The following is a 57,671-nucleotide window of genomic DNA, read 5'->3' on the forward strand; positions in this document are numbered from 1 at the left end:
TGACGCAGATGATAGTTATTCTGCATATTGCTCAGGGCATCAAATTTAATTGCCTGTGACAACCCTTCTTGCGCGGCTAAGTACACGCCAACAACAGTCGCAATGATTATAAAAATCTGACTCACCCAAAAACTGGTTTTGATAAGCTCAGTGTTATCAAGCTTAATGGCGCGTTTAGGCATATCTGCCTCATTAGAGATGGGTGTCATGTCCATATGTTTTATCCTGTCAAATCAAGAGTACAAAGCAATATCACTAACTTAAATCATTATTGAGTGGTCATCCTACACTATTGGGGTATGACTTACCTCAGTACAAATCACGATTTTTACCCACAAAAAAGGAGCCATCTGGCTCCATTTTTATATTCATTGGTCAGTCTATTATGCTGCTTTTGCCACATCAAAATTGGATAGCAACATCACAGCTGTACGGCCTAATAGGTGGTTGATCGTGCGATCGCCCGCTAAGCCTAACTCAGCAATCGCTTGCTGACGCGCTGTACTCACCGCTCTAAAGAGGGTAATTTCATTATTCGCACCACCACAAAGACTAAAGAACAGTCTTAATACTGCGCGGTAATGCTCTTCCTGCATTGCCTGCATCCAGGATGTTTCCAATGCCTCTTGGCTAGAAAAATCCAGCGCAGCAACAAATAGATTGCCGATACGACTATCTAAACGAACAAGAAAATCGCTTTTGCGTGGAAAATGGTGACTAATACCTGTGCGACTAATACCCGTTGCTTCAGATAACGTAGTATAAGACATAGTCTCAAAGCCGATAGTCAAAATTTGTCTTAACGCTTCATCCATAATTTGATTTATGGTTTGCTCAGTTTGTACTCGCGAGCGCTTAGCCATAGTAATGTCTCCCCTCTTATTTTTAGGGGGAAAGCTTACCAAAGCCGCTCAGGGATTACTGCTGTTCACTGGGCCGTAACCAGCGTATTTCACTTTTGTTCAGCTAGGGTTCAGTTTAAAACAGGCTTCACCACAGATTTAATTAACACATTCATAACATTGAATTTTGTACCAACCAGTTATGTGCTTTTTCTTCGCCCATGAGTAAAACGAACGTCGGTTGGAGATAGTGTCCAAGATCAGCTTTTCGCCAAAATAGATATTCAGGAAGGGGTTGCAATACACTCGCGCCAAAAGTGCGTTGCATTAAGCTCGAATACTCACCTAATAATCTCGGCTCTAATTGCTCGGCTTTAGGGTAAAAATTCGTTAAAAAGTCCCGATACTCGGCAAATTTAGCCACTTGAGCAACATCGTATCGATGCAACACTTGTATCAACATTGGCGAACTCCAATGTGACAAGTATTGCGGGCTTGTTAATGCATCAAGATTGCGTCTGTGGTATTGCTGCCACGCCAAGGCAAAATCATTTTTCTCCCGTGCGATACGCCAAACCAAATAAATGTCAGCTAGCCATTCATGTTGATATGCACTCAAGTGAGTCGGTAACACAGAGCCTTGCAGAGCAAGGTTCTCCAAATGACCGAGCTCATGCCATAGGGTTAATTGCGGCTGTTCAAGCAAAGGTAATTGGTAGGTCACCATATCGACACTGGCTAACTGTACTTGCGGTGTCCGCTGCTCATTCACTAAGACTAGGCCCGCAATTTTATTGTCATCGACGGGCATGACCATGGCACTTCTGCGGCCTAAATCAAGCCTAAATTGTTCGAGTGTTGCAGGAAGCTGCACCAACACTTGCTCTGGCAATAATGCCAAGCAAGTACCAAGCTCTGGTAAAGGGCAAATCAAAGCCTGCTTATCGGCAATGGGCGTCCAAGTCAGGCTAGATGCGAATGCCAGAGCGACTAAGCTCACTGATTCGCCATGATATTTTGTATAATCGCTGTCGTTGAAATGCCATCCTCAAAGCCCAGCACTTGAACTTGGCCACCGGCGGCAATCACTTCAGCGCCACCAGCAATATCCTCAAGCTTATAATCACCACCTTTGACCAGCAGATTTGGCAGCAATCGAGTAATGATGCGCTGCGGCGTATCTTCACTAAAAGGCACAACCCAATCAACAGAAGCTAAGCCAGCGAGCACAGCCATACGACGATCAACCTGATTAACTGGACGGCCTTCACCCTTGAGGCGTTTAACCGAGGCATCATCGTTTACCGCGACGATCAAACGATCGCCCAAAGCTTTCGCCTGTTTAAGATAGCTCACGTGGCCCGCATGTAAAATATCAAAGCAACCATTAGTCATCACCACACGTTCACCGCGTAGTTTGGCTTGCTCTAAGGCGTAGGCCAGTTGATCTTCACTCACCACCCCAAAACCCGATTCTCCATGGTGCAAAGCTAGGGCTTCAATAAGCTCAATGCGGCTCACGGTAGAAGTGCCAAGTTTACCTACCACAACGCCAGCGGCGGTGTTCGCAATTGCGCAAGCCTGCGGTAAATCGGCGCCCGCGGCTAATGAGGTTGCTAAGGCTGAAATCACAGTATCGCCAGCCCCCGTCACATCATAGACTTCACGGGCAACGGTAGGAATGTGCAACTCAGGCGCATTAGCGGTCACTAAGGTCATGCCCTTTTCAGAGCGGGTGACTAAAATGGCATCAAAATGATGTTGCTTGAGTAAGCCACGGGCTTTTTCCAGCAGGTCGGCTTCAGAGGTCACAGTGCCAACAACGGCTTCAAACTCGCTCATATTTGGGGTAATTAGCGACGCGCCATGATAACGACCAAAGTCACTGCCCTTAGGATCGACTAATACCATCACACCTTTCGAACGCGCTAATGCAATAAAATCTCGCGGCTGATCGATAGCGCCCTTTGCATAGTCGGACAACACCACAACATCGACAGAATCGAGTAAGGCCTCGGATTGTTTCAATAAACGTACGCTATCGGCCTTGTCGAAGGCTTCTTCGAAATCGAGGCGGATAAGCTGCTGATTACGTGATAACACCCGCAGCTTAGTGATGGTTGGTTTATCAGTAATACTTAACCATTGGGGTTCAACCCCTAAAGTTTGCACACCGAGCGTTAGGGCATGGGCAGTATCGTCTTGACCGACGAGCCCGGCAAGTTGGACTTGCCCCCCTAAGGTCGCGATATTGAGCGCCACGTTGGCCGCGCCGCCGGGTCTGTCTTCGACTTGATTAATCTTCACCACAGGTACGGGGGCTTCAGGGGAGATACGTCCCGTAGGGCCAACCCAATAGCGGTCTAACATCACATCGCCGACGACTAACACTCTGGCTTTTTCAAATGCAGGCAGAGAAACCTTCATAGTGCTCTTATCTTTATGCAGAAATTAAACCGTGATTGTACCTAATTTTCAGCAAAAATTGAGTTAGAATGAGCAGTAATTTTCAAAAGTAGTGAGTATTTTTGTGGTCGAGAAAGCCGAGTTTTCATCTTCTTTATATCATCCTAAGCATTGGCCCATGTGGTTTGGCGTATTTTTGATGCGTTTAACTCAGCTTCTACCGCTTCCTTGGCAGATGACGCTGGGTAAGGGATTGGGTCGCTTAGTGATGAAATTCGCAGCTGGCCGCACCCACACAGCGCGCCGTAACTTGACCCTCTGTTTCCCTGAAATGACGGAAACACAGCGAGAAGATTTACTCACGCGTAACTTTGAAGAAACGGGCAAAGCCATTTTCGATACCATCAATGCATGGTGGTGGTCCGATGAAAAAGTGCAGCAGCACATGAGCATCACAGGCAAAGAACACGTACAAGACACGTTAAATGCTGGCCACGGCGTGATCCTCTTTGCCGTGCATTGTTTACCGCTGGAAATGGGCGCACGTATCTTCGGCCAATTCCAACCCGGCGTGGGGGTTTATCGCCCACACAATAATCCTGTGATGGAATACCTGCAGGTCAAAGGCCGTTTACGCTCGAATAAAGGTCTTGTTTCTAAACGCGACTTGCGCCAAATGATACGCTGCCTACGCAATCCCGATGTGATTTGGTACACGGCCGATCAAGACTTTGGCCGTTCCAGTGCGGTATTTATCCCATTTTATGCCATGCCAGATGCGGCAACGATTACCGGTGCCACCACGTTAGCTAAACTCGGCAAAGCCAAAGTCCTGCCTTTTTTTGTGGAACGTACTACAGATGATAAAGGCTATCGAATTGAAGTGATGCCACCGCTAGATAATTTCCCCGGCGAAGATGAATTAGCCGACGCGATTCGCGGTAACAAGATTATCGAATCCATCATAGATAAAAACCGCGCCCAATATATGTGGTTACATCGCCGCTTTAAGACCCGTCCCGACCCAACGGACAAATCTTTATATCAATAAGCTCAATTAGCTTTGAATACAAAAATGCCAGCAAATAAGCTGGCATTTTTTATGGTGACTTTCGATAGTAAGGACCATCTAGCACATAGGATTAGAGCGCATTCTCAGTCGGTAAACGAATACCTACGTTAGTGACTTTACCTTCATACAACCCCGCCACCACCCAATGCAACGACTGCCAGTGGAACTGATCCCCAAGTACAGGATTGGCGCCAAGCTGAGATACCACAAGGTCTGCGACTGTCATATCATCAGCGAGATTATCTAAACTCAAACCATAAATAGGCGCGAGATCCGCAAGCTTAACGTCAGTTTCAATAAAGAAATCACCGAAGAATCGTTGTACTTCTTTATTTTCTGGCGCTTGGCTAAAGAGGTTACTCAAGGCTTCTAAACTTTTCTCCTGACCCAGCACACAGAGTATATCGCCCGCCTCGAGACGAGTGCTACCCGATGGATGCAGCAAAGTGTCATCCCTAAATACCGCCGCAATCCGTGTCCCATCTGGCATAGCTAAGCGCTTTAGCGGCTCACCAATACACCACTTACTTTCACTCAAACGATAGACAAACACTTCCCATTCGCTGCTCGGGTAAATTTCAACTCCCGAGCGCGAAACGGGTAACGGCTTTGGGGGCAGTTCCACCTTAGCTAAACGCGCTGCAGTGGTCAAAGATGCACCTTGAACCAGCAACGACACTAATACAACGAAGAAGGCTAAGTTGAAGTACAACTGAGCACCCGGTAAGCCCGCCATCATAGGGAATACTGCTAAGATGATAGGCACAGCGCCGCGTAACCCCACCCAAGAAATAAACCAGCGGTCGCGGCTGCTAAAGCTCTTAAACGGCAATAAACTGATCCATACGGCGACAGGGCGAGCAAATAAAATCATTCCGAATGCCAGAGCAAAACCTGGGATCATGATATCGACTAAATCTGAAGGGGTAAGCAATAACCCTAATACGAGGAACATGCCGATTTGACTGACCCAAGTCATACCATCCAGTACGTTCAAAATCGCATGACGGCCACGGGTTGGCTTATTGCCGAGGAACAGACCCACTAAGTAAATCGACAGAATACCGCTACCACCCAGTTTGTTGGATGCAGCATAAATAATCAGACCACCGCTTAAAACTAAAATAGAGTACAGACCATCAGCTAACTTGCTTAAATTGACGAGCTTCCACAGCATCCAGCCGCCGCCTAAACCTAAACAGATCCCCAGACCAAATTGCTTTATAAAGCTAATAAGCATAAAGCTGAAGGACAACTCACTGTCGACATTGGCAAGAATGGCAATCAAGGTTACGGTTAAGAATACCGCCATAGGATCGTTACTGCCGGACTCAATTTCTAAGGTCGCACCAACCCGCTCGTTAAGGCTACGCCCTTTAAGCAAGGAAAATACCGCGGCGGCATCGGTCGAGCCCACAATCGCGCCCACCAGCAAACCTTGCAACCAATGCAAGTCGAACAACCATGCGGCCATCATGCCAGTAATACTGGTCGTAATGGCAACGCCAAAGGTCGCCAACGATAATGCAGGCCATAGCGCCACCCTAAAACTGGCAACGCGGGTGCGCATACCGCCATCGAGTAAAATAATCGCTAAGGCTAAGTTACTGACTAAATAGGAAGTTGAATAATCATCAAACTGGATTCCACCAACGCCATCTTCGCCAGCCAAAATACCCACAGCGAGGAAAATCAATAAAATAGGGATGCCCAAACGGGAAGACATAGGACTAAGTAAAACACTCACTGCTGTAAGCAAGGCGCCAATCAGAAAAAAACTATTGATGGAATCTGCATCCACAAACGCCTCCTTAATACAGGTTGTTTAGTTAAACGATAGACAAATCACCGAGGTTAAAAATGACTCAACTCACAATTTTATGATTTTATATTAGCACAAAAATATCGAATTATTGGAGCGTTAAATATTAAATTTCAATCATCTACATAAAAAATGTCATAAAACCAACTTTCTATTAACCTTTAGATAAAGGCGAACGTAAAACCTAAAGGATAGCAGAACATCTCCACATGACTTAATAAGAATTAAAAGAAATAAATATCAAATAGTTAAAAATAACAAACTGAACGTAAACTCAAATCATTCAAGCAAAACTCAGCTCACAAACCTGCATAAACTAACGGTATCATAGCCAATTTAGTGCCAGATAAAATAATGTCGTATAAAAGGTGAATATTTGAACATTATTCTTAAGCTAATTGTTTTAACTCCATTTATTTGCCAATGAGATGATTTAAACTCACTTTATCCGATGAGCAATAGCCTTGTCAGAAAATGACCACACACTGTTTTCCCAAAACAAATCAATTCAGTTCCAGTAACGCCATACATGCTCGCCATTCAAACAGACACGTTTTAGATTGGTTAACACTGCAAATATTTTTCATCAAGCAGGAAGGCATGCACAAGACAATTGAGTACAGCAGGTTTTAACGACAAGACTAAATACTGGCAATTGACGCCGCCAAGGAAAACCGTTAAAACAAAAAATTAAGCGATAAATACGCCGTACTGATCATATTTCAGTTGAAATAATGTCCAAAATAAGGAAGGATGCGAGCTTCGCGCGCCAGTGCATTTTGCTCGTCAAATTGCCGCTCTCGTTTTAAGAGAGAAAGCTGCGTTAAACACGCTTTTTTATTAACAGGAATCGTAGTATCCGCTTATGAGTATGCTTCGCACCACAGCTTTATTATTGACTTTGGTTTTCCCTAGTCTGTCCGCTTTAGCAACGGAATATCCTTTACCAGCCGCCCAAAGCAGGCTAATTGGCGAGAACCAGTATTATACGGTTCCAGAGGGTAAACACACTCTCGAAGATATCGCAGCCAAATACCAGCTTGGTCTCAGTAACTTACTCGAAGCTAACCCAGGTGTGGATCCATTTCTGCCAAAACCAGGTAGCCAACTGATCATTCCATTGCAATTGATCCTGCCAAACGCTCCCCGTGAAGGCATAGTGATCAACGTGGCTGAAATGCGTTTGTATTACTATCCGAAAGGCAAAAAGACTGTTGAAGTGTTGCCTATTGGTATTGGCCAAATTGGTAAAGACACACCAGAAAACTGGGTGACCACTGTACAACGCAAGCGTGCGAATCCAACTTGGACACCCACACCGCGCATTCGTAAAGAATATGCTGCTAAAGGTGAAATCCTGCCAGCGGTATGGCCAGCGGGTCCAGATAACCCTATGGGACTGTATGCGCTGTATATCGGCAACTTGTATGCGATTCATGGTACTAACGCGAGTTTCGGTATCGGTTTGCGTGTCAGTCAAGGTTGTGTGCGTTTACGCCATGAAGATATCGAGCATCTATTCAAGACTGTACCAGTGGGAACCCGGGTACAATTTGTGAACCAACCGATTAAAGCAACCGAAGAGCCAGACGGTAAACGCTACTTAGCCGTGCATCAACCATTGTCTCGCACTGTGGCGGAGTTTGAATCAAATGAGCCCGTTGCGATATCACTGCCAAAAGAGATCGCTAAGTTTATCGCTAAAGCTGACACTGATTCTTCTGTGATCAAGAAGCTACTCGATGAACGTACTGGTGTGCCAATGCGAATTAATCAATAATTCACTGGCGAATACCACCTAAAAAAATACCCGCAATCTGCGGGTATTTTTTTGTCATGTCAGGCTATTCACTAACGTAATAGACTAACATATCAATCACATAAAGGTGCACACAGGGCCAAGAAGTGAGTCATAGCAGCACTGTTTGCTAATACGCGTTGATCGAAGTTTTGCAACGCAGGCGTTTCAGTACAAGCACCGACACGAGCACCACTTCGTACTAAACAAGCTTCAAAAGACGTATCAAAATGATTGAAGATCAAACCATCCTTAACAGGACACCCATCAATCTCACCGTCTACCGCAATCGGGAAATAACCACCTAAAGTATCGCGCAGATCGAGACTAAAACGTCCTGGCACTTGGCTTGGCTCAAAAGAATACACATAGGCTTCACGACTCAAGACATCTTCATGGCAAGTTAAAATACCGTCTCGACTCGCAGCAAGCAGTAACTGTGCGTGCTCTAACAATAGCTTACCTTCAACCGATGTATGTTCATTCGCTTTAGGTTTACCGTTCTCAAATACAAAACCACGATTTGGATTTTCGCCGTATTTATTAAATCTATGACCACGACTGAATCCAGTAGGATTGACGAGAGGCAATAAACTCAAGTTCACCCGTTCAAATAGGTCTGCTGAAGCTTCACTCAAAAAATGCAACAAACCCCATGGGCCTGCAGATTCTTCGCCATGAAATCCTGTGCTGATCAATAAAGAAGGTAAGCCTGACTTAGCGGCCGGTGACTGATACAAGCTAACATCGTATTTACCCACTTCACCCAATGTTTTCTCAACCATGCCCAAACGGGTCATTTCCTGCTCAAGCAGCAGATAGAAATTATCAATATCAGTGCTTTCACAGTTAAAAATATCGCTTTTCCACTGAAAGGATTCGAACGGAGATCTGCTTACCATATCTTGTACTTATGCCAGAAAAAGAACTGTGCCATCATAGCAGTTCTTTTCAAAAACTGAATGCTATTCAACTGATTTCGATGAAATCCGAGCAGTCGTCGACAGTGGTGCAATCTGTATCGATACCTGCGAATGTATCAATTGCCTGTCGTTAATGGTATCCAGCTTGAGTAAGACATTTGACAAATTAAAAAATAAGCTCGGCAGGACGCACTTATGAAAACTCAAATCACCTTTTTTATCGCCCTTTCGGCCAGTGTTTTCAGTCATACGCTACAGGCCCAATGCCGCACGGAGCAAGATGCGCAAGCCTTATATACGCTCGAAGCGAATATAGAGACCTATACGCTACAAAATGGCCTGACAGTGCGATTACTGCCCATGGTAGATAAACAAACAGTCACAGTCGCCAGCCAATTTAATTTAGGCGCCCGCAACGAAGCCCAAGGTCAGAGCGGTTACGCCCATCTGTTTGAGCACATGTTGTTTAAAGGGAGTGAAAATGCCCCCGGCGATACCTATGCTCAGCAGTTCAGTGCTTTAGGTGCACGTTTTAATGCCAGCACACATTTTGACTACACCAACTACTATGTGACGCTGCCAAACCAAGCATTAGAACTGGGCTTATATCTCGAAGCCGATCGCTTTATCCGCCCTAGCCTTAATGCCACTACGGTTAAAAATCAGCAGGAAACCGTACTGCAGGAAATGGCACAAACCATAGATAATCAGCCCTATATCCGCAGCGCGATGACGTTTTTACTCGAGCAAGTAAAAGGTACTCCTTACGGTCACGGTATTATTGGCAATCGCGAAGATATCTTGCAAGCCACACCAGAAAACCTAACGGCCTTTCACCGTGCTTATTATCGTCCCGATGCGATGCAGCTTTCCCTTGTCGGCAAACTAAGCCCACAAACCCGGCAATGGATTGAGCAAAATTTTGCGGCTTGGTCTAGGCCAACGATTGCTGAACCTGAATTTTCTGAGTTAACAATCCAACCTAAACAAGTACATGCTGAGTTAGTGGATAAGCGCGGACCTTGGCCCGGATTACTGCTCGCTTGGCATACAGTAGGTAAAGATCACCCCGATGCGGCGGCAATTCGGCTACTAGAAGGCTATTTATTTCAAAACACCACCAGTGCACTCGCTAAACTCAGTCTGCATAATCCCGAACAAATGCTCAGCTACTCCCTGCCCTTTGAGTTAGAAAATCATGGCATAGCGAATATCGTCCTGGTTCCACGGGCACGGACCTCACTCGATGCCTTAGTGCAAAAAGTGTTGGGACTTGTGGCACAAACACAGCAAGATGCTCTGGATGAAGCAAGTCTTTGCACACTTAAACAAGTGTGGTTAAACAATCAATTACAACAACTGGATGACACCCAGGCCTTAGCTACCAAGCTTTCCGCAACGTCGGCTCAAGATAAAGACCATCCCTTTACCGCGCAGTGGCAACGGATCAACGCAGTCACGGCCGACGATATCCAAAGCGTCGCAAAACGGTATTTCAACCAAGATTATGTCCGAGTCGACCTACTGCCACCTTGGTATATTCGCTGGGGTAAAACGCTACTGGAATGGCTGCCTAACGATATGAGTGACAGTTTAGAGGATGCGGTATTATGACGACTCAGACAATGTCAAAGCAGCTACAAGGCTTAATGTTCTGCGCTGTGGTTTTATCACTAAACGCCTGCCAGCAGACGCAAATCGTCTTCACGCCGAGCGAACCGCCGAGTTTGGCCCATTTTGAAACGCCAAACTCTTTAGCCCATTCTTTGCCTAGCTCTTTGAACAATCATTTACCCAAAAGCGGCGTCATTATCCCCGTAACGGATGAAATTTTTACCGATGAAGTCCATACCGAATTGGATTTACCCTATCAGTTACATCGCCTTGCCTCAGTTCAAATGAATAACAGTGTGAGCAACAGGGTCAGTTTAGCGGCTGTGAGCCCGCAAGTTCCCTTCAATAATCCTGATATTTTACAGATTGCCTTTCAAGAAAAGGCCCGCACACTTGCCATTAGCCGCGCAGATCCCTGTCTTGAGACTTTCAGTATGCGTGTCAGCTTGCACAGCATTAATTTAAGCCTCACTTGCCCCGACGATGTTAACCATATCTACGGCTTACTACTGCAATTTTGGCAGCCAGATGCCTTTGTTGATGCGACAACCGCCCCCGTCGATGTCGACAATATTCGCCGTCAACTCAAGCTCAATAAACACTTAAACGCCTTTAGTGGCGCCGAGATAGATAAAGTGTGGCGCGATAAACTGCTCGGCCCTAAACATCCCTACAATAGAGTGATCAATAATAATACATTGTTCGATTCGCTCAGCCTAAGGCAACTGCAACAAATCCAACAGCAGGCGGTAACACAAGCACAGTGGCATCTTTTTCTACCCAACTCTTTGGCAAATAACGCTAAATTTAACCTTCAAGCTAGCCTTAAACTGTGGCCAATATTGCCTAATTCAGTGCCGAAAGTGGATAAACCAGAGACAGTAAAGCCTCAGCAAATCAAGAGGATTTACCTTATTGATGCGCCGGGCAGCGTGCAAACCCAAGTCCGCCTAGGTTATGCCATAGATCATGTCCTAAGTAATGCATCAACTCAGCAGCAACTGAACCCACAGGAAGTAGCCTTAAGCTGTCGCAGTTTATCCGCACTCATGGGCCGCAGTTTTTCGGGCAGACTTTACTATGATTTACGGGAAAAACGCGGCCTCACCTATGGCATCTACGGCCAATGTGCTAATGCACCGCTCTCCAGCAGTATCAAGTTTTACGGCAGTACAGCCATAGAACATACGGGCGCGTTTGTGGTGGGGATAGTAGATCACCTCGCACTCGTTAAGACGCAAGGTGTTAGCCAAGGTGAAATCGATGCACTTAAAACCTATTTGATCGGTGAAGATTTGCTCAGCCAAGACAACAGCATTCAACGTGAAAACCAATATATCCACCAAGTCGCGACAGGATTAACTCAAATTGAAGTTCAGCAGCTAAATGCAGGATTACAGGCTCTAACGCCCGAAAGGCTACAACAGTTAGCAAACGCGGCTTTTAGTGGTAATCCATTGATTATTTTGCGGGGCGATGTTGATCGAATTCTTCCTGACTTAAAAACCAAGCTACCAGAGTGGCAGTTTGAAAGGGTCAAGGTTGGCCTAACTGACAACTAAAGCCAAATAATCCTTCTAAAAGATTCAAATGCGCGATCGACAGATTAGAGCTTATTGGTCGCACTGTCGCTGGCAGGCGGTGCGCCATTATCACCCTGCGTCATCTGTTCATGGCCTTGTTCCATTTGTTGCAAATCTTCCATCGCCGAATCCTGCTGTATGGCCTGCGGATCAGGATCTTCTGCCGGTAACACCGCCATATTGTCGGCATTCGCGCTATTTGGCGTAGCAGGTTGTTCAGGAGCCATACCATTTACGGCCTTAGGCCCCTCGATTGCCGGAGACACCTCAGTTTTGAACGTGCTGTCACTAAGATTCGGTAACCACTCACGCAATTGCTCGGGTCCAAAACTAAAACCTAACGCTATGACGACAGTTGCCACTGCAACATACAGCCAAGGGCGAATCGCCAGATTATCACCTCTTAGTAAAGTGCTTTCACTGGCATATAAATGCGCATCCGAGCGTTGAGCTATTGGCGCGAGTGCTTGTAGCATGTCCGGCAAGGCATCAAGTTCAGGACCTTTAATACGCTGACCAATAAACTGCCCGCCTTCGTAAATCTCCATCTGATGACTGGCGACTTCACCGTCAACCACACCAGAACTGGTAATAATCAACTTATTACAACAGACTCTTCCGCGAAATACGCCGCAAACACGCAGCTCATGACAACTGACTTCACCAGAGATTTCGCCGCCAAGTTCGATCTTAATTTGTCCTGCTGATCTAATATTGCCCTGCAATTTACCCGCAATGAATGCCGCGCTCTCTAACTGAATGTCACCCTCAATCAAGGTTTGTGCACTGATAACCGTAATGCCATTGCCCTTACTCGCCATAGGATTCATTCCATATCATTATTTTTGTGACAAAGATGTTATGGTAAAAGTCCTCGAGAATAAAGCACTGGTTTCGCTTAGTATTTAACCTAAGCCTCAGAGCGGGACTTAAGTCACGTCAGCGACTATGTTACCCTGCGCATCTTGCCATATGGCTCCCGAGTACCTGAATATGAGTAACAGGATGCCTCAAAAAGGTGAGTACTGATATCGCACTAAAACAAAGCTAAAGAACACACTAGCAGCAAACACCGAAAACAAACCGCCAACGAGACCCCGACATGGCACATTCAAACTCCGCTAGCTCGCAATCGATAACCCCAATCGTGACACCACTTGAAGCGTATCGCGCCAAGGTGAGCATAGATCTCATTGACGATCCCGCGCAGCAACAGGCGGTGTTGGCGCTCGATGTGCTATTTAAGCAGTTGATGCTACAGCCACATTCAGCACACTTTCCCCTTATCAACAAACAAGCAATCAAAGGTTTGTATCTGTGGGGCGATGTGGGTCGGGGCAAAACGTTTCTGATGGATTTGTTTTTCGATTGCTTGCCGAGTGAAGGTAAGTTAAGACTGCATTTTCACCGATTTATGGCACGGATACACCAAGCATTACGCGAACATTCGGGTAAACGAGATCCGTTAACTCTCATTGCTAAAAATCTCGCAAAAGAGTGCAAGGTGCTGTGTTTCGATGAGTTTTTTGTCTCGGACATTGGCGATGCCATGATACTCGCAGGGCTCTTTGAATGCCTATTCAAACAAGGTGTGGTGCTGGTCGCCACCTCAAATATTCCTATTGAGCGCTTATATGAGAACGGCCTAGCTAGGCACAGATTTTTACCTTGCATCCAACTGCTGCAAACACACACTCAAATGCTGCATCTCAATGGCAACCAAGACCATAGGATGCACGCCATCAATGCTTCATTAAACAACGAGATTGACATTGATAGCGCTGAAGTTAACGCCTCAATTTCCCGCAATATCGGCATTACCGGAACACTCGATTTTGAGCCGATTTTTGACAAGCTAGTGAATGGGTTAACACCAAATACACTCAGTATGAGCGCTATTGGCATTAGTGATAGCAGAATGAGTAATGCTAACCTCACCATCTGCAACCGTGAAATTCCAGTGATCCGCGCCGCTATAGCGCCAACAGGCAACTCCGTCGCTTGGTTCGATTTTTATGCCCTATGTGACGGCCCGAGATCCCAACTCGATTACATCGAAATCGCCAGCCGATTTAAGATCTTAATGGTGAGCGGCGTTCCCAAATTAGGCGGCGAAGTGAAAAGCTGGATCCGTGCCCGCGGCACAGAAGACGGTACAGGTGATAACCAAGCCGCAGCCACGGGCGAGCGCAAACTCTCCTATGCAGCCAACGACGACCCAGCACGGCGTTTTATCAGCTTAATTGATGAGTTATACGATCAAAATGTCAGCTTATATCTCAGCTGCGACGTGCCACTGAGTGAACTCTATCAAGGTGGCGCACTCAGTTTTGAATTCCGCCGCACCTACAGTCGATTAATAGAAATGAGTCGAAGTGAATGGCCGTAAAACATTAGCGATTTATCGCTCTGTTGAGTTAGACCAAAACCCTAATATTGATAAGCAAGAAGTTAGCCATCACGATAAAAATTCGAGGAACAATTAGTGATAAGATAATTCATGCATTCAGAATATAACAAGTCAAATACGCTATTTGCAGATACAAGCCTAGAAAGATGAATAAGTACCTAAATTGAAAATCTGCAATCATAGACAAACTAGTACAACAAAAAAATTATAATAATTAAAAATCAAATACATAAAATATAAAACCCATCTTCCATAATCGATTCAATCCACACAACCAAATGACTCATTACGTTCAATTTGCTTCTAGCTGTTGCTAACCTTGAGTTTTAAGGTACGGTGTAACTTAGTTTCAATTGTTCTAATTTACAGCCTATAGGTTTAAATCGATCAAATTTACAACCTGCAACATAAAAGCTCAAAAATATAATCTATAGTTTATGCAATCAACTAAAGACTCATGATTCTGACTAAGCGCCATGACACTTAGTTCGAAATATTCGCTAGAAAATATTAAGAACAGCCTTAAACGGAACTCTTTTAAATACAGGGACGATTAACTTATGTGGTTACGACAATTTAAGATTGGCTCACGATTAATTGCTGCGTTTGGATTACTTGCTCTTGTGTTGCTACTTCAAGGAATCATGTCATTACAGACAATGTCATCCATGCGCTCCACTGCTGTAGAAATTGAAGATAATACTCTACCTTCGCTAGTCAGTCTGTCGAGCATCAACCTCAATGTGATGCGCGCTAGGGTGTTTACATTTCGCCTGTTATTAGCAAATTCGGCTGCTGAACTTAACAAAGGACTCGATACATTAAGGCAAATCCGCCAGAGTATTAAAACGGATCAAAAAAACTATGAGCCTTTAATTAGCCTGCCAGGTGAGCAGGAGCTTTATCAAGAATTTAGTGGCAGCCTTGAACTGTATTTAAAGCATCAAGATGAGATGATCAGCAAGCTACAGGCGAATGATGCAGCCGAAGCTAAACGGATCATGGATGATGTCATGATAGTGCAAGCCGAAAAAATGACAAAGACGCTCATTAGCATTGGCAGCTTGAATACTGAATATGCAAAGGAACAAGGTCAAATAACTGCACAAGCCTACGACGAGAGTAAATGGCTAAACAGCATTATGATAGTGGGCTCCTTAATCGCTGCATTTGTAGTAGCAATATTTTTAACTCGCAGTATCGTGCAGCCAATGAAGGAAGCTGTAGGCATTTCTGTGGCAGTCGCAAGGGGGGATTTAACACAGAAAATCAGTACAGTGGGTAAAGATGAAACCAGTCAACTGATGCAATCATTAGCTGAAATGCAGCAAAACCTGCGCGACACTTTATCCCATATAGCAAACTCCTCTAGCCAGCTCGCCTCCGCCGCCGAAGAACTCAATTCAGTCACTGAAGATGCTTCCCGCGGCATACAGCAACAAAATGATGAAATACAGCAAGCGGCAACTGCGATTACCGAAATGAGTTCGGCAGTAGATGAAGTTGCCAATACGGCGGTGCTCGCTTCAGAAGCCTCTGAAGAAACCGCCCGCAGTACCGAATTAGGTAAAAAACAGGTAGATCAGACTGTCGCAGCCATTATCGACATGAATCAGGATGTGACGCAAAGTTCACAGGTTGTTCAAACCTTAGCGATTCAAGCGAGGGATATAGGTAAAGTTCTCGATGTGATCCGCGCCATTGCTGAGCAAACGAATTTACTGGCCTTAAACGCAGCCATTGAAGCGGCGCGAGCGGGCGATACAGGCCGTGGTTTTGCGGTTGTTGCTGATGAAGTTCGTGCCCTAGCCCATCGCACTCAGTCCTCGACCCGTGAAATTGAAGACATGATTAACAAAATCCAGCACGGCACCGAAACGGCTGTGCAATCAATGCAGCACAGCGGCCAAAAGGCTGAACAGGCACTCTCAGTCGCAAGATTGGCAGGGGATGCATTAAACACGATTAATCGCCAAATCAGTACGATGAATAACAGCAACATGGTCATCGCAAGCGCCGCCGAAGAGCAAGCGAAAGTCGCACGCGAGGTCGATAAAAACATTGTGAATATTAGTGATCTTGCCAGCCAAAGTGCTGCGGGGGCACAGCAAACCAGTGCCTCAGCACATGAGCTCTCAAGACTCGCCGTTGAACTGAACAATCTACTAACGCGATTTAAAGTCTAGAGTATCACTTTATAATGGAATCAGAGGGTAATGGCACAAGATGTGTTAAACCGTTACCCTCAATGCATAACGCTATGCTCTAGTTTAATAAAGCATTCCATAATACAAGCAAGACTCAAGAGTGCGAGGACCGAGTTTGCGGAGCATGATTAAAGTGCATAGCCAATTCACTGATATCAGTGGCAACCCATTCTGGCTCGATACACTCGACCAAATGCGCCGCCATAAAGTCCACCAGTTGCATGGCGGCATAGGGCAAACGGCGATCTTTACGGCCAACTAGATACCAGTTACTTTCGAGCGGAAACCCCGTAACAGTTAGAATTGCAGGTTTTTCGCGCCCTTCTTGCAAGGTATGCGCCGAAATCACCGACAAACCTAAGCCCGACGCGACGCTCAAGCGTATCGCCTCATTACTCTCGATTTGCATAGTGTCACCGAGCGTGATGCCTTGGCCGCTGCACCAAGACTCGAACATTAAGCGGGTGGCTGACCCCGGTTCGCGAACGATAAAACGCTCATTTTTAAGCTCGTTAAAATTCACTTGTTCACGACCCACAGCCCAATGCTCCTTTGGTGCAATCAGTTGCAGCGGATTTTTGATGATGCGTGCAGATAACACGTTATCGCCACTTGGAGGATGACTGAACAGGTATAAATCATCTTCTTGACGTTCAAATCTGCCTAATACATGGGCACGGTTACCAATATTTAAGGTCACTTTAACCTGTGGAAACTGCCGATAAAATGCCCCTAAAATCCGTGGTAACACGTATTTTGCGGTAGTGACAATACCGATATTAATGTGACCGACACTGCCACCTTTAGCCTGCTGCATAAAAGCATCGAAATCCTCAAAACGACTCAAGGTATCGCAGGCTGCGCGGTACAACTCATTACCAATCAAGGTCGGTAACATGCGGCCATCACGACTCTCGAGTAATGGCTCGCCCAACACATCGGCCAGTTTTTTAAGCTGTAATGACACTGTGGGTTGAGTTAAATGCAATGCCCTCGCCGCTGCGGAAATATTACCTAACCGCACCACTTGCACATACACCTGCAGTAACCGAAAACTCAAATGCCGCAATTTAAGCTGAGTCGATGACGAACGCTTATCCATAGACAATTATCTATACCTAGGTGGTAAACAATTTATTTTTCAATATAACTAATTAGGTCCAAAATCACCAGCCATCAGGATCACTCGACAAACAAGCGCGTTTTGCACCGCTTAAAAGTCAAACTTAATGAGATACTTATGCCCGATATTGTCATTGCCTTTTTCGCCTTAGGCCTATTAGCTGGCCTTGTGAAGTCAGATCTTAAAGTCCCACCCGCGATCTACGAAACCCTATCCATACTGTTAATGCTTACCTTAGGTTTAAAGGGCGGAATGGCGCTCCACGGTCACACTCAAAACTTAGTGTTCACTGAGCTGTTAGCGGTTGTAGCCTTAGGTTTGATTATCCCCTTGGTCTTATACCCTGTACTAACCCGGCTGGTTCGCATTGGCCATACCGATGCCATTAGTATTGCCGCCCATTACGGCTCCGTCAGTGCGGGAACCTTTGCGGTGGTGATGGCTATGGTTGAAAAATCTGGGCTGATCTTAAGGCCAGAAACGACCCTATATCTCGTGCTGCTGGAACTACCTGCTATTGTCGTAATGCTCTGGTTACACAGATACTTAAGCGCCAAAAAAGCAATTGAAACATCACCCAAAAATGAAACTCAATCAAGCGTGTTGCACGAAGCCTTAACCAGTCGTGGCGTTGTATTACTCCTTGGCGGTGTGGTGATAGGTTGGCTTTATGGCCCAACGGGACTTGCGCCGCTTACACCTGTGTTACTAGGAGGGTTCAAAACCTTACTGGCATTATTTTTACTGGAAATGGGCTTAGTAACGGCCAAAGTGTGTTTGCCGCTACCACTTAAACAATGGCGGTTATTAATGTTTGCCGCCGTAGCGCCCTTTGTATTGGCTTGGTGTGGTATTGGTGTAGGCGTTTGGCTGGACTTACCTTCAGGCAGCATTTTAGTGTTAGCGGCATTAAGTGCCAGCGCATCTTATATCGCAGCGCCAGCGGCCATTCGAGCCGCAATCCCCGAAGCCAATATAGGTCTGGCTATGCTAGCCTCACTCGGGATCACATTTCCGGTTAACGTGCTAATTGGCTTACCCTTATATCAACATTGGGTAACGCTCATTACAGCTTAGTACTTCTTCGCCGAATAAAGTCCAATGAAAAGGGAGACATTATTGTCTCCCTTTTCATTGGCATAAGCGTAAACAATTTAAGATGCATCACTGTGATGTGTGGCTTTATCCTGATACATGGCTTTATCGGCGGAATCTAACAGATCCTCTAAGCTCATATCTGAATCCGGTGTCCAATGGGCGATACCTATGCTGGTCGCCAATCTATGTTGCTTAGGATGCTGTTGATTATATTGCTCAAGTAACTGCTTAAAACGCTCGATGACCCGATTGACTGTATCTCTATGCACAAAACTTAACAGCACCACAAACTCATCGCCGCCAAGCCTTGCGATCACATCCGACTCCCTAAAAGCAGTCATTAAGATATGGGCAAAATCATATAACACCTGATCGCCCTTGCGATGACCAAAGCTGTCATTCACTTCCTTAAAAAAGTCGAGATCGAAGAATACTAAGGCCGCCTCAGATTCGGTACGTCGACAACTCGCCAGTGACTGATGGGCCAGTAATTCAAAACCACGTCGATTCGAAATAGCCGTCAAGGGATCTAAGGTATTTTGCGCGATAGAGAGTAATTCAGCCTCTACCATTTGTCCTAAATCCGTCAAGGTTTCAATATCTTCAGCCGTAAAATCCCGCGGTTCAGTACCGATTAAACACAAAGTACCCACCCGATATTGCTCGTGAATGGTGAGGGGATAGCCGGCGTAAAAGCGAATATGCGGCTGCTCAGTCACCAGAGGATTGTCACTAAAGCGGGGATCTTTGAGGGCATCGTTCACGATGAAAATGCCGTCATGATTGATCGCATGTCCACAAAATGAAATTTCCCGAGGTGTTTCAGTCACCTCCAATCCTTGACGTGATTTAAACCATTGCCGATCGGCATCTACTAAGGTCACAACACAGATGGGCAAGGAGAAAATTCTGCGCGTAAGCCGAGTAATACGATCGAAACGTTCCTCGGCATCGGTGTCGAGCACATTAAGTGCCCGTAACGTAGCCAAGCGTTGCAGCTCGTTTTCAGGAATTGTAGGTAATTGCATGGCACTCTCAGCTAACTGCTCTCATTAAACTCTAGCCTAAATGGTGTATTCTTGCGGTGTTAAGGCTGAAATTCGTATCAGCCTTAATCCCCTTAAAGACTGCACTATTCGAGCACAGCACGATAAATGTTTAACACCCGCTCAGCATGGTCTTCTACCTCTGACACTGGTAACTGCCCCGCCTTTTGTTGCAGAGTCAGTCGATGATTTTCATCCCGTAGTAAGCAATATGTCTGAGTTAAATGCTGGGCACTCATCATTGGCAAAAGTTCAAACTCAGCTAACACACCAAAAATCCGTACATTGTCAGACCAAATCGTTAGCTCTGGATACTCGTGAGCATTAGCCAGCACTAAGTACTGGGCAATAAACTCAATATCGGCAATCCCGCCTGGACTCTGCTTTAAATCAAACATGCCATCACTGACTTTAAGCAAGTGATCGCGCATCTTCTGACGCATCTCACGTACCGCTTTTTGTAGCTCAGCTTTATCACGGGGCTTTTCCAATACTGAAGCGCGAATATGACTGAATTTAACCGCTAAACTATTGTCGCCAAAAACAAAACGCGAGCGAACTAAAGCTTGATGTTCCCAAGTCCACGCCTCATTAGCTTGGTATTCGCCAAAACGCTCAATCTCACTGACCATCAAACCCGAGGCGCCAGAAGGACGCAGGCGCATATCCACTTCATACAACTCCCCCGAAGTGGTGCGAGTCGAGAATAAATGCAGAATGCGCTGGGCAAGTTTGAGGTAAAAATGACCAACTTCAATCGGGCGATCACCATTGGTCAGGCCGTTCTCTGTTTTATTTTCACACAAGAAAACTAAATCGAGATCGGAGCCGTAACCCAATTCAATCCCGCCGAGCTTGCCATAACCGACAACGGCAAAACCTGTGTCACTGCCCTCAAGGTATGCAGGCACGCCGTGGCGCACTGAAACCTGTTGCCACGCCTGCATCACCACTTGTTCGATAATAGCTTCGGCTAAAAAAGTTAAGTGATCGCTCACTTGCATCACGGGTAAAACACCCGTGACATCGGCGGCGGCGATTTTAAGTTGTTGTGAAAGCTTAAATTGTCGCAGCGCTTCCATCTGCTGCTCCATATCATCCTCGGGCACGCGCATCATGTACTGACGCAGCTCGCTCGGATAATCGTCGATGGAGGTCGTGTCATAGAGCTGCGACGGATCGATAAGCTCATCGAGCAACATGGGAAATTTAGCCAACTGCGCGGCAATCCAAGGACTGGCGCAGCACAAGCTCACTAACTGTTGCCGTGCGCCTGGGTTTTCACATAAAAGCTCAAGGTAAGTGGTGCGAGTTAAAATTTGCTCCAGCACCTTAGACACGGGCTCAAAAGCTAACGATGGACTCTGTTGATGAATCAATTCTTCCAATAATCTTGGCATTAATTTATCTAAGGTTTCTCGCCCGCGTGGTCCAATGGAACGCTTAGTCACTGTTTCGCGCCAGCTGCTAAGCATAGGGCACAGCTTGTCATCATCAATTTGCTGTTCGGCCAACAACGTAATGCCATCATCAAGGTCTTGCATATTCCACAGCTGCGCCGTCCAATGTTCGGCTTTTTCTTCGCCTTCTTCGCCACCCACAGTGGCTTTAAAATGACGATGGATTTTGCTCATTGCCGCTTCAATATGAGTGCGTAAATCAACCTCATTGGCCATATCGAGTACATGGCACAATCGCGCCCAATCGAGTGGATTATTCGGTAAGGTTTGGGTTTGTTTATCGTCAATGGCTTGCAGCAGATTCTCAACCCGGCGCAGCAGTAAATAACTGTGTTTAAGCTCATCCACCGCCAAATATTCAAACTGCCCTAAGCTGTAAAGCGTATCGATAGCACCGAATAAACTCTGCTGACGCAACGCAGGCTCACGGCCGCCACGGATCAATTGAAAACTTTGCACCACGAACTCGACCTCACGAATACCGCCTGCACCGAGTTTAATATTGTCGGTCAAATGACGGCGCCGCACTTCTTGCGCGATGAGTTGCTTCATTTTCCGCAGGGATTCTATTGCCGAAAAGTCAATATAACGGCGATACACAAAGGGTCTCAGGAGGCTGTGTAGTTCATCGGAGAAATGGTTCCAAGGCCCGAGCGCACGAGCCTTGACCATGGCATAACGCTCCCAGTCTCGCCCTTGTTCTTGGTAATAATCCTCAAGACCACTAAAACTCACCACCAAGGGGCCACTTTCACCGTAGGGACGCAAACGCATATCCACGCGGAACACGAAACCATCGACGGTAACTTGATCGAGCAAGTTCACTAGCCTTTGCCCCATGCGGATAAAGAATTGTTGATTGTCTAAACTGCGACGACCGCCGACGGTTTCGCCATGCTCAGGAAACGTGAAAATCAAATCGATATCGGAGGAGAAATTAAGCTCGCGGCCGCCTAACTTACCCATACCTAAAATCAGTAGCGGTTGCGGATTCCCTTCTTTGTCCATCGGCGTGCCATATTGAGCGCACATATCTTTATAGAGCCAATCGCGGGCGCAGATTACTAACGCTTCGGCGAGCGCCGACAGATCAAGCAAGGATTCCTCTAAACTGGCATAGTCTAAAAAGTCACGCCAAGCTAAACGCACCATTTGATAGTTACGAAACCGTCGCAGGGTGGTTTTAGCCATCTCCTCGGTGGTCGTGCTAGCCAGTTCTTCATGCAAATCAACATCAAAATTTTTACGATCAATCAGGCTTAACTCGCCCGCAAACAGCATAGCGATCCACTCGGGATGTCGGCATAGTTGAGCCGCTACATAATCACTGAGTCCCAAAACCGTTTTGAGTTCTTGCTGCTGAGCAGGCGTTAATTGCGCAAGTCCTTCGGACCATGCTTCCTCTAATCGCAGCCAATTGCGTTCAGCGGTTTGATTAATAAGAATAGACAATGACTTATTACTGTCTTTTTGCATGGTCATAATAATCCCTAACAAATTTAGCTATCGACATATTATGTCGTAAATGATATAGATTGACGCCACATCATGTTATGTTCGACGAGACTTGCAGCTACCTGATGTAACACACAAATAAAGGTTTACACTTTTATCTGTGGCATTTAAGGGTACTATAACCTGCGCGGCAGGCATATTGGGCAAGAGGATTATTATTGCCTGCAAGTATTTGAGTTTTATTTCATTACCTTTTGGAGAAAACATGGCAGGAATGCTAACCCGTGTTCTCACATCGATACTTTTTTTAGCCGTTTCGCTATCGCTGACGGGTTGTGGCGATGACAGACCGGATAAAATCGCGAAGTATCAACAACTCACGCAGCAACGTCTCGCTACGCTCACGACGATGATCGATGACGGCCAGTTGCGTAACGCTAATCTCTTAAAACAATACACGACACTGCTAAAGCAACAGAAACCCGATTTAGCACCCTTACTCGATGAATTAGCAAAGGATTCTGGCACCCAAGGTCCCATGTATACCTCGCTGAAACGTCGTTTAGATGAATCGAAAGTGGCGAGTAACTTTGCTGATCTCGATCAACAGCTGGCCGAAGCGGAAAATCTTTATCAAGCCGCAGATCCCAGTCTGTTTAACGATATGTTGTCTGATCCCGTCAACGTGGTCGCCGATATGTCCGACGGCAAACTGGCTCGCGTGAATTCGATTAGCCGTGAGGCCGCAACATTAGCCAATGGCGGTGAAGATTTTGGTCCAGGCAGTCAATTAGTTGGTAATCCCTCTTACGGCAACTGGCAAACCGACTCAAGCGGCACTTCGTTTTGGGCTTGGTATGGCATGTATTCGATGTTTTCGAATGTTTTCAATCGCCCAGTTTCCTACGATCGTTGGTCGGGTAACCGAGGTTATAGCTATTACAATGACGTAGGTCGTTATCGCTATACCTCACCCAAACAAGCGGATGCGCAAAATAAGACCTTCGAACAAACGAAAAAACGTTTCGACTCACAAGGCAAACGCTTTGACAGCCCTTATGCTAAACCGCGAACTGGTGGCACGGCGTTATCCCGTGAAAGTACCAGCGCACCTAAGGCCAGCACGACAAGTGCGAGCAAGAGTTCGAACAGTAAGTTTCGATCTAACTATGCTAAAGACAGCAGTTTCCGCAATTCCAGCAATCGCACGACCCGCAGTGTGCGCCGGGGCAAGTAACTAAGGATTTCCAATGACATTATTTCAGGATTTCGGTATCACACCAGAGCTAGCCATCATTCTGGCTATCGACCTCACCATAGCCGTGATTTTGCTAACGCTAATGCGTTATTTGCAAGGTTGGAGTGTAAAGGTCAATAGCAGTAAAGAGCTGGCAGAGCGGGATAACTTTGCCTTTGGCATAAGTACCGCTGGCGCAGTTGCCGCCCTAGGCATAGTGCTTACAGGCGCTATCACAGGCGCTGCGGCACACTCTTATCTTACCGAAGCGATTGGCATGAGCTGCTATGGTTTATTCGGTTTAGTACTGATTAAACTCGGCCGTTTTCTCCACGATAAAATAGCGCTAAATGAGTTTGATAAGAACGAGCAAATCATCAAAGGTAATGTGTCCGTCGCTATCGTCGATGCTAGCGTTGCTATTGCTACCGCCATTATCATTCGCTCCGTCTTGCTGTGGGCAGAAGATTTAACGGTCGATACCTTCATTGCCATCTTCAGCGCCTTTGCGATTTCGCAGTTGATGTTAGTGCTACTCACGCGGTGGCGTGAAAACCGTTTCGCAAGCCGCAACCAAGACTCGTCTATGCAACAAGCCTTAGCCCAAGGTCATACAGCGTTAGCGCTACGCCATGCGGGTTACATGATTGCTATGGCACTGAGCTTTAATGCCGCCAGTCACTTTATTATTTATAATCCAACGGCTTATGTGACTAACGTGATCGGTTGGTTAGTGTTCTCAGTCATTATGCTGATCGCGCTCTCCTTACTGCTGTTCGTCGTGAAGAAACTGGTATTGGCCCGTATCGATTTAGCCGATGAAGTGGAAAGACAACACAATATCGGTATCGCCGCAGTAGAAATGGCGATCAGTATCGCTATCGCACTTATTCTTACGGCACTGATGGCTTAATCGAATGCAAGAAATTAGCTTAACTCCCTCGGCGGCTAAACCTAGCCGCCTAGGTTGGTTCGACGATGTTCTCTTATTGGGCATTATGGCCGTATTAGCAGGTTGCGGCCTGATCTACGAATATCTTTTATCCCACTATGCGGGCCGCATTTTAGGCGCATTAGAAGCCGCCATTTACACCATGATAGGCTTAATGATTGTCTCCATGGGGCTAGGTGCCTTCGCCGCGCGTAAGATCCGTGATGCCTTTACCGGTTTTGTGATTTTAGAACTCACAGTTGCACTCTGTGGCTCACTCGCCATTTTAATCACAGCAGCGGTGATTGGTTTTGGTCAACAACTGCCATTGATCATTGCTAATACCTTAGGTTTACCGCCAGATCAACTGCCCGAAGGTGGCATGATAGGCTCGCTGCAAAAACTCAGCGAATACTTACCCTATGTGTGGGGTGTGTTATTGGGCCTGATGATTGGTATGGAAATCCCGCTGATTGCTAGGGTTCGCCAATCCCTTTCCGACGAGCATTTACTGCATAACGCGGGCACCATTTACGGAGCTGATTACATAGGCGCAGGCATAGGTGCCGCCATTTGGGTTGGCTTTATGCTCGCCATCGATATCCAACTCGCCGCCGCCTTAACTGCCAGTTTCAATCTATTGGCAGGTTTTGTGTTTATTTGGCGATTCTGGCCTAAAATCCGCCGCCCTAAACTGCTTTTGAGTGGGCATTTTATCGTGACTGGTGTCTTACTCGTATTAGCAATCCACGGCCCACGCTGGGAGCAAGAATTCAATAATTTGCTCTATAAAGACAAAGTGGTTTACGCCAAGGCGACACGTTTCCAACAGCTGACCTTCACCGAGCGGTTGCGCGGTAACGGTCTGCCGCCCGTTTATGCTTTATACATCAATGGTCGCTTACAATTTTCTAGCATAGACGAGCACATCTACCATACGTTTCTCGTTCATCCTACGCTCGCGGCCAGTGCCCGTCACAACAAGGTGCTGATCATTGGCGGCGGTGATGGACTCGGTCTCAAACAAGTACTGCGCTGGGAGCCTGAACAAGTCACGCTGCTCGATCTCGATGTGGGCCTAGTGCAATTATTTAAATCGCCCGATACAGATATGCCCGATAGTCTCAGTCGCGCTATGTTGGCGCTCAATGGCAACGCACTGAACGATCCCCGTGTCACAGTGATCAACGACGATGCCTTTAATGGCGTCGATAAACTGATTGCCACAGGCGTGAAATACGATGCGATTATCGTAGACTTGCCCGATCCGAGCCATCCCGATCTTAATAAGCTGTATTCGGACTATTTCTACCGTAAATTAAAGGAACTTATGAGCAGTGATGGCGCTCTGACTGTACAGTCGACATCGCCTTACCATGCCCCTAAGGCCTTTATTTCGGTAGCAAAAACCTTGGCATTGGCGGGATTTGACGTCAAGCAGTACCATCATAATGTGCCCAGTTTTGGCGAATGGGGCTGGAGTATTGCAACCTTAGGCGGACTCGATGCACAACACAGATTAGCGAAGTTAACTGAGTTGCCCATCAAAGATGACTGGCTCACTTTAGGTTTAGTGGATGGCGCCTTTGAGTTTCCAGCCAATTTTTATCAAGATGCCGCCAACATAAAACCCAATGAATTGGGTTCATTGCAGCTGTATCACTACCATTTGCAAGATTGGTCCGAGAATCAAGGACTGGATCTTTTTTAATAGGATGAGATAGTACTTGACATATTATGTCTCGGTGCTATCTTTGAACACAGACATAATATGTCAATAAGGACAAATATGAATATCCATACCATTGCCAATCACCTCAACAGTCTTGGCAACAACAGCCAAACTGGCTTTCAATTTGATTGTTATCCAATCGATGGTGAAGTCGAAGTGTTGCAAGTGAATGTGGTCGGCCGTGAAGAAATCCCGGTATTTGTATCGGTAACGGACAACCAAGTGCTTTGCATCAGCTACCTGTGGGGCGAGAACGAAGTAAATCAAGAACGTCGCAGTGAAATGTTTGAAACCATGCTAGAGCTCAACATTCCAATGCCCTTGTCAGCTTTTGCAAAAATTGATGACAAATACGTGGTTTACGGTGCGCTATCACTACAATCTAGCATGCTCGAAATCGAGCAAGAATTAGCAGTTTTATCTGATAACTGTTTAGAAGTTATTGATGAATTGGTCGACTATCTGAAATAAGGAGCCACAAAATGGGCATTCTGAATAAAATTTTAACAGCGTTTCGCGGTGGTGCCACCGAAGTTGGCCAAAGCATCGTTGACGCAAACTCAACCCGTATTTTCGAACAGGAAATCCGTGATGCAGAAAAGCATTTAACCAATGCTAAACGTGAACTGACCGATGTCATGGCAAAAGAAATGCAAGCCAGCCGTGAAATCGACCGTCTGAAACGTTCGATTGCAGAACACGAAGGTTATGCAACTCAAGCATTGGACAAAGGTAATGAAGCCTTAGCGATTGAAATTGCTGAAAAGATTGCTCAGTTAGACCAAGAGTTGTCTGAGCAACAAAGCGCCAACGACAGCTTTAGCGCCCATGCTGCACGCTTGAAAGACTTAGTGAAGAAAACCGAACGCCAATTGTCTGATTATCAACGTCAGTTGCGCATGGTTAAAACCACCGAAAGCGTCCAAAAAGCGACGGCAACCATTACTGACTCGTTCGCGTCTAGCAACTCTAAGCTGCTGAACGCTAAAGATTCACTAGAACGTATCAAGGCACGTCAGCAACAATTTGACGACCGTTTAAAAGCGGCTGAAACCTTAGCCGATGAAAACAGTGATAAGTCGTTGCAAGCCAAACTAGCCGAAGCGGGTATTGGTGAGCAAAAGTCAAACGCAAATGCAGTGCTAGATCGAATCAAAGCACGTAAAAGCTAAGCAATGATTGACCGAATGCCGAGTCTCAGTGGGATCATCACCCCCTACTGACCTCGGCATTTTTTTGTTTCATCCTCATTAAATAAAAATGACCACTATTGCCCGTGAATATCTGCTGCCAATCAATATGAGGCCGCACGCGAGCATAGTCAGCAGGAGTCACTATGGGATTTTTCAATAGTATTTTTGGTAAGAAAGCCCCGCCACAGCGCGAGCTCAATCACCCGTCCCAGCTCAATGTCGGCGACATGATCTCAATTGATGATAGTTTTGCCCTGCCACCACAACTCCGTGGTCAACAATTAAGAGTCGAAGCCGTACATACTTACGAGTCTGAACGTAAACAACACTCCGAGTGGTTACTCAAGGGACATGGTAGCGATACTCTCTTTTTGAGCATTGAAGAAGACGACGAAACCTATCTCGCCTTTTCGATGAAGGTTTCCCGCGCCCAAGTGGAGCAATTATTCGATCTCGAGCAATTCAGCGCCCTGTTCGAGGAACCTGGTCATGCCGAGTTAACTACGCAAGTATTACCGGCCGACTTAGCTGAACAACTTGAACAATGGCTTGGAAAACAATACCACCAAGTGACTTTTGCCGCTTTTGGCTATTTCCATCGTCAGGATTATCGTGGCCAAAAGCCGCCACAGGATGCCAATGGCGCCACAGGTGAGCCCTTTGAGTACTATTTATTACTTGATGACAATGAAAGCTGCGCCGTCGAAGTGGAAGTCTACGAAGGGGGTGATACCGATGTTGTCTTGACCTTATATCGTCCACTGACGGATATTCGGGAATACTGGCCAGCGAAATAAGCCAAAAATAAGATAAAGTGCGCGCTCGCACTTTATCAATAATCCCAATACAATCTCACAGATAAGCGCTAGAAACGGTTGATAGCAATAGGTAATACGCCATGAGTAAGACCAAACACCCTCTCCCCGAGCAATGGTTAAAGAACCAACAGGCCGCGAAAGCAACGCAAGTCGCCTTCGATCTCGATGAAAAATTTCAATACTCAATTCGTAAAGCCGCGTTAGATGCAGGTGTTAGCCCTTCTGATCAAATTCGCACTATTTTAGGTCTTAGCGTATCGAAACGGCCAACGCGTCCGCGTCTTACCGTGTCACTCAATGCAGATGACTATGTGCAACTGGCAGAGAAATATGGTTTAAGTGCCGATTCACAGCTAGAAATTAAACGCCGTGTACTCGACGATTTAGTCCACTTTGTTGATGAAACCTAAAGCAACGCTGATCTCAAGCGCCAACCCTTCTTACCATTGGCTGGCGCGATTAATCGATTTATAGCCCTTTTATTAACTCAGTCAATTTACTCACAGCCTAAAGTCTTTTACTTTAGTAGTGATATTCGCCGCACTTAACAGGGATCATGTTTGGCATGACAGATAAAACCCCATGGTCGCTTCGCACCCTTGGCACTCCTTCTCCATTCGAAATGGCGATGATGCTATTGTCCTTGCTGTCGGTGATCATAGTACTTGTCATGACCTTCGGCCGCCTAGATAGCGAAACCTACCGCTTGCTCTTCTTTGTCGATACCAGTATTTGCATGATTTTTATGATCAACTTCTTTGTTGGGTTGATCCGTGCTCGCGATAAACGCTTTTTCATTAAACACCATTGGATTGATTTTATTGCCAGTATTCCGGCGATTGAAGCCCTACGTATGGCACGGCTTTTTCAAATCCTACGGGTAATACGCCTGATCCGCATGAGTCGCTCACTGCTGCTCCCACTGGTAAAACAACGTAAACAAGCCACCTTAGCCAGTTTACTGGTTGCTATGGTGACGATTCTGACATTAGCTTCCGTCATTATGCTCATCGTCGAAAGCGGCACCGAAGGCGCCAATATCCAGACCGCTGAGCAAGCGATTTGGTGGGCATTAGTCACTATCTCTACCGTCGGCTACGGCGATTATTATCCTGTAAGCACAGCAGGCCACATCATAGGTGGCGTGGTCATTGTCAGCGGTGTGAGTTTTTTTGGTGTGATTTCAGGTTATATGGCATCGGTATTTGTCGCGCCAGATGAATCTGAACGCCAAGAACGCCAAGATGCGCATAAAGCCGAAATCAAATCAGAGCTTGAATTAGCCTTAGCGAGAATGGAAGAGAACCAACAAAAAATAGAACAAAATCAAGCGCAAATGCTGGCTCAAATTGCGGAACTTAAGCAGGCTATCAAAACAAAAAATAGCTGACTTTGTTGCGAAAACGGACTAATGAAAAGGCTCAATCTAATATAGATTGAGCCTTTTCCGTTTATCAGCGATAAAAAGTAATATTACCAGTAGACCTGCTGTTGCATCGCGTTACGGCGTGTCGATTCCATAGCAAACAACAAACTCTGCTGCTTGTCTTCCAGCCACTCAGCTAAATTGATATCTAACTCCCGACTCGCATCCTGTAAGGCGCGATAACAAGCCAAAGTTTTAATCCCAAGCGCGAGATCTTGCCAAGGTGCACGAAATGCGTCCCGTGATTTCGCCTCATATAAACTGCCGTAGGCATGACCCACAAGAATGCTCGCATCCAACACTGTGGCCACTTGTAGATAATTTGCCGCTGTCATGACGCTATTGAGTGGCATGACCTCAATTATCGCCATCCAAGAAGCTTGCTGAGCACGATCGGCATGCTGGTGTAAGCTAGGCTGATGGGTGATATCCACTTCACCAGCACTGATCTTTAGCAACAGTTCAACAATAGCCAGCTGTAATTGACCATATTCGGTCTGTTGCCATAGGAAGAGTAAGCGTCCCGTCAGATTAATCTCTGTCAGTTGCGCCAGAAGTCGCACTTTAACTTGGGCGTGTTGGCCAAGTTTAGCAAATAAGCCTCTTTGGCTACCAAGCAAAGCGGTCAACGCCTGTGCCTGCTCAATAAAATCGAGCTGCTTTTCAATCAGCATAAATTGGCTAGACAGTGTCACATTCAATAATTCGAACTGATTTAGGGTCATGCGCAGCAAACGAATACAGGCGCGCATCCGCCACCATAGTACCACACAGGCTTCAGGGTCGCTTTCCTCTGCGATCATGCTCTCTAATAATTGCCAACGCTCAAGGGCGGTTTCAAGCAGGATTTGGCAGTTTGCACTTAAATCCTGTGAAGAAGAATCGTGTGACTCGGCCAGTGGCAGAAATTCCAATGCTTTTAAATCGAGCGGCTTAGCCTTGCCCGCCAATCGATAGCCCCGCTGCGCTTTACTGGCCTTACCTAAACGCACGGGCACAACGCTCGCCACTTGCATCGCCAGCTTAAGTAGCGCCTCAGTATCGCCGCTGAGGAGTTCAAACTCGAGCTCACACAGGGCTTCTTGCTGGCCATTTGCGGTGATTTCACCTATGTCTAACGCCACTTCGACCACGCTGTTATCAATCTGAACATGCCAAGCGCGACGATAAAAATCGGTGTGAAATATACAAGTCAACTGAGCTTGCGTCGCCGCTAAATCGGCATCAACGGGCCAAATGCTGGTAGGAAATAGACTTAAGTCTGGGCTATCGGATTGGATAGTCACATTGTATTCGGGCCGCGAATGAATGCCGCCCACGACTTGTCCTGCGGTTTTTATGGTCTGCTCTCGGTGCGCATCGTAACCGCGCACCCGCAATCCCATGTCCCACTGACGTAATTGCAAGTCAGGGGTGTCGAAGTAACCATTCGCCAAACGACGTTGACCTTGAGGTACGGCATTATCGAGACTATCTAACTTATTTATCAGGGATTCTTGATATATCGGCAGGAAAAACAGTTTTAATTCAATCTCAGCATTCATTGCGTAACCGCTCACTTTGTCATCAAATATTCATCGATGCGTCATCTTTAGTTCATAATGTCACAAATGTGTCATAAAAATCCCGTAGGATTTGGTTTTGCAGTTGGTATATAACCCGTTAGAATAAACCTGTCGTTTTTTCTGAAAAAACACAGTTTCAATACGCGGACGCATAGGTTAACATGCGCCCGCTTTTTCCAATAATGGAACAATCTAAATAGGTAAACGGCAATGCCAGTAAACTCTATTTTGGGCGTGTTTGCAAAATCGCCAATTAAGCCTCTTCAAGAGCACATGGACAAAGTACACGATTGCGCATCGTTACTCGTCCCCTTTTTCGAAGCCACTATCACAGGTAACTGGGACAGTGCAGTTCAATTACGTAAGCAAATTAGTTTAGCCGAGAAGCAAGCAGATTCACTGAAGCGTGAAATCCGTCTGACTCTGCCAAGCGGTTTATTTATGCCAGTAGAACGTACAGATTTATTGGAACTTTTAACTCAACAAGACAAGATAGCCAACAAAGCCAAAGATATTTCCGGTCGTGTTATCGGCCGTCAGCTGTTAATCCCTCAGGTCATGCAAGTCCCATTTATTGCTTATCTACAACGCTGTATCGATGCGGTAGCACTAGCAAAACAAGTCATTAATGAACTCGAAGATCTGTTAGAAACAGGTTTCCGTGGCCGTGAAGTCGACTTAGTGGCAAAAATGATCAACGAACTCGATATCATCGAAGAAGATACTGACGATCTACAAATTCAGTTACGCCGTCAGTTATTCGCTATGGAATCTGAATTGAATCCTGTCGATGTGATGTTCCTCTACAAAACGATTGAATGGGTCGGTGGTCTTGCAGATCTTGCCGAACGCGTCGGTTCGCGTCTTGAGCTTATGCTGGCTCGCGTTTAACAAATTAAGGTTATCAAGGTATCAATATGGTTGATGCAGGTATTGAGGTGGCTAACGTCTTAGTCACCAATGGCCCGTGGCTTATTGCCATTGCGGCTGCATTTGGTTTTCTCATGGCATGGGGTATTGGGGCGAATGACGTCGCCAATGCGATGGGAACCTCTGTAGGTTCAAACGCAATTACAATTAAACAAGCGATTATTATCGCAATGATCTTTGAGTTTTCCGGTGCATTTTTAGCTGGGGGCGAAGTTACCAATACAATTCGTAGCGGTATTATTGATTCTAGCTATTTCACTGCAACTCCTGAATTGCTGGTTTACGGCATGATAGGATCATTGTTGGCAGCAGGTATTTGGCTTGTCGTCGCATCGGCTCTTGGCTGGCCAGTATCAACGACTCACTCCATCGTCGGTGCCATTATTGGCTTCGCCGCCGTGGGTGTTGGTGCAGATTCAGTCTCATGGGATAAAGTAGGCGGGATTGTAGGCTCTTGGATCGTAACCCCCGCTATTTCGGGCTTTATGGCATTCATCCTCTTCCAAAGCACTCAAAAACTCATTTTCAACACTGACGATCCATTGAGTAATGCTAAGCGTTTCGTACCTTTCTATATGGCATTTGCTGGTTTCATCATGTCATTAATGACGATTATGAAAGGCTTATCCCATGTTGGTCTGCATTTCTCAGTTACCGAGTCTTACCTACTCGCAGGTGCTATTGCTGCTGTAGTTGGTATCTTAGGTAAAATCGCCATTTCACGCTTACAAATGAGTGATAAAGCAGATCGTCAAACCCAGTTCAAAAACGTTGAAAAAGTGTTTGCGATCCTGATGGTTTTGACTGCTTGTTGTATGGCTTTTGCCCATGGTTCAAACGATGTAGCAAATGCGATTGGTCCATTAGCGGCGGTTGTTTCTGTCGTCAATAGCGGTGGTGAGATTGCAGCGAAATCACCTCTAGTCTGGTGGATTTTACCTTTGGGTGCCGTAGGTATTGTGATGGGTCTGGCGATTTTTGGTCAGCGCGTTATGCAAACTATCGGAAAAAACATCACTCACTTGACGCCAAGTCGTGGTTTTGCGGCAGAATTAGCCGCGGCAACGACTGTAGTTATTGCTTCTAGCACTGGTTTACCTATTTCTACCACACAAACCTTAGTGGGTGCGGTATTAGGTGTAGGTATGGCCCGTGGTATCGCAGCGATTAACATTGGTGTGGTACGTAATATAGTCGTATCTTGGGTTGTGACCTTACCAGCAGGTGCTGGCCTATCAATCATCTTCTTCTATATGATTAAAGGTATTTTTAATTAAGAAGTCTCGCTAAATGTGTTGCTGACATTAAGCAGTATTAGCGCCTAGGACTAGAAGGTCGTAGGAAAGATTGAATTAAATTGGAATGGTCATAGCATGGATGCCGTAAAGTTGAGGGAAGTCTATGACTTCCCTCTTGCATTACAGGCCTCAAATCCCTAGCATGTGCAGACTATTTCGTTGATGAGAATACAAAAGTGTTTAGACTCCTGACTCTGGTAGGAATGATCTTGCTGTCTTCCAACCTGCTGGCCGAAGGCCAATCCCGCTACATCTCGGATAACGTGTTTCTGTATCTTTTAGGTGGCCCTGGTACTGAGTTTCGAATTGTTGGATCAATTGAAGCGGGTCAACCTGTGACACTGCTCAACGAAACTCAAGGTGATTACTCCAAAATAATCGACCATAAAGGCCGTGAAGGTTGGGTACAAACCAACTTGATCAGTTCGACTCAAAGTTTCCGTGAGCAAGTCCCTGCGTTAACAACTGAACTCGCACAGGCCAAAGCTAAGTTAGCAGAAGTATCAAGTTCAACAGATAATCATGCCGGCGAACTGCTCGAATTAAAGGCTAAACTAAGCGAGTTAGAAACCAACCTAGCTAAAACGACTCAAGAACGTGATCAACTGAAAAATGCGGTAGATCGCACAGCTCAAGACGAGCGTTTTGAACTTTGGCGCCAAGGTGGATTAATCGCAGGCATGGGCTTAATCCTAGGCATTATTTTAGTGTATTTACCTAGACCACAACGTCGCAATAAAAAACGTTGGATGTGAGTCTGACACACAAAAAGTCTTAATTTACCTTCCAAAAGCCAGTGTTTTCAAACACTGGCTTTTTTGTCAATCAAGCGTTACATCGACTTATTAACAAGCTAATCAAACAAGCTTCACAATCTTTCACGCTATAGTGTTGTCCGTCACATTTTGGTTGTATAATCTGCGCGCGCAAACCTTCATATTGTATACAAAATATCAAATGCGTTTGGCGCCTCCCAATTTGTTTCAACAATAGCGCCCCAATAACGGCCAAGATGGAAGCGATAACTATGTTCAAAGCGAGTGAAGTGCTGGCAGGCCGCTACGATTCTGCCAATCTCGACGAACTGTTCAAAGCAGTCAGCGACAACTACATTGTCGATGAAGAACAATACTTGTCAGAGCTGATCAAACTAGTGCCCTCCAGTGATGAAGCCATAGAGCGCGTCACTCGTCGTGCCCACGAACTGGTCAATAAGGTTCGTCAATTCGATAAAAAAGGCTTGATGGTCGGCATAGATGCCTTCCTGCAACAGTACAGCTTAGAAACACAGGAAGGCATTATCCTGATGTGTTTAGCCGAAGCTTTACTGCGAATTCCCGATGCGGCCACTGCCGATGCGCTGATTGAAGATAAGCTTTCAGGCGCTAAGTGGGATGAGCACATGAGCAAGAGTGACTCAGTACTGGTTAACGCATCGACCTGGGGCTTAATGCTCACAGGTAAAATCGTTAAACTCGATAAAAAACTCGATGGTACTCCAAGCAACTTGCTGAGCCGCTTAGTGAATCGCCTCGGTGAACCCGTGATCCGTCAAGCCATGATGGCAGCGATGAAGATCATGGGTAAGCAGTTCGTACTGGGCCGCAACATGAAAGAAGCCCTAAAAAACAGCGAAGATAAACGTAAGTTAGGTTATACCCATTCCTACGACATGCTGGGCGAAGCGGCGTTAACTCGCAAAGATGCCGAGAAATACTATACCGATTACGCCAATGCGATCACTGAGCTCGGTGCTCAAAGCTATAACGAAAATGAATCACCGCGGCCAACAATCTCCATCAAGCTGTCGGCATTGCACCCACGTTACGAAGTGGCCAATGAAGACCGCGTCTTGACTGAACTGTACGACACAGTGATTCGCCTGATTAAGCTGGCACGTGGCTTAAATATCGGTATATCTATCGATGCCGAAGAAGTCGATCGCCTCGAGTTATCACTAAAACTGTTCCAAAAACTGTTTAATTCTGAAGCAACTAAAGGCTGGGGATTACTCGGCATAGTAGTACAAGCCTACTCTAAGCGTGCCCTGCCCGTACTGGTTTGGTTAACGCGTCTGGCAAAAAATCAAGGGGATGAAATCCCAGTGCGTCTGGTAAAAGGTGCCTATTGGGATAGCGAACTTAAGTGGGCGCAACAAGCTGGCGAAGCCGCTTATCCACTCTACACTCGCAAAGCCGGTACTGACGTTTCTTACCTCGCCTGCGCCCGTTACTTGTTATCGGATGCGACTCGCGGTGCTATCTACCCACAATTTGCTAGCCACAATGCGCAAACGGTGGCGGCAATTTCCGATATGGCGGGCGATCGTAACCATGAGTTCCAACGCTTACACGGCATGGGACAAGAGCTGTACGACACGATTTTGGCTGAAGCCGGTGCTAAAGCGGTACGTATTTATGCGCCTATCGGTGCGCATAAAGATCTACTGCCCTATTTAGTCCGTCGTCTGCTGGAAAACGGCGCGAATACTTCGTTCGTCCACAAACTGGTGGATCCTAAAACCCCCATCGAGTCATTAGTGGTGCATCCGCTAACAACGCTGACGGGCTATAAAACCCTGGCTAACAACAGAATCGTTTTACCTGCCGATATTTTCGGTAGCGAACGCAAAAATTCCAAGGGACTCAATATGAACATCATTTCCGAATCTGAGCCATTTTTCGCGGCACTAGAACAGTTTAAAAATACCCAATGGCAAGCGGGCCCTCTGGTTAACGGTAAAACCTTAACTGGCGAACATAAAACTGTTGTTAGCCCATACGACACTACCCAAACCGTAGGTCAAGTCGCCTTCGCCGACAAAGCTGCAATCGAAGCAGCCGTCGCGTCTGCTGAAGCAGCATTTACCTCTTGGGCACGCACACCAGTGGAAACCCGTGCCTCTGCACTGCAAAAATTGGCCGATTTATTAGAAGAAAACCGCGAAGAATTGATCGCCCTGTGCACCCGAGAAGCGGGCAAGAGCATTCAAGACGGTATCGACGAAGTACGTGAAGCCGTTGATTTCTGTCGTTACTACGCAGTACAAGCCAAGAAGATGATGGCAAAACCTGAACTGCTTCCAGGCCCAACGGGTGAACTGAACGAACTGTTCCTCCAAGGCCGCGGTGTATTCGTGTGTATCAGCCCATGGAACTTCCCATTGGCCATCTTCCTCGGTCAAGTGTCTGCGGCATTAGCGGCGGGTAATACAGTCATCGCAAAACCCGCGGAACAAACCTCGATTATTGGTTACCGTGCGGTGCAACTCGCTCATCAAGCGGGTATTCCTGTCGAGGTGCTGCAATTCTTACCAGGTACTGGTGCAACTGTCGGTAGCGCAATTACGGCCGATGAACGTATCGGTGGCGTGTGCTTTACCGGTTCTACTGGCACAGCAAAACTGATTAACCGCACACTCGCCAACCGCGAAGGCGCGATTATTCCATTAATCGCCGAAACGGGCGGTCAGAATGCCATGGTAGTGGACTCAACCTCTCAACCCGAGCAAGTGGTTAACGATGTGGTTTCATCATCATTCACCAGCGCGGGCCAACGCTGCTCCGCACTGCGCGTGCTATTCCTCCAAGAAGACATCGCCGATCGCGTGATCGAAGTCCTGCAAGGCGCCATGGATGAATTGGTGATTGGAAACCCAAGTTCAATCAAAACCGACGTAGGCCCAGTGATTGACGCCACCGCCAAAGCCAACTTAGATGCGCATATCGATCATATCAAGCAAGTCGGTAAGCTTATCAAGCAAATGCCGCTGCCTGCTGGCACTGAGAACGGTCACTTCGTGTCGCCAACAGCAGTGGAAATCGACTCAATCAAAGTGCTCGAAAAAGAACACTTTGGCCCAATCCTGCACGTGATCCGCTACAAGGCAGCCGAACTGAGCCAAGTGATCAACGAGATCAACAGCACAGGCTTTGGCTTAACCTTAGGTATCCACAGCCGTAACGAAGGCCATGCCCTTGAAGTTGCCGACAAAGTGAATGTGGGTAACGTCTACATTAACCGTAACCAAATCGGCGCTGTGGTGGGTGTACAGCCTTTCGGTGGTCAAGGCCTGTCAGGCACAGGTCCTAAAGCCGGTGGCCCACACTACTTAACCCGTTTTGTGACTGAAAAGACCCGCACCAACAACATCACCGCCATAGGTGGTAACGCCACGTTACTGTCACTGGGTGATAGCGAAGAATAAGCACACTGAACTTGCTTTAGAATATCGCTATGCATCTTTAGCCATCGCGATAACAATAAAAAAGCCAGACTGAGTCTGGCTTTTTTATTAGAGTCTAAAACGGTACTTATCTATGACGTAACAATTTAATTAAAATCTCAGTCATTACATATCCGTCATTAATACGGGTTGGCCAAAACCTTTAAGTTCAGCATGGGAGGACTCAAAATACTGTTGCCAAAACTGTTTCAACGGCAACATTACTTGACCGCCTCTAAATCCTTTTGATGTAGCAGGAACCCAACCCGCACCTAATACGTAAATATCTGCCTGCTTAAAATCACTCAGCATATTCGCTTTTTGTATTTTTAGCATTTCTTGCTCAGGTTCGATAACTTTTAAGGTGTTTTTACTGTAAAAGCTGGTCACATCTGAATTTTCAACCATATCGGACACAAGTAACAATACTCGGCGTCCTTCGGTATCGGCAGCCACTTGCGGCGCAATAACCTGAGATAAATTACTGAGGATTTCAGTTTTGGGCAAATCCACATAATTAGGTTTAAAAGCATGTTTTATATGGGCATCAATTTTACTTCTAACGAACTGAGCTTGCTTGTTCATGCAATTATCAAAAGCCATTAGATTTTTCTTCGATACGTCATCCCTGTCAGCAATATCAGTATCCAGCCTGCCACTAAACAAAACATCGGTATAAAAATCTTTTACATAAGCACTAAAGCTAATGATAGTAATTTTATCCCCAGCTTGTAGGAAGAGATGCACTTTCTCATGAACTAACTGTTTAATATTTATGTCCGGAGAAAAAGTACCATCGATCGCCACAAACAAATGTCGGCCAGAAACTGTCTTTGCCGTTAGTGGATCAATTTTGGCAAACTCGTAGCAACTTTTAATATCATTTCTCTCAGCGGCCATCGCAGGCAAACACATAGAAATAGCTAAAGTGCCAAACAAGCCAGTAACCACCAACTTAGCAAGCTTTGTCATTCCTGTCATGAACTTAACTCTCCAAGTATCTCTTTGCGTAAACGATCGCGCATCTGTTCTTCCGTTTCAACAACCTTTTTTTGCTGAGTTATTTCAGCAAGCAGCTCTTGTCGAATACGTTGTTCAGCTTGTTCTGGCGTTTCGGCCTCTGCAGCTTTTTTAGCATTCGCTTCAGCAACAAGCTCGGCTTTCAATCTTGCTTCCATCGCCTCTGGTGCTTCGGAAGTTTCTACCTCAACAATATGAGACGTTGCCACCACAGCGGCACTTTTCATCGCCTGATGGCTGGCTAATGTTTGATGCTCACGTAAACGTACCGATTGATCATATCGATTTTCGGCATTACCTAAATCTTCCATATACGTCAGGAATGAACGCTCACCACAGGCCTCTAACACCTCTAGCACCTTAGGATCTTGGCAATTAGTTTCGGCTTTTTGATTCATTCTTTGCTGCAAGTTAGTTAGGCGCTTCTGGGCTACACGCGCAACTTGCTGCTTTAAACGAGAATAATGCGTCTTAAACTCACGCTCACTTTTAAAGTTGCCAATTTCTTTACGCGCATCTTTAGAATGTTTGCCAGCAAATCCGGTTTTAAAACCAATTAAAATACCGAAAATCTGTAATAGGATGAATAAGAAAGCAAGAAAAATAAAAGTTCCCCAACCGCCTTTCTGTTCACGATCCCACACGTCATCCTTTGCTTTATCACCTGCACTTTTAGACTCATCCAGTAAGAGTGCTGGAGGTGCTTCAGCATAGGGGTCTTGTTCTTGATACAATCCACTCGTTTGCTGAATATTGACTTCATCAATGTGCATTTTTTCAAGCACTTGACCACGCACATAGGTTGCCAATACTGCAATAACTAGGATCGCAATAGCAGTAACCGTGGTGATGAAATAACGGGGCTTAACCTCTGCGTTAGTAGAGATCCGATTAATGAGTTGCTTATATTGAGGCTCATTATCATCCTCAAAGGTTTTATCTAAATTAATGCGAGTATTAGGTGCCAGTTCTGGCGTCGATTTGTCGCGGTTTTTAGCATTCTTCCACCAGACCTTGGCCTTTTTAATGAGCGAGTTAGCATGCAGCTCATGTCCAGTAAAGTGAGTTAAACCTACCAGTAAAACCGAGATTATGAAGGCGATACCCACAGCACCTTGCTGCTGTAGTTTTTCCGATGCTCCGGGAATCGTGAAACCTGAAAGAACGTAACTAAATCCCATTGCTTCAACAAACACTAAAGCGGCAATCAATATCCACCCCAAAATATGTAAGTTGTTACGACCATTTTCTGTCACTTTACCTAAATAGTCTTGGCTTTTACTGAAAAGCTCCTCGTCCTTATTCACTTTCTCATAATGAGCGGCAAAATCAGTACACAGTGCGACTTCAGTATTCAACCAATCCTTATCGTAAATCTTAACTTGGGTTTCATAATCTTTCGCTAAGCGACTCTCCTTACCGATTACCGGAAAGGCATACCATGTATTAAGCCACCAGAAACTGACCTTATCCCACCAAACCGTAATAATGACCACTAATACCATCAACGAAAGTAACAGCGACACTAACGTGCGATACTCATTAAATAACATAGACACAAAATCCATTTACCGCTCCTAAGCACATTGCTTATAACAATTTGGGTTCAAAATCGGCTTCATAAACCGTTTTATTCTTCTCGTAGTACAACTTGCCAGCAATCGCGGTCGCTGAACGATCGATTGGCATCACCACATCTATACAGCGCACAGGAGAGTCTTTTTCCGTTGTAAAAACACGATATAACAAGCCTTTATCACCATAATAAGTCTCTACATGGCTCGTAAGCTGATAATTTGGATCATCTTTACTTGAACCTTTGTAATTCTTCCAAATATTCACTTTAGGCGCAGAAACAGCAGTGCCACTGTCCTTAATCACAGCAACAGGGGTCAAACCAATATAATGGCCATTCACTTTATAACCCCAAGCAGTACCATTCATACCCGGTAAATAATCTGCTGTGTTGTAATCCTTACGATTATAGCTCTCACCTGTGGCTAAACTCTTCACGTCCCCCGTGACTCTCGGTCCCTCAACGGCGCAATTTAGGCTAGAGACTTCAGATGCATACGCCTTGCTAAATAATGCAAAACCGCTCTCTTTTTTAGCACCCACTAACTGGGTAAAGTTTGTCGATGGGTCGAGCATTTTCTTACCACCAAAATCTACCAAGGCTTTTTGCAGTTTCACTGGCTCAAGTAACTTGACGATTTCCGACTCCGTCATTTGTATTTGAGCTGGTTCAAGGCGAGAAGTGCTCGGTTTAGTTGGCTGAGTTGTAGGCTGCTTTTCCACTTGATTAGTAGGCTTGGCTGCTGCCACTTTATCCTGCGATCGGCGGGATAAATAACTCAAATTTGCCTTCTGTTTGTATGAATAAGCCAGTAATTGATCCGGTTTACCGTCAATTTCAATAATTTCTACTCGACGATTTTTTGCTTTGCCAGCGTCATCACTATTAGCTGCAACAGGCTGTGACTCCCCTGCACCTTGGAAGAATAATCGCTCAGTCGGAATGCCAGCTTGATTAAAGAGGGTTGCCACATAACGCGCTCTCGCTTCGCTAAGCTCTTGATTTAACGATTCAGCACCACTGGCATCTGTATGACCTGTAATCAAAATGTTTTGTTTAGAGTCTTTATAGATAGCGGCGAGTTTTTGAAATTTTTGTTTAGCTTGTGGCGTCGCCTCTGAAGCTCCAGAAGCAAACATCACTTCACTATTACTCGAAACTGTCGCAGCCATACCCACAACTTGATAATTAGCGTACTTTTCTGAATCTTCCTTCGACATGGTTTGTTCGGTTGAACTGATCAGTAAGCTACTTTGTTGTTCATCTGATGCTTTTGAAGCGCTGATTGAAGTAAATTGAATATCAAGATTTTCTGTTTTCGCTAACTGTTCTAATGCTTCGCGTTTTTGCTGAAAATCATAACCAACGGTACAACCAATCGCAGCACCAGCGGCACCGCCATAAAGCATACCTTCATTGCCACCTAAATAATTCCCAATCAGTACACCTAAACCAGTACCAATAGCACAACCAATAACAGTTTCTTTATTATCTTCAACAGATTGAGTGATGGCACAACTGCTAAGCGCTAATACGCCAGCAACTGCGAGCGATATGGATTTCAAATTTGACTTCATAGTCATCCCTAACTTTTTAAAAATTCAAAATTGAATTTTAGATGCAATAAATTAAGTTAAGGATTAGAAGGAATTAGCCCTAAAAAGTCAATCTAAAGTTGATACTGATGTAACCAAAATATTAATTAAGGCTGAAATTTGTGAGCAACTTTATATCGAAGATATTTAAGCGACTGACACAGGAGTTGTCATAAAACAGTTTTATCCTAATGTGAAATCACAATCACTATGCAAAAAAATCATTACTGGGAATCGTTTCTCAGTTGCACCAAATCTTTCATAGACCTCATAATCTGCACATGACTAATCTCTCTCTTTCTCCCCATATTACATTTTACTAAGGTGGCTATGACATTTTCGTTGTTAGATATTTCTGCATTGGTGTGGTTTATCGTTTCTTGGGCTGGCTACACCGCCTTTGCCCGTAGCAAGGCGAGAGATACAGACTGTATTGCCCGTGGTCTGCATAAGCATAGAATTTACTGGATGCTTGAGGTGATGACCCGCGGTGTGCGCGTGGGTGATGCGGCACTACTGGCCAACTTAGAACGCAATATTGCCTTTTTTGCCTCGACCACGCTGTTTGTGCTTGCGGGTGTACTGACCTTATTTGCGCAAGTTGAACGACTAGAAAGTGTTATTGCGACGATTCCCTTCGCTACGCCACCGAATCATGCGCTGGTGCAAGTCAAGTTAGCTCTGCTAGTCGGCATTTTTGTGATGGCCTTCTTCCAGTTTACTTGGTCAATGCGTCAATACGGCTTTGTGAACGTGATGATAGGCGCGGGTCCTCTGGACACCGATGGCTCAAATGACAATCTCAAAGCCTATGCAAGACAAATGGCGACAGTGCAAGATCAAGCGGCACACTCCTATAACTATGGTTTACGCGCCTATTACTTTTCAATGGCGGTATTGTGCTGGTTTGTACACCCGATACTCTTTATCTCGGCCAGCTTATTTGTGGTCGCAACCTTATATCGCCGCGAATTCAAGTCCCGTGCCGTTCTGGCGATCACGGCAGCAAAAGGCCATCTCCAAATAGAGAGCCAAGTGCGGGAAACCGCCCGCAACCATAAAATAGAATCATAGCCTTGGCAGTTTAGGCCGCTGGCGTCATCTTGATTGGAATTATTGTTCTATACTCTTTGGGTTATGTTTCTATTGAATTACTGGGAGAGTGCCATGAGCGATAACTTATTAACCTTAGATGAAGTGTGCAAAATGCTAGATAAAACACCAGCGACCATTAAACGCTTCGCTCGGGAGAATTTACTCTCAAGTGTTCAAGATGGTGACGAATTAAAATTCCCTGAAGCGGAAGTTAAACGCTACCTCGCCTTTTCACAACGCTTAGGCTAAAACGCATCAAGTAACTCACGGCAAATAAAACTGAGTCATCAGTATTTAAGCCGTTTGAGTTTGTGAAGGTGGCTTGAATTGAAATGTGATACTCGAATTTAAGTACACTGCTTAAGTTTAAGTCGTTGATAGCGAGTTCAAACAGACAGTGAATGCGATATGGACAGTGAAGCTCAAAGGGATTTGAACTGAGCCATAGCGGTTTGTTGCAGTGGATTGATTAGCCGAATTTAGCAGTGCAAACCATAAAACTTAAACTATGGAACTTTAAGCTATTAAGCCTCAAGCTGTTAATCCAAAAGATTGAACCATTACTTATTATTTAAAGCCTGCTGCAACTGCCGATAGGATAACCACTCTCGCTGCACTTCACTTAGGCCTAAGTCAGCAGCGAGTTGTTGCAATTGAACTTCATACTTAGGCAACAGGGTTTCATCATTTGTCATAATCGCGAGTTCAGCAAAATTCCCTAAACCTTCGATATGATCAATTGTTAGATGAAATTCACCGAGAAAATAGATACTGCGGCGCTTTTTAATTTCTAGTACGCACTCATAACCTAAGGTCTGCAGCATTCTTTTTGCTTTTGTTGCTTCAGTGATATTCACGGCTTCACAGCGGTCTTTTTCTGGCCCTTTCACTATCCACAGCATTATCCCCGATGGCTGCATCTCACGGATACACAAGCTCTTGTGCTCACCTTTAAGTGATTGTGATGGCAGATCAAAGTAACAGTCATGCTCAAGGTTATCTTCGAGCATGACCTCGGGATTTCTCATTTGTAAGGCAGCGAAAAAAGCGTGGCGATCCAATAAACGATATTTAAGCTCGACCTCAAACTTACCATTAAAATGAGCATTAATTTGTGGGGCTAATGCTTCTGGCATCGCAGGGTTCATAGATTCATATCCGCTTTTAATGGGTAAAATATATCGCTATTTATAATATTGAGCGCCAACGTCTTAATTCTAAAAGATTAAATCCAAAACCTTAAGCGAGTCTTTGGTACAAGGCCTGATACTCTGCACTGTCTTCAATTAAGCTCTGGTGAGTACCAGACGCAATAATCCTCCCCTGACCGAGTAAATGAATTTGATCCATCTTCGCCATAGCCGTTAAACGATGGCTAATCATCAGCAAGGTTTTATCCTGAGCAAACTCAAATAGTAAACTTAAAATTTCTCTCTCGGTACGTTTATCTAACCCTTCAGTCGGTTCATCGAGCAATAGCAGCGGCGCATCACGCAGCAGCGCTCTTGCAACACCAATCCGGCGCTGCTCCCCGCCCGAAAGCTGACGTCCACCTTCACCAATCCACATATCCAGCGGTTTATCACCCGTGAGTAAAGCGCCAAGTCCAACCCGCTGTAACACATCAATCAAGCGCGCGTCGTGGGCCGTGCGTTTCTCACCTTCGATAACAGGTAGCGCTAATACTAAATTTTCCCGCAAGGTGCCCGCAAACAAATAGATGCGTTGGCTAATCACAGTTATCGCATCCCTAAGGCCGCGCTCGCTGTAATCTGAAAGAGGAAGACTATCGAGCTTGATGTGCCCTTGCTGCGCTTGCCATTCGCGGGTAATCAGCGCCAGTAAACTCGACTTACCGCAACCCGTTGGTCCAAGTAACGCGACTTTTTGTCCCGCATTTATCTCAAGGGACAAGCCTTGCAGCACGTGTTGATCGTCTCGATAACCAAAGTGGATATCTTCAATCTGTAAGGCGCCAGACTTTGCCTTAAGGCCTGTATCGACAGCAAATTGAATATCGGCCTTTTGTTCGGTGATTTCATTAATTCGCGTTGCGGCCAATACGCAACCTGACAAATGCTGAAACGCGCCCGCGATCGGCATCATCATCTCGACGCAGGCCATAGTCGCAAACACCATAAGTGCAAACATGGGGCCCGGCGGCACGGCATCACCCACACCTTGAGCGGCTAAATAAAGCATCATGATCAAGGCTGAGCCCGTGGAGAGGATCAACATGGCTTGGCTGAGAGCAGTGATATTGGCCATCGCGCTTTGGCTGCGAAAAAGTGCAATTTCTGCATCATTCAGTTTCTGCCTGAATCTGTCGTTCGCGCCAAATAGGCTAAGTTCGGCTTGGCCTTGCAACATATCCAACAACTGCACCCGATAATGACGCTTGGTCTCGAGCATAGTTCGGCTTGGCGCGTGTCCAAGGCGATAAAATAGCAGTGGCATCACCAGCCAAACAGCGACTAAGAATAAGCAAAGACTCAGTGCAAGTTTGGCATCGAACCAAGCAAGAAACAGATACAAGAGCCCCGTCATCAGAAGGGATGCTGCCATAGGCGTGAGCAGTCGCAGGTAAAGATGATCTAGGGTATCGATATCGGCCACTAAGCGATTGAGCATGTCGCCACGGCGTAGCCCCTGCAGATTTTTAGCACTTAGCGGCAAGAGTTTTTGCCACGCCCAAACGCGAAGCTCAGTCAGCAACTTAAAGGTCGCCTCATGGGTCGCTAAACGCTCGCCATAACGACTGGCAGTACGGGCAATTGATAAGAAACGCACCCCGCCCGCAGGAGTGAAAAAGTTAAAGGACTGCGCCGTAACTATTGTCAAACCCGCGACCGCGGTAGCGGAAAGAAACCAGCCCGAAAGTGACAGTAAACCTATGCCCGCCATCAAAGTAATAATGGTCAGCAGCAAGCCCACGGACATCATCAGCCATTGACGCGAGAACAATCGAATAAAGGGGATCAGCACTTTCATTGGGCATCTCCTTTAGTAGACTCGGCTGCACTGTCGAGTGGAGCGTCACTATCAAGCTGCGTCTCACTGGCGCTTGCCAATAACGGTACAAGTTCAATATCCGCCACGGACTCAATATTCTCGCGCAGTAAGGTTTGGAATAAGCCGTTTGTGTTAGACAAAGTGGTAAAGTCGCCCCGCTGCACTATCAAGCCTTTATCGAGCACAAGAATAGTATCCATTTGATCTAACTGATCTAATCTGTGGGTCACCATAATGCACATCTTACCCGCCATGGCGCGATTCAGCGCAGAACTCACCGCCTGCTCACTCTGGCTATCTAAACTGGCTGTGGGTTCATCAAGAACAAACAAACTCGCCTGCTGCCCAAGCGCCCTTGCTAAAGCAATACGTTGAGCTTGGCCAACGGATAAACCGGAAGATTGCTCACCGACTGGGGCATCTAAACCCAATGTCTGCGCCTTAACAAAGTCGCTGATATTGGCCTCAGCCAGTAAGTGCCACAGCGTATCGTCGGGCAGAGTGGGGTCGGCTAAGGCAACGTTATCCCGCACTGTGCCGTGAAATAACTGCGGTTCCTGTCCAAGCCAAGCTAAATGCTGTCGCCAATGGGCTAAGTCTAATGCGGATAACTCATGGCCATTAATCAACAAATGGCCCTTGTAGGGTAAAAATCCCAATAAGGCGTTGAGTAAACTGGTTTTACCCGCGCCACTCGGGCCAACTAAAGCTAAGCGTTCACCCTCTTTTAACTCAAAACTCAGCGGGCCAAGTAAACGCGTGCCATCGATACTGAACACCTCAAGATTGTCGGCACTCAGCGTCTCTATGCTATTGATACGGACGTGGCCGGCAAATTCAGGTTCCGGATGTTCGAGCAAGGTAATCAAAGCTTCTGCCGCGCCTATAGCCTGCGCCTTAGCATGGTAATGAGTCCCCATGTCGCGCAGCGGTTGATAAAACTCAGGAGCTAAAATCAGAATAAATAGCCCAGTAAATAAGCTGAAAGGAATACCGCCCATGTCAGGATCTGTACTTGAACTAATATTGGCATGGACGCCATAATAGCCAAAATCCAAATGGCCTAAATAACTGAAACCAAAGTAAACCGCCAATACTGCAATCGATACCGCGGCAAAAAACTCTAAGACTGCTGAGCTTAAAAAGGCCATGCGTAGCACAGACATAGTGCGGCTACGAAACTCTTCTGAAGCACTCGCGATCACCTTAAGCTCGGCATCACCACGGTGAAAAAGTTTCAACGTGCTTAAGCCTTTTAATCTATCCATAAAATGGCCGCTCAATCTTGCAAGCGCACTGAAGTTTTTGCGATTAGCATCGGCAGCGCCCATGCCAACTAAGATCATAAACATAGGGATTAATGGCGCTGTGAGTAACAGGATTAAGCCTGCCGCCCAGTTAATCGGGAATACCGCCGCTAAAATGAGTACGGGAATAAAACCAGCAAGGCTGATTTGTGGGAGATATCTGGCATAAAAATCTTGTAAATCTTCGACTTGCTCTAAGACTATGCTGGCCCAACTCCCTGCGGGTTTACCTTTAATAAATGCCGGACCTAGCTTAGTCAACTTGTCCATCACTGCCGCGCGAATATGGCCACGTAGACGCTTACCCGCCTCAAAACTGGCGCGCTCACGCCCATAAGCCAGCAAGGCACGCAGTAACATCAAGGCAATTAACGCAATAAAATGAGGAATATAGGTATCAATACTCACGCTGGAACTGATCGTTTGGGCATTGTCAGTTAGCGGTATAACTTGCCCTATGATCACGCCATCCAGAATCGTCGCGATAATATAAGCCTGCGCCACCATAGCGACGGCGCTTATCATCCCAAGCCATAACGACAATTTAAGGAACAGGCCACAGGCTTTTTTCTGGGCTTTAAGCCAAACAAGAAGGGATTTTTCTAACGACTTATCCATGGTGCTCCAACAAGAAAACAATTAAGCGACTCGTAGCGGGGATCGACTATCGATAACAACTCAGTTTAAGGGGCTTGCAACAGCTAAAAAGTTCCGATAGGGACGCAGTATCGCAGGCATCTACAACAGATGAAACCCTATCACAGACTTTTGCTAGCGGACTCACAAAAACGAGCTAAAGATAAATAAATCTAGGAGTTAACGGAACTTTACCTAGTACTAGCCTGATTTTAAAAACTTAGGTAGCATGAAGCTCTTTGTATTAAATGTCCTCTATCTATGCCAAATAAAAATGCTGGTTTCACCCTGATTGAACTCGTTGTGGTTATTATTATTCTTGGCGTATTAGCCGTAGTAGCTGCACCTAAATTCATTAATTTACAATCAGATGCCTATAAGAGTCAGCTCTCAGGTGCACTGGCTTCGATGAAATCCGCCGTCACTTTATTCAAATCAAAGTCGGAAATTGCTCACAGCGGCACCACGAATAGAGTCGTTTACGACGAAATCCGTGGCGAAAACTATCAGCCTTGGGCTGCCAGCACCAGCGGTATAACGCCAAGTACGGCTTACACGACTCCGCCAGAAATTTTTAAAGCGGCAGGGCTAAATGTGAATGAGTGGTCCTATCGAATTTACACCACCAACGGCACCTATGAAGTTATCGCCACACCAAAGCAAAAACTGAACCTTGCCACGCCCACAGAAGCGCAAGTCGAAGCGACAAATTGTTATATCGACTATAAATGGGAGACAACGGGCGTCCCCACTTATAAAAAAGTCGACACTGGTTGCTAGGCGACCTTAACGATAAAATATCTATAGAAAAACAGCGAGTTAACCTGATGTTATCTCGCTGTTTTATTTACGCCCTAAACTCATTTTGTTGTTAATGCTTACGTTTACAATTAAGCATTTTTAAAGAGTTCGCGCTTATTGCACTCCACCGTATTTCACTAGTACATGCCAGAGCAACTTAAGTTCATGGGCGACTTGCGCACGATTACCGCGCTCACGCCAATGCTGGGGGGAATGGTATAAATCCCGCGCCGCCACGCCTATGGCATGGGCATCAACTCTGTCTTCTATGGCAATCCGATTAGCCAGCGATGGCATAGTTGGCCCACGGAAATCACTGGGGATCTGCGCCGTATGCAGGCTAAAGCCACCATGATATTGCAGCTCAATATCATATTTATCGCAAATTTTACTTAAGCTTGCGCCAATATCAGTACCCTTAAAACTGGGATCCGCCACCAGCATGGCGATATCTTCATCGAGGGAAACATCGCCATGGATCTGCGCCTCTATATAATGGTCAAGATTATTCGATAGCGGCCGCTCGAAACGTGACAGCAAGGAAGCATTGAGCTGATGCCCCAAATAATGGATCACATTCAGCGGCTTAAAGTCGGATTTGCCTAAGGCATAGTGACGCTCAAAACTCTCAGTCAGCAGCGCCGCTAAAATATCATCGAAACATGACAGTGTGCCCTTCTCTTTCGGATTACGATACGAGTCGAGATAACTAAAGGTTGAGCGCGCCATCGCACTCGTATGAGTCAGAAAATAGCAGCTACCAAAGCGCGGGGCGGGACCGTCCTGCCACATCCCCAGATCGAGTGCACCGTATTTAGGCCGAGATTTAGTGCCCTTGTATACATCCCCAAAAAGCTGATTTTCCCAATGATCCCGTGGGCCACCTAACTCAGGTGACAACTGACCATTAGAAATATGGGTCTCAAACTGGCTGCGGTATTGACCATCGCGCAGTAAACCTTCGGCCACAGTCATACCACGGCTATCGATTCTATCGGGATGAAAATGCAGAGCAATTCGGCCACAGTTGAGCAATTGTTTAAGCGCGAGTTGCATCTCATGCATGGGGATATTTGACATCTGCTGCACATTTTTAATCACAGCGACGGCTTGTTCACTGCGTCCTCGTGCAAGGCGTTCAATATGCTGTATCGCTGTCATAATCCACCTATAAATGAGAGGCGTTTAACCGTTCCCACAATGCCTCATCCTAAAATAAACGTGAGATAAATCGCAAGCATGCAGAGAACTGCTCTTAAGCCACTCCATCTAAATAACTAAGTTAAACATGAATGACTCGGTTAAACATGAATGACTCAGTTAAACGTGACTGTGAAAACACTCAATAATTCTTTCGCTCGGTTCATTGTTAAAAATTCAGCAAATAACATCAATCACGAACTGAACAAATAGCTAAACCAATTGCGTCATTGATTAATTCTACTCCAATCGACTTTAGTTTATACCACTCTCATTATTGTAGCGTGATCTACCGCTAACTCATTCTAACTCTAGATAAAAAAATACCTATGACTTCAATTGATATGATGAAATAAGCCTAATAGTCATCTTGTTCCTTGAAATCAATTAACTTCCATAACCTCAAACTCTGCCATCTAAACTTGCGCCTAAAAGATAAGCGAGGCCGAGTGAAAGCCGCCGACAAGCGATTTATGTGCCAATATGAATGAAACCCAACCCAAAAACCTTTATTAGATGGCACTTAAAGCCCTGATCCTGTAAGCTGCACGCCCGCCAGCAGACCTGGCTATTGACCATAAATGCAGCACAGTGTTGCCACAAGAGACCAATCTATGAGTTTTACCTCCCTGGGCTTATCGGCCCCGATACTTAAAGCCGTTGCCGAACAAGGCTACGACACACCTTCGCCAATCCAAGCTCAAGCAATTCCCGCTGTGCTTCAAGGCAAAGATGTGATGGCGGCCGCCCAAACAGGAACAGGTAAAACAGCAGGTTTCACCCTACCTATGCTCGAACTCCTAAGTAAAGGTAACCGTGCCCAAGCAGGCAAAGTGCGCGCATTAGTGTTAACTCCGACACGCGAATTGGCAGCTCAGGTTGCAGAAAGTGTTGAAACCTATGGTAAGAATTTACCACTGCGCTCAGCGGTGATATTTGGTGGCGTGCCTATCAATCCACAAATCGCGAAATTGCGCCACGGTGTCGACGTATTAGTCGCGACGCCGGGTCGATTGATGGATCTATATAATCAAAAAGCGGTAAAATTCAGCCAGCTTGAGATCTTAGTGTTAGATGAAGCCGATCGCATGCTCGACATGGGCTTTATCCGCGACATCCGTAAGATCCTAGCCATTTTACCTAAGCAACGTCAAAACCTGATGTTCTCAGCCACCTTCTCCGATGAAATTCGTGAGCTGGCAAAAGGCCTAGTCAATGATCCAGTCGAAATTTCGGTCACGCCACGTAACGCGGCGGCGACCACAGTAAAACAATGGGTTTGCCCAGTTGATAAGAGCCAAAAATCGGCACTTTTGATCCAACTCATCAAGCAAAACGATTGGCAACAAGTGTTGGTATTCTCGCGCACTAAACATGGCGCTAACCGTCTGGCGAAAAGCCTTGAAGAGGCAGGTATCAAAGCCGCCGCTATCCACGGTAATAAGAGCCAAACCGCCCGTACTAAAGCCTTAGCCGACTTTAAAAATGGTCAAGCTCGCGTACTGGTTGCGACGGATATCGCCGCCCGCGGTTTAGATATAGACCAATTACCACAAGTGGTTAACTTCGACTTACCGAACGTGCCAGAAGATTATGTGCATCGTATCGGCCGTACTGGCCGCGCTGGCGCATCGGGTCAAGCCGTGTCACTGGTGAGCAACGAAGAAATCAAACTGCTGAACGATATCGAGCGTTTGATCAATCGCGTATTAGACCGAGAAATGGTTGAAGGCTTTAACCATGAATTGCCAGAATCACGTTTAGGTGGCGGCGGAAAAAGTAGCGGTAAATCAGTACCAAGCCGTAGAAATACCCGCAGCTCAAACCAACCTAGCTCACGCGATGGTGCTCCAAGAAGCGCCGAGCATAAAGACGGTCAACGCAGCGGTGACGTCGCGCGCGGCCACAAGCCAAACGACAAGAATCCAAGACACAGCGGTGAAGCCAGTAGCGCCCCCCGCAGTGATGCCAAACCTCGTCCACCACGTTCAAACGATGGCCGAGCCAATAGCGCAGGCGCTAGTCGTCCAACTGAAAGCCGTTCAGGTGCTGGCGAGAATCGTGGCCAAGCGGGTGAGAATCCTTACGCCAATGGCCCAAAGAAAAACACCCGTCGCCCAAATAATGGTGCGAGTCGTCCAAGACACTCACAGGATTAATGCAAAAGCTAAGCGAACTTGCTTAGCGATTTAGCCGTATTAAGTCCTAAACAGAAACGCCCAACTCCGTATGGAATTGGGCGTTTTTGTTTGTCTTAGTTTGTCTTAGTTTGTCTTTATCGATGCTTAGCTCGTTATCTACGCTTTGAACAATAATCGGCTTGAACAATCACTGCCTTAAAAACAGCCTAAAACGGCAACCTAAGTTAATTCGCCTTTGTATCTGGCAACTGCTGCAGGACTTCATCCGTAAAATAAGGTTCATCTTCAACCCAAAAAATGTAGTCTAAGCCTAGGTAATTTTGCGCAAAATCCAGCAGCTCAGGCACAGTATTCTTTTTACCCGTTTTAGGATTAATCTGCCGCAAATTACCGTCTTGCACCGCCATACCTTTCACCAGTGTCGCTGGGTACTCTTTAATAAAGGCATAACTTTGTGCCATATGACTTTTACGGTAAGGCATCAAATCTGGGCCACCCACACCCATGTTGAGCGATTTGGCTTGCGCAAATAAGCCTCGCATATAGCCTTTGTCATTCCATGGCAGCCATTCGTCTGGCAAAAAGTTCAAATACACCATAGCGGTTGAATGCTGAAATGACTCAGCTAATACCTGCATATTCTCGCCAATCGCATCGATATAGGCTTTAGGATTAAAATCACTGGGGAAGGTGGTCGTTCCATCGGCGTTTTCAGTCCCCACATCAATTGAGCTTTCACTAAAGTTAATGCCCGCAATTTTCCCATCAAACTCTTGGCCAAGCTGACACACCAATTGTTGATAACGCGCACGCACTGAGGGCTCCCACATTTTGGCTGACCAGCCATACTCATCATCCGTCACCGGTTTATTGGGATCACGCTCTGGCGCGCTCAACATGCTTTGCTTCAACACACCTCCTTGATAAATCGGATCATCGAGCAAATAACGCGGCACATTGACTCTGGGTGTAAAGGATTTCTCTTGCAGCTGGATCCACAATTTTTTGCCTATCGAATCGAGATACGCAATATCGGCCCTAATCGCACTGAAATCATATTCGCCCTGCTTAGGCTCTAAACTGCGCCAAGTATAAACAATCTGCGCACCGCCAAAACGGGGATCGTGCAGCGCCTTGTCGGCACGAATGTTTTCTCCGTTAGCCTCACGATGGTTAATGTAGATGAAATGCTGTAACGGTTGCGGCTCTGGCTTAGACTCCGGTTGCGGCTCTGGCTGAATTGATGCAACGCTCGCTGCGCTTAAAAAGATGCTTAGTAAAATAGTCCATCGAAACATAAATACTCCCAACCGATGCAGCCCTATCACCTGACAAAGCCGTTAATCCGCTCATTTATTTTTTACTCAGAATCACTTCTAACACAGGCAAGCTGAGGGGCATATCAATTAAGCAGACAAATACAAAGTGTTACTTAATCGCCCAATAAGATTCGAGGTGAAGTAGACACAAAGGTGTAGTGACTACAGCTATAAAACCCAACAAAAAAGGGAATAAACCTGAGTTTATTCCCTTTAAAAATAGAGCGAATTAAATCGAGGTACGATTCAACTCAAGCCAAACTTACTTCATTGGCCAAGCGCGGTAAGATTTTCCTTTGATCCGGCCACCAGTAATTTTGTTCAGTGCTTTCTTGGCAACCTTACGATTTACGGCCACATAGGCGCGGTAATCGGTCACTTGGATTTTACCCACCTGTGAGCCTTCGATACCGTTTTCGCCCGTCAGCGCGCCTAAGATATCCCCTGGACGCAGTTTTTCCTTCTTACCACCATCGATCTGCAAAGTGATCATGGTTGGGGCTGAAGGCCTGTTGCCGAGCAGACTTTCTGATGGCAGTGATTCGCTGGTAATTTCGCGCTCTAAATACTCTTCTAACAAGGCAATTTTGTAACCGTCTTGGTCGTTATAGAAGGTATAAGCGGCGCCTTTACTGCCCGCACGGCCAGTACGACCGATGCGGTGAATGTGCACTTCGGTGTCATAGGCGACGTGATAGTTAAACACGGCATCCAGTGCATCGATATCTAAACCACGGGCGGCAACGTCGGTCGCCACTAAGACACAGGCACTCTTATTAGCAAATTGCAGCAGGGTTTCGTCCCTGTCTCTTTGCTCTAAATCGCCGTGCAAAGCCAATACGCTAAAGCCTAAGACTTCAAGCTCATCGGCCACTTTTTGGGTTTCGCGTTTTGTATTACAAAACACCACTGCGCTTTCAGGCTTATGTTCTAACAACAATAATTGCAGCGCTTGCATACGCGCCTTGTCATCGTCTAAGTGATAAAAATGCTGGGCGATGCTTAAGCTGTCGTGATTACCTTCAACTTTAACCATGCTTGGATCATACATGATTTGCTTGGCAATTGATTGAATTTGCTCAGGGAACGTCGCGCTGAATAGCAACGTCTGACGCTCGCGCGGGGCTTGTTCGATAATCGCATCGAGGGCGGGTTGGAAGCCCATTTCTAACATGCGATCGGCTTCATCGAGCACTAACATGTTGAGATTGCTTAAATCTAAGCGATTGCGATCTAAGTGATCGACGATACGACCCGGCGTACCCACAATAATGTGTGCACCGTGCTCCAGCGAGCCAACCTGTGGTCCCATAGGTACACCGCCGCAAAGTGTCAGTACTTTAACGTTATGAATACCACGGGCAAGGGTGCGGATTTCCTGCGCCACTTGGTCGGCCAACTCGCGGGTTGGGCATAACACTAAGGTTTGAATGCGAAAGCGTTTAACGTCTAACTTGTTCAGTAACCCTAAGCCAAAGGCGGCCGTTTTACCCGAGCCAGTTTTACCCTGACCTATCACATCCTGCCCCGCTAAAATGGGTGGCAAACTTTGCGCCTGAATTGGCGTCATCTCGTTGTAGCCCATAGAAGAAAGGTTCTCAAGCAGTTCGGGTTTTAGCTTAAGAGTCGAAAAAGCCATTGATGGATTAGGCTTAGTATCAGAGTTGCTCAAGGTGAATATCCTGTGGTGGGTAACGAAGCGGCTGCTAGGTTACTGAAATTGCGTTACTTATCGATTTAACTGGTCTATCAAGATTCAGGTTAGCTTTGGGTTAGCTTTGGGCTAGCTTGAGTTTAGATTTAAGCGCTAGGCTCGCTCAACCCAAAAGCACGGCTATTGTAGCAACAAAGCGCAGCTTTTGCCTCAAGTCCTTAAGCAATAGACATAGCAGGCGTAAACAGCAACAAAAAAGCCCTGCAGGAATACAGGGCTTAGGCTTGGATTTAGAATTAGCTCAGTGCGGCAGATTTAACAAATTACGCGATCTGGCCGAAACGCCCTTCTTGGTAATCGCGAATCGCCTGCTGAATCTCCGCTTGGGTGTTCATCACAAAGGGACCCATCTGGACGATTTTTTCACGGATAGGTTTACCCGCAAACAGTAGCATCCCAGCGCCGCGCTCATCGGCTTTAAACTTAAGCACACTTTGGCTATCGAGCACTAAAAACTCGCCCTGATGATGTTGATTGGAAGCAGATGACCAGTGTGAGTCTTCACCCTTGCTTGAATCGCTTTTATATAAGTCACCTTGGTACAAATACAAGGCGACAAACTCATGTTGAGACAAATCGAGCGTGGCCTCAGCATTTGGCGATAGACTTAAATCAGCAATGGCTGCTTCGCCCGCTAATCCTTTAATAGCTGCACTAATAAGCGGTTGATCTTTAAAGCCCCAATCACCCGCTAAGGCTTTTAAGCTAGCGCCCGTGTTATTGGTCACTTCAACGCTCGCGCTACCCGCAGTATCTTGATACTTAGCTGGACGCAGCTTGTCTTTGGCGGGCATATTGACCCAAATTTGAAATCCATGCAGACCATCAACAGCATCGGCCAGCGGCATTTCAGAGTGCACTACCCCGAACCCGGTACTCATCCACTGCACATCGCCGGCACGAATCGCCTTCACATTACCCATTTGGTCGCGATGCTCAAAACCGCCCTTACGAATATAAGTGAACGTCTCCATCCCGCGATGGGGATGTGCGGGGAAGCCGCCAATAAAATCTTGTTCATCATCGGATTTTATTTCGTCGATCATCAAGAAAGGATCAAATTTAGTCGTCACAAAATCGGCGACACGGCGAATATTGACCCCATCGCCATCCATCGCGGCTTTGGCGGAAAACTGACTTAATACTTTCATTGCTGCTCTCCTATCGGTTGAGCAAAGCGGTGCGTGAAGTGCCAAGATCATACGGCTAACTCAAGACGCAAACGCTTTGCTGATGGAGGCAGAATAACAAGGAAATTTACAAAAGAATAACGCGAAATCACGGCCTAAACATTCGAAAAAATAGAACGGTATGCAGGAAGGAGCGAGTAACCTAGTGTTCTAACTGGATAATAAAATAGTGGTTTAGTTGCCAAATCTTGCACTTCGGATTTGAACTCGTGGCGATCAAAAATAGCGTTAATAAAAAAATTTTAATTATTATGGTACATAAAAATCAAACCTTAAATCTGAATTAAATTACTTCCATTCATTAAAAATGTATTTCCGCACACTGTATACAAATACAACCAACACAAAAAAATACTATAAAAATCTAATTTAGTTCATTTAGAAACAATGAGGATTTAACAATAATTACTGCTTACCAAGTAAAATACATAGTGAATTACTGAAGTCTAAGAAGAAATAATAAATTATTACATTTGTTTCAATATAAGCTTACTGACATCTGCCCACTTATCGGGAGACCATACGAAATAAATAAAAACCAAAACGTTTACAATTAGCAACCAAATCTGTTACTTTTAGCGTTCATGGATTAATGTGATTACAGGAAGTACAATGAAACGCTTATTTATACTTTTAGCTTTACTCATTTCCACTACAGCATCTAGCGCAGATGAAACCCATGGTTTCTCTGCAGGCTTGGGTTTAGGCTCAACAGAAGACTATGGGGGGATTACCCATTATGACTTTGCCTATCGCTATCAATTCACCCCAGATTGGGGAGTTGAAGTAGGTTACACACCATTTCAAAGTGAGCCTTTTACTGCAGCAATACATGGTGTTTTTGACGATTA

Annotated in this window: 45 protein-coding genes (2 of these 45 cut by a window edge); 24 read left to right on the forward strand and 21 right to left on the reverse strand. The window is 45.9% G+C overall.

Annotated features, from left to right (window positions below; all coding sequences use genetic code 11):
* From L5M17_RS07765 to hldE, 4 genes are all read right to left on the reverse strand, one after another.
* Positions 1-215, reverse strand: partial view of a hypothetical protein gene (locus tag L5M17_RS07765; protein ID WP_105251573.1) — the beginning only. It extends 370 nt beyond the left edge of the window; only the first 215 of its 585 coding nucleotides appear in the window; its start codon is at positions 213-215; its stop codon lies off the left edge, out of view.
* Between the two features lie 168 nt (positions 216-383).
* Positions 384-863, reverse strand: a complete 480-nt coding sequence (locus L5M17_RS07770) for a TetR family transcriptional regulator (protein WP_006082899.1) — start codon at positions 861-863, stop codon at positions 384-386.
* Positions 864-1,014: 151 nt separating this feature from the next.
* On the reverse strand, positions 1,015-1,842 hold the full coding sequence (locus L5M17_RS07775; RefSeq protein WP_263146449.1) for a hypothetical protein: 828 nt from the start codon (positions 1,840-1,842) through the stop codon (positions 1,015-1,017).
* A complete protein-coding gene (gene hldE / locus L5M17_RS07780) occupies positions 1,839-3,269 on the reverse strand; it encodes a bifunctional D-glycero-beta-D-manno-heptose-7-phosphate kinase/D-glycero-beta-D-manno-heptose 1-phosphate adenylyltransferase HldE (RefSeq protein ID WP_113939015.1) in 1,431 nt (476 codons plus the stop codon). The genes L5M17_RS07775 and hldE overlap by 4 nt, the downstream gene beginning before the upstream one ends.
* 103 nt (positions 3,270-3,372) lie before the next feature.
* Between hldE and L5M17_RS07785 the strand changes: the two genes are divergently transcribed.
* A complete protein-coding gene (locus L5M17_RS07785) occupies positions 3,373-4,299 on the forward strand; it encodes an LpxL/LpxP family Kdo(2)-lipid IV(A) lauroyl/palmitoleoyl acyltransferase (RefSeq protein WP_263146454.1) in 927 nt (308 codons plus the stop codon).
* A 91-nt stretch (positions 4,300-4,390) separates the two neighbouring features.
* Here the strand turns inward: L5M17_RS07785 and L5M17_RS07790 are convergent, their stop codons facing one another.
* Positions 4,391-6,121, reverse strand: coding sequence for a potassium/proton antiporter (locus L5M17_RS07790; RefSeq protein ID WP_131524280.1), 1,731 nt, complete (start codon positions 6,119-6,121; stop codon positions 4,391-4,393).
* Between the two features lie 886 nt (positions 6,122-7,007).
* Between L5M17_RS07790 and L5M17_RS07795 the strand changes: the two genes are divergently transcribed.
* Positions 7,008-7,922, forward strand: coding sequence for a L,D-transpeptidase family protein (locus L5M17_RS07795; protein ID WP_105251568.1), 915 nt, complete (start codon positions 7,008-7,010; stop codon positions 7,920-7,922).
* 92 nt (positions 7,923-8,014) lie between these two features.
* On the opposite strand, the gene L5M17_RS07800 is transcribed toward L5M17_RS07795, so the two are convergent.
* A complete protein-coding gene (locus L5M17_RS07800) occupies positions 8,015-8,842 on the reverse strand; it encodes a M14 family metallocarboxypeptidase (protein WP_105251567.1) in 828 nt (275 codons plus the stop codon).
* A 216-nt stretch (positions 8,843-9,058) separates the two neighbouring features.
* Between L5M17_RS07800 and L5M17_RS07805 the strand changes: the two genes are divergently transcribed.
* Entirely contained in the window at positions 9,059-10,477 is a 1,419-nt protein-coding gene (locus L5M17_RS07805; protein WP_263146457.1) for a M16 family metallopeptidase, read from the forward strand.
* Complete coding sequence (locus L5M17_RS07810; protein ID WP_263146459.1) at positions 10,474-12,039, forward strand: M16 family metallopeptidase; 1,566 nt, start codon at positions 10,474-10,476, stop codon at positions 12,037-12,039. Before L5M17_RS07805 ends, L5M17_RS07810 begins: the two co-directional genes overlap by 4 nt.
* Before the next feature lie 44 nt (positions 12,040-12,083).
* Here the strand turns inward: L5M17_RS07810 and L5M17_RS07815 are convergent, their stop codons facing one another.
* Complete coding sequence (locus L5M17_RS07815; RefSeq protein ID WP_263146603.1) at positions 12,084-12,881, reverse strand: polymer-forming cytoskeletal protein; 798 nt, start codon at positions 12,879-12,881, stop codon at positions 12,084-12,086.
* A 281-nt stretch (positions 12,882-13,162) separates the two neighbouring features.
* On the opposite strand from L5M17_RS07815, the gene zapE reads away from it, so the two are divergent.
* Positions 13,163-14,449 (forward strand): cell division protein ZapE, encoded by a 1,287-nt coding sequence (gene zapE / locus L5M17_RS07820; protein ID WP_263146462.1) that lies wholly within the window; start codon positions 13,163-13,165, stop codon positions 14,447-14,449.
* A gap of 581 nt (positions 14,450-15,030) precedes the next feature.
* Positions 15,031-16,656: a methyl-accepting chemotaxis protein gene (locus L5M17_RS07825; protein ID WP_263146465.1), complete on the forward strand. Its 1,626-nt coding sequence runs from the start codon at positions 15,031-15,033 to the stop codon at positions 16,654-16,656.
* A 115-nt stretch (positions 16,657-16,771) separates the two neighbouring features.
* Here L5M17_RS07825 and L5M17_RS07830 read toward each other — a convergent pair whose 3' ends face one another.
* The gene (locus L5M17_RS07830) at positions 16,772-17,779 is read right to left on the reverse strand and encodes a LysR family transcriptional regulator (protein ID WP_263146468.1); all 1,008 of its coding nucleotides are present in this window, start codon (positions 17,777-17,779) and stop codon (positions 16,772-16,774) included.
* Positions 17,780-17,917: 138 nt separating this feature from the next.
* Between L5M17_RS07830 and L5M17_RS07835 the strand changes: the two genes are divergently transcribed.
* Positions 17,918-18,877 carry a sodium-dependent bicarbonate transport family permease gene (locus tag L5M17_RS07835; RefSeq protein ID WP_263146471.1) on the forward strand — a complete coding sequence of 320 codons (960 nt, stop codon included), beginning with the start codon at positions 17,918-17,920 and terminating at the stop codon, positions 18,875-18,877.
* A gap of 77 nt (positions 18,878-18,954) precedes the next feature.
* On the opposite strand, the gene L5M17_RS07840 is transcribed toward L5M17_RS07835, so the two are convergent.
* Complete coding sequence (locus tag L5M17_RS07840; RefSeq protein WP_263146473.1) at positions 18,955-19,926, reverse strand: sensor domain-containing diguanylate cyclase; 972 nt, start codon at positions 19,924-19,926, stop codon at positions 18,955-18,957.
* Positions 19,927-20,030: 104 nt separating this feature from the next.
* Positions 20,031-22,886 carry a bifunctional [glutamate--ammonia ligase]-adenylyl-L-tyrosine phosphorylase/[glutamate--ammonia-ligase] adenylyltransferase gene (glnE, locus tag L5M17_RS07845; RefSeq protein ID WP_263146476.1) on the reverse strand — a complete coding sequence of 952 codons (2,856 nt, stop codon included), beginning with the start codon at positions 22,884-22,886 and terminating at the stop codon, positions 20,031-20,033.
* A 238-nt stretch (positions 22,887-23,124) separates the two neighbouring features.
* On the opposite strand from glnE, the gene L5M17_RS07850 reads away from it, so the two are divergent.
* The 8 genes from L5M17_RS07850 to L5M17_RS07885 all read left to right on the forward strand — a co-directional run bounded on the left by L5M17_RS07850 (position 23,125) and on the right by L5M17_RS07885 (position 30,160).
* Complete coding sequence (locus L5M17_RS07850; protein ID WP_263146478.1) at positions 23,125-24,096, forward strand: hypothetical protein; 972 nt, start codon at positions 23,125-23,127, stop codon at positions 24,094-24,096.
* A 13-nt stretch (positions 24,097-24,109) separates the two neighbouring features.
* Positions 24,110-25,009 carry a DUF350 domain-containing protein gene (locus tag L5M17_RS07855; RefSeq protein WP_113939026.1) on the forward strand — a complete coding sequence of 300 codons (900 nt, stop codon included), beginning with the start codon at positions 24,110-24,112 and terminating at the stop codon, positions 25,007-25,009.
* Positions 25,010-25,013: 4 nt separating this feature from the next.
* Positions 25,014-26,738, forward strand: coding sequence for a polyamine aminopropyltransferase (locus tag L5M17_RS07860; protein ID WP_219233820.1), 1,725 nt, complete (start codon positions 25,014-25,016; stop codon positions 26,736-26,738).
* Positions 26,739-26,816: 78 nt separating this feature from the next.
* Positions 26,817-27,230, forward strand: a complete 414-nt coding sequence (locus L5M17_RS07865; RefSeq protein ID WP_105251554.1) for a YjfI family protein — start codon at positions 26,817-26,819, stop codon at positions 27,228-27,230.
* An 11-nt stretch (positions 27,231-27,241) separates the two neighbouring features.
* Entirely contained in the window at positions 27,242-27,931 is a 690-nt protein-coding gene (locus tag L5M17_RS07870) for a PspA/IM30 family protein (RefSeq protein ID WP_263146482.1), read from the forward strand.
* A 164-nt stretch (positions 27,932-28,095) separates the two neighbouring features.
* Complete coding sequence (locus tag L5M17_RS07875; protein ID WP_263146484.1) at positions 28,096-28,749, forward strand: DUF4178 domain-containing protein; 654 nt, start codon at positions 28,096-28,098, stop codon at positions 28,747-28,749.
* Between the two features lie 101 nt (positions 28,750-28,850).
* Positions 28,851-29,180, forward strand: a complete 330-nt coding sequence (locus tag L5M17_RS07880) for a hypothetical protein (protein WP_028761837.1) — start codon at positions 28,851-28,853, stop codon at positions 29,178-29,180.
* A gap of 155 nt (positions 29,181-29,335) precedes the next feature.
* Positions 29,336-30,160, forward strand: a complete 825-nt coding sequence (locus L5M17_RS07885) for an ion transporter (RefSeq protein WP_219251958.1) — start codon at positions 29,336-29,338, stop codon at positions 30,158-30,160.
* Between the two features lie 83 nt (positions 30,161-30,243).
* Here L5M17_RS07885 and L5M17_RS07890 read toward each other — a convergent pair whose 3' ends face one another.
* Positions 30,244-31,740 (reverse strand): inorganic triphosphatase, encoded by a 1,497-nt coding sequence (locus L5M17_RS07890; protein ID WP_263146487.1) that lies wholly within the window; start codon positions 31,738-31,740, stop codon positions 30,244-30,246.
* 231 nt (positions 31,741-31,971) lie between these two features.
* Here L5M17_RS07890 and L5M17_RS07895 point away from each other — a divergent pair, with 231 nt between their 5' ends.
* The 4 genes from L5M17_RS07895 to putA all read left to right on the forward strand — a co-directional run bounded on the left by L5M17_RS07895 (position 31,972) and on the right by putA (position 38,196).
* Positions 31,972-32,652, forward strand: coding sequence for a TIGR00153 family protein (locus tag L5M17_RS07895; protein ID WP_105251552.1), 681 nt, complete (start codon positions 31,972-31,974; stop codon positions 32,650-32,652).
* Between the two features lie 26 nt (positions 32,653-32,678).
* Positions 32,679-33,968 carry an inorganic phosphate transporter gene (locus tag L5M17_RS07900; RefSeq protein ID WP_113939029.1) on the forward strand — a complete coding sequence of 430 codons (1,290 nt, stop codon included), beginning with the start codon at positions 32,679-32,681 and terminating at the stop codon, positions 33,966-33,968.
* A gap of 224 nt (positions 33,969-34,192) precedes the next feature.
* Entirely contained in the window at positions 34,193-34,744 is a 552-nt protein-coding gene (locus tag L5M17_RS07905) for a TIGR04211 family SH3 domain-containing protein (RefSeq protein ID WP_105251551.1), read from the forward strand.
* 257 nt (positions 34,745-35,001) lie between these two features.
* A complete protein-coding gene (putA, locus tag L5M17_RS07910) occupies positions 35,002-38,196 on the forward strand; it encodes a bifunctional proline dehydrogenase/L-glutamate gamma-semialdehyde dehydrogenase PutA (protein ID WP_263146490.1) in 3,195 nt (1,064 codons plus the stop codon).
* A 144-nt stretch (positions 38,197-38,340) separates the two neighbouring features.
* Here putA and L5M17_RS07915 read toward each other — a convergent pair whose 3' ends face one another.
* The 3 genes from L5M17_RS07915 to L5M17_RS07925 are packed head-to-tail and all read right to left on the reverse strand — an operon-like array spanning position 38,341 to position 42,387.
* Entirely contained in the window at positions 38,341-39,186 is an 846-nt protein-coding gene (locus L5M17_RS07915) for a hypothetical protein (RefSeq protein ID WP_263146492.1), read from the reverse strand.
* A gap of 5 nt (positions 39,187-39,191) precedes the next feature.
* Positions 39,192-40,802: a hypothetical protein gene (locus L5M17_RS07920; RefSeq protein WP_263142684.1), complete on the reverse strand. Its 1,611-nt coding sequence runs from the start codon at positions 40,800-40,802 to the stop codon at positions 39,192-39,194.
* 22 nt (positions 40,803-40,824) lie between these two features.
* A complete protein-coding gene (locus L5M17_RS07925) occupies positions 40,825-42,387 on the reverse strand; it encodes an OmpA family protein (protein ID WP_263146494.1) in 1,563 nt (520 codons plus the stop codon).
* Positions 42,388-42,735: 348 nt separating this feature from the next.
* On the opposite strand from L5M17_RS07925, the gene L5M17_RS07930 reads away from it, so the two are divergent.
* Positions 42,736-43,479, forward strand: coding sequence for a DUF599 domain-containing protein (locus L5M17_RS07930; protein WP_131524297.1), 744 nt, complete (start codon positions 42,736-42,738; stop codon positions 43,477-43,479).
* Positions 43,480-43,572: 93 nt separating this feature from the next.
* On the forward strand, positions 43,573-43,749 hold the full coding sequence (locus L5M17_RS07935) for a helix-turn-helix domain-containing protein (RefSeq protein WP_006082937.1): 177 nt from the start codon (positions 43,573-43,575) through the stop codon (positions 43,747-43,749).
* 311 nt (positions 43,750-44,060) lie between these two features.
* Here L5M17_RS07935 and cyaB read toward each other — a convergent pair whose 3' ends face one another.
* The 3 genes from cyaB to cydD all read right to left on the reverse strand — a co-directional run bounded on the left by cyaB (position 44,061) and on the right by cydD (position 48,437).
* Positions 44,061-44,648, reverse strand: coding sequence for a class IV adenylate cyclase (gene cyaB / locus L5M17_RS07940; protein WP_263146496.1), 588 nt, complete (start codon positions 44,646-44,648; stop codon positions 44,061-44,063).
* A 91-nt stretch (positions 44,649-44,739) separates the two neighbouring features.
* Positions 44,740-46,491 (reverse strand): heme ABC transporter ATP-binding protein/permease CydC, encoded by a 1,752-nt coding sequence (cydC, locus tag L5M17_RS07945; RefSeq protein WP_263146500.1) that lies wholly within the window; start codon positions 46,489-46,491, stop codon positions 44,740-44,742.
* On the reverse strand, positions 46,488-48,437 hold the full coding sequence (gene cydD / locus L5M17_RS07950) for a heme ABC transporter permease/ATP-binding protein CydD (RefSeq protein WP_263146502.1): 1,950 nt from the start codon (positions 48,435-48,437) through the stop codon (positions 46,488-46,490). The genes cydC and cydD overlap by 4 nt, the downstream gene beginning before the upstream one ends.
* 279 nt (positions 48,438-48,716) lie before the next feature.
* Between cydD and L5M17_RS07955 the strand changes: the two genes are divergently transcribed.
* Positions 48,717-49,235: a type II secretion system protein gene (locus L5M17_RS07955; RefSeq protein ID WP_173496759.1), complete on the forward strand. Its 519-nt coding sequence runs from the start codon at positions 48,717-48,719 to the stop codon at positions 49,233-49,235.
* Positions 49,236-49,370: 135 nt separating this feature from the next.
* On the opposite strand, the gene L5M17_RS07960 is transcribed toward L5M17_RS07955, so the two are convergent.
* Positions 49,371-50,417 (reverse strand): DUF3626 domain-containing protein, encoded by a 1,047-nt coding sequence (locus L5M17_RS07960; protein ID WP_173496758.1) that lies wholly within the window; start codon positions 50,415-50,417, stop codon positions 49,371-49,373.
* 653 nt (positions 50,418-51,070) lie between these two features.
* On the opposite strand from L5M17_RS07960, the gene L5M17_RS07965 reads away from it, so the two are divergent.
* The gene (locus L5M17_RS07965; RefSeq protein WP_263146505.1) at positions 51,071-52,615 is read left to right on the forward strand and encodes a DEAD/DEAH box helicase; all 1,545 of its coding nucleotides are present in this window, start codon (positions 51,071-51,073) and stop codon (positions 52,613-52,615) included.
* Between the two features lie 206 nt (positions 52,616-52,821).
* Here L5M17_RS07965 and L5M17_RS07970 read toward each other — a convergent pair whose 3' ends face one another.
* From L5M17_RS07970 to L5M17_RS07980, 3 genes are all read right to left on the reverse strand, one after another.
* A complete protein-coding gene (locus L5M17_RS07970; RefSeq protein ID WP_263146507.1) occupies positions 52,822-53,895 on the reverse strand; it encodes a hypothetical protein in 1,074 nt (357 codons plus the stop codon).
* Positions 53,896-54,178: 283 nt separating this feature from the next.
* A complete protein-coding gene (gene dbpA / locus L5M17_RS07975; RefSeq protein WP_263146605.1) occupies positions 54,179-55,555 on the reverse strand; it encodes an ATP-dependent RNA helicase DbpA in 1,377 nt (458 codons plus the stop codon).
* 338 nt (positions 55,556-55,893) lie between these two features.
* Complete coding sequence (locus L5M17_RS07980) at positions 55,894-56,781, reverse strand: pirin family protein (protein ID WP_113939042.1); 888 nt, start codon at positions 56,779-56,781, stop codon at positions 55,894-55,896.
* A 651-nt stretch (positions 56,782-57,432) separates the two neighbouring features.
* Here L5M17_RS07980 and L5M17_RS07985 point away from each other — a divergent pair.
* Positions 57,433-57,671, forward strand: partial view of an outer membrane beta-barrel protein gene (locus tag L5M17_RS07985; protein WP_173242900.1) — the 5' end (the start) only. Its footprint extends 313 nt past the window's final position; 239 of the gene's 552 nt are visible here — the first part of the coding sequence; the start codon lies at positions 57,433-57,435; its stop codon lies off the right edge, out of view.

The organism is Shewanella sp. SW24, assembly GCF_025653395.1.
Lineage (GTDB): Bacteria > Pseudomonadota > Gammaproteobacteria > Enterobacterales > Shewanellaceae > Shewanella > Shewanella oncorhynchi.

Bases quoted from the DNA above. Each gene is read 5' to 3' on its own strand.
- L5M17_RS07770 (WP_006082899.1), bottom strand. From the start codon at position 863: ATGGCTAAGCGCTCGCGAGTACAAACTGAGCAAACCATAAATCAAATT.
- hldE (WP_113939015.1), bottom strand. From the start codon at position 3,269: ATGAAGGTTTCTCTGCCTGCATTTGAAAAAGCCAGAGTGTTAGTCGTC.
- L5M17_RS07795 (WP_105251568.1), top strand. From the start codon at position 7,008: ATGAGTATGCTTCGCACCACAGCTTTATTATTGACTTTGGTTTTCCCT.
- L5M17_RS07800 (WP_105251567.1), bottom strand. From the start codon at position 8,842: ATGGTAAGCAGATCTCCGTTCGAATCCTTTCAGTGGAAAAGCGATATT.
- L5M17_RS07805 (WP_263146457.1), top strand. From the start codon at position 9,059: ATGAAAACTCAAATCACCTTTTTTATCGCCCTTTCGGCCAGTGTTTTC.
- L5M17_RS07810 (WP_263146459.1), top strand. From the start codon at position 10,474: ATGACGACTCAGACAATGTCAAAGCAGCTACAAGGCTTAATGTTCTGC.
- L5M17_RS07815 (WP_263146603.1), bottom strand. From the start codon at position 12,881: ATGGCGAGTAAGGGCAATGGCATTACGGTTATCAGTGCACAAACCTTG.
- zapE (WP_263146462.1), top strand. From the start codon at position 13,163: ATGGCACATTCAAACTCCGCTAGCTCGCAATCGATAACCCCAATCGTG.
- L5M17_RS07825 (WP_263146465.1), top strand. From the start codon at position 15,031: ATGTGGTTACGACAATTTAAGATTGGCTCACGATTAATTGCTGCGTTT.
- L5M17_RS07830 (WP_263146468.1), bottom strand. From the start codon at position 17,779: ATGGATAAGCGTTCGTCATCGACTCAGCTTAAATTGCGGCATTTGAGT.
- L5M17_RS07835 (WP_263146471.1), top strand. From the start codon at position 17,918: ATGCCCGATATTGTCATTGCCTTTTTCGCCTTAGGCCTATTAGCTGGC.
- L5M17_RS07840 (WP_263146473.1), bottom strand. From the start codon at position 19,926: ATGCAATTACCTACAATTCCTGAAAACGAGCTGCAACGCTTGGCTACG.
- glnE (WP_263146476.1), bottom strand. From the start codon at position 22,886: ATGACCATGCAAAAAGACAGTAATAAGTCATTGTCTATTCTTATTAAT.
- L5M17_RS07850 (WP_263146478.1), top strand. From the start codon at position 23,125: ATGGCAGGAATGCTAACCCGTGTTCTCACATCGATACTTTTTTTAGCC.
- L5M17_RS07855 (WP_113939026.1), top strand. From the start codon at position 24,110: ATGACATTATTTCAGGATTTCGGTATCACACCAGAGCTAGCCATCATT.
- L5M17_RS07860 (WP_219233820.1), top strand. From the start codon at position 25,014: ATGCAAGAAATTAGCTTAACTCCCTCGGCGGCTAAACCTAGCCGCCTA.
- L5M17_RS07865 (WP_105251554.1), top strand. From the start codon at position 26,817: ATGAATATCCATACCATTGCCAATCACCTCAACAGTCTTGGCAACAAC.
- L5M17_RS07870 (WP_263146482.1), top strand. From the start codon at position 27,242: ATGGGCATTCTGAATAAAATTTTAACAGCGTTTCGCGGTGGTGCCACC.
- L5M17_RS07875 (WP_263146484.1), top strand. From the start codon at position 28,096: ATGGGATTTTTCAATAGTATTTTTGGTAAGAAAGCCCCGCCACAGCGC.
- L5M17_RS07880 (WP_028761837.1), top strand. From the start codon at position 28,851: ATGAGTAAGACCAAACACCCTCTCCCCGAGCAATGGTTAAAGAACCAA.
- L5M17_RS07885 (WP_219251958.1), top strand. From the start codon at position 29,336: ATGACAGATAAAACCCCATGGTCGCTTCGCACCCTTGGCACTCCTTCT.
- L5M17_RS07890 (WP_263146487.1), bottom strand. From the start codon at position 31,740: ATGAATGCTGAGATTGAATTAAAACTGTTTTTCCTGCCGATATATCAA.
- L5M17_RS07895 (WP_105251552.1), top strand. From the start codon at position 31,972: ATGCCAGTAAACTCTATTTTGGGCGTGTTTGCAAAATCGCCAATTAAG.
- L5M17_RS07900 (WP_113939029.1), top strand. From the start codon at position 32,679: ATGGTTGATGCAGGTATTGAGGTGGCTAACGTCTTAGTCACCAATGGC.
- L5M17_RS07905 (WP_105251551.1), top strand. From the start codon at position 34,193: ATGATCTTGCTGTCTTCCAACCTGCTGGCCGAAGGCCAATCCCGCTAC.
- putA (WP_263146490.1), top strand. From the start codon at position 35,002: ATGGAAGCGATAACTATGTTCAAAGCGAGTGAAGTGCTGGCAGGCCGC.
- L5M17_RS07915 (WP_263146492.1), bottom strand. From the start codon at position 39,186: ATGACAAAGCTTGCTAAGTTGGTGGTTACTGGCTTGTTTGGCACTTTA.
- L5M17_RS07920 (WP_263142684.1), bottom strand. From the start codon at position 40,802: ATGGATTTTGTGTCTATGTTATTTAATGAGTATCGCACGTTAGTGTCG.
- L5M17_RS07925 (WP_263146494.1), bottom strand. From the start codon at position 42,387: ATGAAGTCAAATTTGAAATCCATATCGCTCGCAGTTGCTGGCGTATTA.
- L5M17_RS07930 (WP_131524297.1), top strand. From the start codon at position 42,736: ATGACATTTTCGTTGTTAGATATTTCTGCATTGGTGTGGTTTATCGTT.
- L5M17_RS07935 (WP_006082937.1), top strand. From the start codon at position 43,573: ATGAGCGATAACTTATTAACCTTAGATGAAGTGTGCAAAATGCTAGAT.
- cyaB (WP_263146496.1), bottom strand. From the start codon at position 44,648: ATGAACCCTGCGATGCCAGAAGCATTAGCCCCACAAATTAATGCTCAT.
- cydC (WP_263146500.1), bottom strand. From the start codon at position 46,491: ATGAAAGTGCTGATCCCCTTTATTCGATTGTTCTCGCGTCAATGGCTG.
- cydD (WP_263146502.1), bottom strand. From the start codon at position 48,437: ATGGATAAGTCGTTAGAAAAATCCCTTCTTGTTTGGCTTAAAGCCCAG.
- L5M17_RS07955 (WP_173496759.1), top strand. From the start codon at position 48,717: ATGCCAAATAAAAATGCTGGTTTCACCCTGATTGAACTCGTTGTGGTT.
- L5M17_RS07960 (WP_173496758.1), bottom strand. From the start codon at position 50,417: ATGACAGCGATACAGCATATTGAACGCCTTGCACGAGGACGCAGTGAA.
- L5M17_RS07965 (WP_263146505.1), top strand. From the start codon at position 51,071: ATGAGTTTTACCTCCCTGGGCTTATCGGCCCCGATACTTAAAGCCGTT.
- L5M17_RS07970 (WP_263146507.1), bottom strand. From the start codon at position 53,895: ATGTTTCGATGGACTATTTTACTAAGCATCTTTTTAAGCGCAGCGAGC.
- dbpA (WP_263146605.1), bottom strand. From the start codon at position 55,555: ATGGCTTTTTCGACTCTTAAGCTAAAACCCGAACTGCTTGAGAACCTT.
- L5M17_RS07980 (WP_113939042.1), bottom strand. From the start codon at position 56,781: ATGAAAGTATTAAGTCAGTTTTCCGCCAAAGCCGCGATGGATGGCGAT.